We start from the raw sequence: 55685 nt of genomic DNA on the forward strand, positions 1-55685 counted from the left end.
CACGCGCGGGTGGAGTCACGAGCGCACTCACCGTCGATCCAGGACCAGGGCACGCCTGCGACTGGGACGACCTGATCCGCCTCTGGGAGGAGACGGACTGGCCCGAGGGCTGCAGGGTGGAGATCATCGATGGGGTCATCACCGTGTCACCACCGCCCGCCGGTAACCACGATGTCATCGCCGCCAGGCTGCAGCGGCTGCTGGACAGGGCGATTCCCGAGGACTGGTACGTCTACCGGACGCAAGGCGTCTCGATCCCCTTCCGCAGCGGTATCCACGTTCCCGACCTGCTGGTCATGCCGGAGGCTGTGGTCGAGGAGGCCGAGGGCAGCTCCGTCCCGGCGGGCGAGGCGGAACTCGTCGTGGAGATCACCTCGTCATCCAACGCCCGGCACGACCGGATCAGTAAGCCCGCCGGTTACGCCCAGACCGGGGTGCCGCTGTATCTGCTGGTCGACCGCTGGGCGTCCGGCGGCCCGACCGTGACGCTCTACGGGGAGCCGAAGGAGGACGTCTACCGGGTGCTGCACGCGGGGAAGTTCGGGGACAAGGTCTTCCTCCCCGATCCCTTCGGCCTCACCATCGACACGGGCGTCTTCCCCGCCGGCTGAGCCGGCCGGAAAGACGCCCGCGGGACGGTGGAGCTCAGCAGGTCCGCGCGACCGCCAGGCGGCGCTGGACCACCGCGCGGCGCGTGGCGTAGAGGGTGACGCCCGCGGCGAGGACCAGGGCGGTCAGGGAGAAGGCGACCGTCGCGCTCCAGCCCGCCGCGTGGTAGGCGATCGCGCCCAGCGTGCCGCCCAGGGAACTGCCGACGTAGTACGCCATCTGGTACAGCGCCGAGGCCTGGGCCCGGCCCGTCCTCGCCGTGCGGCCCACCGAGCCGGAGGCGACCGCGTGGCCCGCGAAGAAACCGGCCGTGACCAGGACCAGGCCCAGCAGTACGGCCGCGAGGCTGTCGCCGAGGGTCAGCAGCAGGCCGGTGGCGGTGGCGCCGATGGCCAGGTAGAGCGCGCCCCGGCGGCCGAGCCGTCCGGTCAGGCGCCCGGCCGCGGCCGAGGAGACGGTGCCGACGAGGTAGATCACGAAGACCGATCCGGCCAGGCCCTGGGAGAGGCCGAAGGGCTCGGAGACCAGCCGGTAGCCGACCACCGTGTAGACCGCGCCGAAGACGGTCATGAACAGCAGGCCGAGGGTGTACAGCCGGACCAGCAGCCCGTCGGACAGGTGGCCGCGCACGGTGTTCAGCACCTCGGCGGGGCGCAGCGAGGCCGGGGTGAAGTTGTGCGCCCGGGGGATCAGCAGCCGGTAGGCGAGAGCGCACAGCAGGGCGAGCGCGCCGACCGCCGCGAGCCCCGCGCGCCAGCCCCAGCCCTCGGCGACCCAGCCGGTGAGGACGCGGCCGGTCATTCCGCCGACGCTGTTGCCCGCCACGAACAGGCCGATCGCCCCGACCAGCGCGGCCGGCCGTACCTCCTCCGCCAGGTACGCCGTCGCCGAGGCCGGGATGCCCGCGATCGCCGCGCCCTGCAGGGCGCGCAGCGCGATCAGGACCTCCAGGCTGGGGGCGAAGGGCAGCACGAGCGCGACGGCGACCGCGACCGCCAGGGAGCCCGTCATCAGGGTGCGCCGTCCGAAGCGCTCGGAGAGGGCGGACAGCGGCAGCACGGCCACCGCCAGCGCGATGGTGGCGGCCGAGACGGTCCAGCTCGCCTGCCCCGGCGTCACACCGAAGTCGGCCGTGAGGGCGGGCAGCAGGGGCTGGGTGGAGAACAGCAGGGCGAAGGTCGCCAGGCCCATGGCGAAGAGGGCGAGGCTGATGCGCCGGGGGGAGGACGGGAAACGCTCGGGAGAGGCACCTGTGCGGGCAGGTGCCCCGGTATCGACGGAAGGCATGTCTCGAACGTACGATCAACGATCTGATGCGTCCAATGCACAAAGTGTCAGGTCTTCATGCGCAGGTGCATAAGTCGAGATGGGAGGGTGTCGTGTCACCGGTCGGCAACAGAAAAGACATCTCGGTTACATCCGACACATCCGGTGACGCCCCTCACATCGACCCCGGTTCCTGGGCCGCGGTGCTCACCCCGCGGCTGGCGCAGTTCGTCGCCGTGGCCCGGCACGAGCACGTCACGCGGGCGGCCGGCGAGCTGGGAGTGCCGCAGTCCACGCTCAGCCGGGCGATGGCCCGGCTGGAGGACGACCTGGGGGTCGCGCTGTTCGCGCGGCGGGGGCGGACGGTCGCGCTGACGCCGGCCGGACGTACGTTCCTGGGCTCGGTGGAGCGGGCGCTGGGCTCGGTGGAGCAGGCGGCGGAGGCGGTGCGGGCGGACGCCGACCCGGCGGCGGGCAAGGTGGCGTTCGGCTTCCTGCACACGCTGGGTTCGGAGACCGTGCCGGGGCTGATCCGCTCCTTCCGCGCCGACCACCCCCGGGTGCGCTTCTCGCTGGTGCAGACGTACGGCGAGGCGATGATCGAGCGGCTGCGCGCGGGGGATCTGGACCTGTGCCTGACCTCCCCGGTGCCGGACGCCCCGGATCTGGTCGCGCGGCGGCTGGACGAGCAGCGGCTGCGGCTGGTGGTGCCCGAGGAGCATCCGCTGGCGCGGCGCAGGCGGGTGCGGCTGGCGGAGGCGGCGCAGGAGCCGTTCATCACTCTGGAGCCGGGCTACGGGATGCGGCGGATCTTCGACGCGCTGTGCGCCGAGGCGGGCTTCAAGCCGAGGATCGCGTTCGAGGGGGAGGAGGCCGAGACGCTGCGCGGGCTGGTCGCCGCCGGGCTGGGAGTGGCTCTGCTGCCGCCTCCGGCCGTGCCCCGGCCGGGGGTGCGGGAGCTGGCGGTCACCCAGCCGCGGGCGGTGCGGGAGATCGGGGTGGCCTGGGTGGACGGGCGCCCGGAGACCCCGCCGGTGGCGGCGTTCCGGGCGTTCCTGCTGAGCCGCCGGGGGAGGTTGCTGGCGTGAGGGGCCGTGGGGCGGCCGTAAGCGCCCGGGCGCTCAGTGGCGCAGGGAGCGGCCGAAGCCGGCCGCCAGCGGCATCCGCAGGCCCAGCGGCGGCGGGGCCGCCAGTGCGTCGGCCACCGGGCGGGCGAAGTCCCGGTCGCACAGTGACCCCAGGGCGAAGTCCTCGGCCAGGGCGAGGACTTCCGAGCGGTGCTGGCGCAGCGCGTGGCCGTCGGTGTGGACCTCGAAGCGGCAGACGTCCGGGTTGATCTTCTTGGCCCGCGTCGCCAGCCGGTAGGAGCGGTCCGGGCCGGTGTGCTCGTCGTCCGTGCCGTGCACGATCAGCACCCGCCGGCCGGCGAGCTGCCGCACCGGTTCCTCCCCGCCGTCCTCGGACACCTCCGGCAGCCAGGGGGCCAGGGCCAGTACGGAGACCACCGCCGGATGGCCCGCGGCCCGCAGCGCCGCCCGGGCGCCGATGTCCCGGCCCAGCAGGCACACGGGGACGTCGCCGTAGCGGCGCAGGACCTCCTCCAGGGCCCACTCGGTGTCCCGGAGCGGGTGGGCGTCCGCTCCGTTCCATCCGCGGTAGCGGTAGTGGAGGACGTGCGCGGCCACCTCGTGTCCCGCCCCCGCCCGCACCAGCCGCCGCGCGAGCGGCAGCATCGCCGCCGCGGCCCGGCGGGAGCGGCCGCGCGTGCCCGCGGCCGTCCCTCCCGGGAGCAGCAGGACCACGCCCTGTACCGCGTGGTCGTCCCCGTACGCCCGCCCCAGCCGCGCATCCCGGCGCGGCAACGCCTGCTGAGTCACGGCGAAAACGATTGCAGAAGCGGGGGTGTACGGGCGGTGCCGGGCGGTCACCATTGGGTATCGAAAGCCGCGGGGCCGTGTCCGGGCGCGTACGGGCCGTGCGGGGGCGGGTGCGGGATCCGCCCAAGGGTGATATCTACGCGCGTAGGCGCTAGAGTGCGGCAATGACGAGCGAGACTGTCACCACCGTCCCCACCCCGGACCAGATCCGCCGCGCCCCCAAGGTGCTGCTCCACGACCACCTCGACGGCGGCCTCCGCCCGGCCACCGTCGCCGAACTCGCCCGCGAGTGCGGCTACGAGGGTCTGCCCGAGACCGACCCCGGGGCGCTGGGCACCTGGTTCCGCGAGGCGGCCGACTCCGGCTCCCTGGAGCGCTATCTGGAGACCTTCGCCCACACCTGCGCGGTGATGCAGACGCGCGAGGCGCTGGTGAGGGTCGCGGCCGAGTGCGCCGAGGACCTGGCCGCCGACGGCGTGGTCTACGCCGAGGTGCGCTACGCCCCCGAGCAGCACCTGGAGGCGGGGCTGACGCTGGAGGAGGTCGTCGAGGCCGTCAACGAGGGCTTCCGCGAGGGCGAGCGCCGGGCCCGCGAGGCCGGGCACCGCATCCGCGTCGGCGTCCTGCTCACCGCCATGCGGCACGCCGCCCGCTCGCTGGAGATCGCCGAACTGGCCAACCGGTACCGGGACGCCGGTGTCGTCGGCTTCGACATCGCGGGGGCCGAGGCGGGCCACCCGCCCACCCGCCACCTGGACGCCTTCGAGTACCTCAAGCGCGAGAACAACCACTTCACCATCCACGCCGGCGAGGCGTTCGGGCTGCCGTCCATCTGGCAGGCCCTCCAGTGGTGCGGCGCCGACCGGCTCGGCCACGGGGTGCGCATCATCGACGACATCCACGTGGCCGGCGACGGCACGGTGAAGCTGGGCCGGCTGGCGGCGTACGTGCGCGACAAGCGGATCCCGCTGGAGCTGTGCCCCACCTCCAACATCCAGACCGGAGCGGCCTCCTCGTACGCCGAGCACCCCATCGGGCTGCTGCGGCGGCTGCGCTTCCGGGCCACCGTCAACACCGACAACCGGCTGATGAGCGGCACCAGCATGAGCCGTGAGTTCGGGCACCTGGTGGAGACGTTCGGCTACACGCTGGACGACATGCAGTGGTTCACCGTCAATGCCATGAAGTCCGCGTTCATCCCTTTCGATGAACGTCTGGCCATGATCAACGACGTGATCAAGCCCGGATACGCCGAGCTGAAGGCCGAGTGGCTGTTCCGGGAGGCCGCCGCCAAGGGCCTGTGACCAGCGGTTCCTCCGGCCGGAGGCGACCGGGGGAGGAGATGGGAGGTGGCCGGGCGCGACGGCGGAGGCGGGCGCCCGGCCGTTTCGGGGTGTTTGCGGCGGGTGCGGCGCCCTGGCTACGTTCGCGAGGCCGCTCAAGCCATCCACACGAGGACGTACCAGCTGATGAAGCAGCGAACGATGAAGACGATCGGTGTCGCCGTGCTCGGCGCCGCCTTCGCCGCCACCGGCGCCGGGGCCGCCTCCGCGGCGGACACCCTGGGGCTCGGCAGGACCGCCGAAGGCGCGGTGAAGAGCCTGCCCGTGCAGGAGGTCGCCAGGACGCTGCCCGCACCCGACGCGCCCCAGCAGGCCAGGACGCTTCCCGCGCCCGCCGAGGGCAAGCAGGGGCAGCAGTCCGACGCCAGGCAGCCCGGAGCCAAGAAGCCCAACACCAAGCAGCACGACCCGGTGCGGGACCTGCTCGGCGGCCTGCCGCTGGGCAGCCCCGAGAAGCCGACGATGCTCAACCTGCCGACGGGCCAGCTCACCGGCGCCCTGCAGACGGGCAAACTGCTGGGCTGACGCGCCTCCCCCCTTCTCCCCTTCCAGCGCCTCCCCCTCCCTCCACCCCACCCACGGGAGGCGCCACGGGCCGCGCACCAGGCCGTCCCCGGTGCGCGGCCCGTTCCCCTGTGCGGGGGCGCCGGAGGACGCGTCACCAGCCGGTGCGCCGCACCTTGCGCTCGTCCGGCAGCAGGATCCACAGGGCGATGTAGAGCAGGAACTGCGGCCCCGGCAGCAGGCAGGAGACCAGGAAGATCGCGCGCATCGTGTTCGGGGTGGTACCGAACCGGCGGGCCAGCCCGGCGCACACACCACCGATCATCCGGTCGTCGCTGGGGCGGACGATTGCGGCCATGGCGGGACTCCTTCGCTCTGGCGGAACGCCGTCGTTCGGCGGGGACGGATCCACCGTAGGCGAGCGTTACGGGTGAAAGCGTCCCTCTAGGGTGCGATTCCGACCCTGGGAGTCCTCGGGGACGCCCCCTGATCCCGCTTCCCGGAGGATCCCGCACGCCGGGTGCCGGAGCCGTCCCGCCGCGCGGCCGCGCGCAGCCGGGTGCGCAGCGCCGGATAGCACAGCAGATGGACCAGGGCCACGCCCGTGGTGTTGAGCAGCAGCGCGTCCACGTCCGCCACCTGACCCGGCACCGTGGGCTGCACCAGCTCGATGCCGAGCGAGATCATCGCGGCCGCGAAGACCGTACGCGACCACGAGCCCAGCCGCGACGCCGCCCGGCCCGCCGCCATCGGCAGCAGCACTCCCAGCGGGGCCAGCAGCGCCAGCCCGCCGCCGATGCCCTCCAGAGCCGCTCGCGGGCCGTCCGCCAGATCGGCGTGGATGGAGGCGAAGGGCCGCAGGTTCGCGGGGGAGACCCAGGGGACGGACAGGGGCCGCAGCGTCAGCCAGCCGACGAACAGCAGGTGGCAGCCGAGGAGTACGAGCCCCGCTGCGCGGATGCGGTGGGCGGCGGAGCCGCCGGGGTGATGACGCTGCACGGCGACACAGACGCACACGGCGAGCGCCGCGGTTCCGCCCCCTCGGACACGTCGGTGCGCGGCGCGGACGCCGGGCACCGGCGCGGGTACGGCGGGCACGGGTGCGGCGGGCGCCCGGCGCCCTACGGGAGCGGGGTGCCCGCGCTCTTCGCCGCCTCGGGGCTGCCGCGCAGGGCGTCGGTGCAGGAGTAGCGCCGCGGAGGTTCCCCGCCGCCGTCCCGGGCCGGGCCGCCGAGCACCACCGAGCCGTCCCGGCCGACGGCGGCCGTGCCCGTGAACGTGCAGACGATCTGGGCCAGCGCGAAGGACGGCAGCCCGCCGGGGTCCCGGCTCAGCCGCAGCGTCTCCCCGGGATCGCCGTCCCCGGGCCCGTCGATCTCCAGATCCCCGGGGACGGAGCTGCCGAAGCCCGCCTCCCGCTCGGCCCGGGACGGATTCCTGCGCAACTCCCTCAGCAACTCGCGGGCCGTCGCAAGCCGGGCGTCCGTACCGGGCCCCGAACCCGGCTCCGGCTCCGAGCCGCCCGGCGTCACGGTGCGCTCCACCGCCGAGACGGTGCCGCCGCAGACCAGGAAGACGTCCGCCCGGACGCTCCCGTCGCCGGGATCGCGCTCGTCCTCGACGGCGGGAGCCGTGCACGAGGCCCTCGACGGCGCCGGGCCGGCGTCCACCGGCACCGGTGTGGAGCGTATGCCGCACCCGCCGAGCGCGAGCGCGGCCAGGGCGACGGCGCTCGCGCGGAGGCCGGGGGCCGTACGGCGTGTGGTGCTCATCGTCCGTCCTCCCGGTGTGTGCCGCCGCCGTCCGTGCCCGGGGTGGTGTCCGCGTCCCGGTCCGTGTCCCGGCCGGTGTCCGTGTCCGCGTCCGTGTCCGCGTCCCGGTCCTGCTCCGGCGCGAGGCGGCTGGCGTCGCGCGGCAGCCGCAGGGTGAAGACCGCGCCCCCCTCGGGCGCGTTCCCGGCGGTGATGGAACCGCCGTGGATGTGGGCGTTCTCCATGGCGATCGACAGCCCCAGCCCGCTGCCCTCGGAGCGGGGACGGGAGGCGCTGGCCTTGTAGAAGCGGTCGAAGACGTGCGGCAGCACCTCCTCGGGGATGCCGGGGCCGCGGTCGGCGACCCGGATGACCAGCTCGTCCTCGTCCGGACCCGCGCCCGGCCCGTCACCCGGCTCCGCGGCCTCGCGGGTGCGCACCGAAACCCGCACCGGGGAGCCGCCGTGCTTGAGGGCGTTGCCGATCAGGTTGGCCAGGATCACGTCCAGGCGGCGCGGGTCGAGCCGCGCGGTGATGCCGCGGTCGGCGTCCAGCTCGACCGCGTCCAGCCAGGCCCGGGCGTCGATGCAGGCGGTCACCTGATCCGCGACGTCGACGTCGTCGAGCACCAGGCGGGCCGTCCCCGCGTCGAAGCGGGTGACCTCCATCAGGTTCTCCACCAGGTCGTTCAGCCGCCGGGTCTCGCTGACGACCAGGGTGACCGCGGGCGCGATCATCGGGTCGAGCGAGTCGATCTCGTCCTCCAGGACCTCGGTGACGGCGGTGATCGCGGTCAGCGGCGTGCGCAGCTCGTGCGACATGTCCGCCACGAAGCGGCGGCTGGACTCCTCGCGGGCGCTCAGTTCGGCCACCCGGTGCTCCAGCGCCTCGGCGGTGCGGTTGAACGTCCTGGACAACTCGGCCAGTTCGTCCTTCCCCGACACCCTCAGCCGGGTGTCCAGCCGCCCCTCGCCCAGCCTCCGCGCCGCCTCGCCCAGCCGCTGCACGGGCCGCAGCACCGTGGTGGCGGCGGCCTGCGCCAGCAGGGCGGAGCCGACCAGGGCCAGCGCGGTGGCGATCCCCAGCGACCAGGCCAGGGAGTTGAGGTCGTCCCGTTCGGGGGCGAGCGACTTGAACATGTAGCCCGTCGGCCCGCCGCCGATCACGGTCGCGCCGCCCACCAGATACGGTTCGCCGTCCACCGTGATCCGCTGCCAGTACAGGTGGTAGGGGGCCTTGTTGACGGCGTCGATCGGACGCTTCTCGGCGACGGCCGAGCGCAGCGTCACGGGCACGTCGTCCAGGGTGAACCCCGGATCGGACACGGCCTCGCAGCGCGAGCCGCCGGCCTGCTCCCCGATCAGCACCACCTCGTACCGCTGGGTGCTGTTGGCCATGGAGCGGGCCGTCTCCCGCAGCGCGTCGCAGGCCGGCCGGCGGGGGAGGGATCCGGTGCTGTCGCCCAGCGATTCGCGGAAGTCGTTGAGGGCCGCGTTCTGCGCCCGGGTCAGGACGGCGTCGCGGTTGATCCAGTACGCGATGCCGGAGACGGCCACCGCGGCGGTCAGGGCGACCAGTGCGAAGACCACCACCAGCCGCAGCCGCAGACTCGTCAGCCGCAGCGACCCGGTGACCCTGCCCAGGGAGCCGTTCACGGGGCCTCCCGGCGGGGCCGGCCGCGCCGGGGCGCGAACGCGGGCGTGGGAACGGGTGTGGGCGTGGATATCGGCGCCGGGCCCCCGCCGGCCTCGCGGACCCCTGTCACGCCGGGGGGTCCAGCCGGTAGCCGACGCCGCGCACCGTGCGGATCAGCGTCGGCGAGGAGGGGACGTCCTCGACCTTGGCGCGCAGCCGCTGGACGCACGCGTCGACCAGCCGGGAGTCGCCGAGGTAGTCGTGCTCCCACACCAGCCGCAGCAGCTGCTGCCGCGACAGCGCCTGCCCGGGGCGGCGGCTCAGCTCCAGCAGCAGCCGCAGCTCGGTCGGGGTGAGCTGGAGGTCCCTGCCGTTCTTGGTCACCGTCATCGCCGAGCGGTCGATGACCAGCGCGCCGAAGACCGCCGAGTCGTTCGCCTCCCGCTCGCCGCGCCGCATCACCGCGCGGATGCGGGCGTCCAGCACCCGTCCCTGCACCGGCTTGACCACGTAGTCGTCCGCGCCCGACTCCAGGCCGACCACGACGTCGATGTCGTCGCTGCGCGCGGTCAGCAGGATGATCGGCAGCTGGTCGGTGCGCCGGATGCGGCGGCACACCTCGAAACCGTCGATGCCGGGCAGCATGACGTCCAGCACGATCAGGTCGGGCCGCTGTTCGCGCAGCAGCTTGAGGCCGTCCTCGCCCGAGGCAGCGGTCACCACGCGGTGGCCCTGCCGGGTCAGCCCCATCTCCAGGGCGGTGCGGACGGCCTCGTCGTCCTCGATCAGCAACAGGAAAGGCACGCGCGCCATTCTGGCCCATCCGGTGCCCGTACTTCGACCGGCCGGTGAACGGAGCGCGAACGCGGGCGGGTCACGGCCCGCCCCGCCTCTGTGACACCCCTGTGACAGACGGCGGACCCGGCGATGAAACTGCCCCGGCAGTGTATTGGGCGTACTCGGCGTACACGACACGGACCGAGGACCTGGGCCGGTTCCACAAAGGGGGGCGCGAGATGAGCACACTGCACCGCAACATCACCAGCGCGGTTATCCACACGCGTCTGCACACTCCCGTGGTTCCGGCGCAGGACGGGGGGAAGTCCGGCGCCGCGGGGGGCGTGGGGGCGGGGGCCTCCACGGCGAAGCCGGGGTGCGACCGGGGCGCCGGCCGCAGGCGGCCGGCGCACATCGCCGCCGCGCCCGAGCCGGTCCCGGGGGGGAACCGGGGGGAGGAAGCGCACGGGGAGGCACCGGGGGAGCGGCGCCGGAGGGGTGTGACGGAGGCGGAGTTCACCGCCTACGTCCGCGAGCGCCGCGCCTCCCTGTACGCCACCGCGTACCACCTCACGGGAGACCGCCACGAGGCCGAGGACCTGCTGCAGAGCGCGCTGTTCTCCACCTACCGGGCCTGGGACCGGATCACCGACAAGGCCGCGGTCGGCGGATACCTGCGCCGCACCATGACGAACCTGCACATCAGCGCATGGCGCCGCCGCAAGCTCAACGAGTACCCGACCGAGGAACTGCCCGAGTCGGCCGGCGAGAGCGACGCGATGCGCGGCACCGAACTGCGCGCGGTGCTGTGGCAGGCGCTGGCGCGGCTGCCCGAACTCCAGCGCACGATGCTGGTCCTGCGCTACTACGAGGGCCGCACCGACCCGGAGATCGCGGACATCCTCAACATCAGCGTCGGCACGGTCAAGAGCAGCATCTGGCGCTCCCTGCGCCGGCTGCGCGGCGACGAGGCGCTGAGCTTCGGGCGCGATCTGGAGGAGAGCTTCGGCGAGCTGGTCGCCTGACGCACAGGGACCGGGGGGAGCCGGGGAACGGGGGAGAAGCGGGGGGAACGGGGGAGCGCACGGGGGTGCTCCGGGAGCGGGCCGGGTCGGCCGGGGGTCCGGCCGGGCCCGCTCTCATGCGTGCACGGCCCCCGGGCGCTCGCTCCCTCGCGTGCGCCCCTGATGTGCGCCGAGCGCCTCGATCCGCGCCAGTGCCTCGTCCCGGCCGCAGGCGTGGGCGCCCAGGGCGACGTGGCGCGCGACGATCGAGCCCTCGGCGCGCATCAGCGTCCAGCCGCGGCGCACCAGGACGGGCAGCGACTTGCGGCCCTCGCGCACATCGCGCACCAGCCGCCGCCGGAAGGTGGTGGAGGGGCGCCCGCGCAGGCACAACGCGTCGGCCAGCAGGCCGAGTCCGAGGCAGCGCGCGGCGATCTCGGCGGCGAATATCCCCTCGGCGACGAACAGGCGCGCACCGCGCAGTTCGAGTGCGTCCTCGCCGGTCCGGGAGCTCGTGGAGATGTCGTACACCGGGACGGCGGCCCGGCCGCTCCCGCACAGGGCCGCGATCGCGGCCACCGCCGCGTCGGCGTCCCAGGATCCGGGGTGGTCCCAGTCCACCCGGTCGCCGCCGGCGAGCCGGGGGAGGGACGGGTCGCCGGCCTCCTTGTAGAAGTCGTCCAGGCGCAGTACGGGCAGCCCGGTGCGGGCGGCGAGCGAGGACTTGCCGGAGCCCGAGGGACCGGTCAGCAGGATCACGCGGGCGGTGTCGTGGGAGCTCACGGAAGACCATTGTCGGCCATCCACAGGGGCGCCGGTACGCGTGTGCGTGTGACGCCCGGCTCGTATACGCTGCGTCACCAGGCAGTCACAGTCTTCGAGTTCTCTTGGGTAGGTGTACCGATGACCGCTCAGCGCCGCCGTCACGCACGGGAGAGGCAAGCGGGGAGCAGCGGCCTCCAGCGAGCCCTGCTGCGCGCCGGGTTGACCGTCTCCGCGGTCGGGGCCGCGGTGGCTTCGGGCGCGGGAGCGGCGGCCGCGGCGCCGGGGCAGGGCGCCGGTGCGCCCGTGCAGCTGTCGGGCCTGACGTCCGCGCTCTCGCCGGACTCGCTCGGGTCCAGCGCGCACGGCCTGGCCGAGGGCGCGGGAGCCGCCGAGCACGCGGTGGCCGGTGCGGCGCGCCCGGTCAAGGACGCGCGGATCGATCCGCTGGCGGGCACGGGCGTCGACCCGCTGGACAACACGGTCGGCACCCAGATCGCCGACTTCAAGCCGGTGAGCACCGGGGCCGTCACGGGGCCGGTCAGTGAAGGGGGCACGATCCGCACCCTGCCGGTGACGGGCGCGGTGGCGGGTCTGCTGCCCGGCTGAGCGGGAGCCCGTCCGGGGCCGCCGCCTCCCTCGGAGGGCCTGGAAGGGGGCGGCCCCGGACGCACGGCCCGTCAGACGCCGACGGGGTGCCAGACGGTCTTGGTCTCGGTGAAGGCCAGCATCCGCTTCACACCCGGGTCGGCGGACCAGTCGGAGGTCGCGTCGGCCGGGCGCAGCACCCGCTTGAGGTTGTCCGCGGCGGCCGTCTCCAGCTCCTTCGCCAGATCCGCGTCCGCGCCCGCCAGATCGATCGCGTTGACGTCGCCGTGGGCGGCGAGCGGTGCGGCGATCTCGGCCGTCCGCCCGGACAGGACGTTGACCACCCCGCCGGGCAGGTCGGAGGTGGCCAGCACCTCGGCCAGCGACAGGGCCGGCAGCGGGGCGCGCTCGCTCGCCACGACGACGGACGTGTTGCCGCCGACGATCACCGGGGCCAGCACCGAGACCAGCCCGAGCAGGGAGGACTCCTGAGGGGCGAGCACGGCGACCACACCGGTCGGCTCCGGAGTGGAGAGGTTGAAGTACGGGCCCGCGACGGGGTTCGCCCCGCCCGCGACCTGGGCGATCTTGTCGGACCAGCCCGCGTACCACACCCAGCGGTCGATCGCCGCGTCCACCCGGGCCGCGGCCTTCGCCTTCGACAGCCCTTCGGCGGCGGCCACCTCCGCGGCGAACTGCTCGCGGCGGCCCTCCAGCATCTCGGCGATCCGGTAGAGGATCTGGCCCCGGTTGTATGCGGTCGCCCCCGACCAGGGGCCGAACGCCTTGCGGGCCGCGACCACCGCGTCCCTGGCGTCCTTGCGGGAGGCGAGCGGGGCGTTGGCCAGCCAGTTGCCGCGTGTGTCGGTCACCTCGTACACCCGTCCGCTCTCGGACCTGGGGAACTTCCCCCCGACGAACAGCTTGTAGGTCTTGAGAACGCCCAGGCGCGTGCGCGCGGCGCCCCCGGTGTTGCCGGACTGCTCAGACATCGAGGTACGCCTCCAGACCGTGACGGCCGCCCTCGCGGCCGAAGCCCGACTCCCTGTAGCCGCCGAACGGCGAGGTCGGGTCGAACTTGTTGAACGTGTTGGCCCACACCACGCCGGCCCGGAGCCTGTTCGCCATCGCCAGGATGCGAGAGCCCTTCTCCGTCCACACGCCCGCGGACAGGCCGTACTGCGAGTTGTTCGCCTTGGCCACCGCCTCGTCCGGGGTGCGGAAGGACAGCACCGACAGCACGGGGCCGAAGATCTCCTCGCGGGCGATCCGGTGGGCCTGGGTGACGTTCGTGAAGACCGTCGGCGCGAACCAGAAGCCCCGCTCGGGCAGTTCGCACGCCGGGGACCACCGCTCGGCGCCCTCGGCCTCGCCGCTGTCGGCGAGTTCGGTGATGCGGGCGAGCTGCTCGGCGGAGTTGATCGCGCCGACGTCGGTGTTCTTGTCCAGCGGGTCGCCCACCCGCAGGGTGGACAGCCTGCGCCGCAGCGCCTCCAGCAGCTCGTCCTGCACCGACTCCTGGACCAGCAGGCGAGAGCCCGCGCAGCACACCTGGCCCTGGTTGAAGTAGATGCCGTTCACGATGCCCTCGACGGCCTGGTCGACCGGCGCGTCGTCGAAGACGATGTTGGCGCCCTTGCCGCCCAGCTCCAGGGTGAGCTTCTTGGTGCTTCCGGCGACCGTGCGCGCGATCTGCTTGCCCACGGCCGTGGAGCCGGTGAAGGCGACCTTGTCGACGCCCTCGTGCGCCACCAGCGCCGCTCCCGTGGAGCCGTCGCCGGTGAGGATGTTGACGACCCCCCTCGGCAGTCCCGCCTGGCGGCAGACGTCCGCGAAGAACAGCGCCGACAGCGGGGTGGTCTCGGCGGGCTTGAGGACCACGGTGTTGCCGCAGGCCAGCGCCGGGGCGACCTTCCAGGCCAGCATCAGCAGCGGAAAGTTCCACGGGATGACCTGGGCGGCCACGCCCAGCGGCCTCGGGTCCGGCCCGTAGCCGGCGTGGGCCAGCTTGTCGGCCCAGCCCGCGTGGTAGAAGAAGTGCGCGGCGACCAGGGGCAGGTCGGCGTCGCGGGTCTCGCGGATCGGCTTGCCGTTGTCCAGGGTCTCCAGGACGGCCAGCTCGCGCGAGCGCTCCTGGATGATCCGGGCGATCCGGAACAGGTACTTGGCGCGCTCGGCGCCGGGCAGCGCCGACCAGGAGGCGAAGGCGCGGCGGGCGGCGGCCACGGCCGCGTCCACGTCCTCGGCGCCGGCGTGGGCGACCTCCGTCAGGACCTCCTCGGTGGACGGCGAGACGGTCTTGAAGGACTTGCCGCCCGCGGCCTCGCGGAACTCGCCGTCGACGAACAGCCCGTAGGAGGGGGCGATGTCCACCACGGCGCGGGACTCGGGCGCGGGTGCGTACTCGAACATGGGGCTCATCGTGATCAGTCCACCGTCACGTAGTCGGGGCCGGAGTAGCGCCCGGTGGTCAGCTTCTGGCGCTGCATCAGCAGGTCGTTCAGGAGACTGGAGGCGCCGAAGCGGAACCAGTCGGGGTGCAGCCAGTCGTCGCCGAGGACCTCGTTCACCATCACCAGGTACCGGACCGCGTCCTTGGTGGTGCGGATGCCGCCCGCGGGCTTGACCCCGATCCGCGTCCCCGTCGCGGCGCGGAAGTCGCGGACGGCCTCCAGCATCACCAGGGTGTTCGCCGGGGTGGCGTTGACCGCGACCTTGCCGGTGGAGGTCTTGATGACGTCGGCCCCGGCGAGCATCGCCAGCCAGGAGGCGCGGCGGATGTTGTCGTAGGTGGACAGCTCGCCGTTCTCGAAGATCACCTTCAGGTGCGCGTCCTCGCCGCCGGGGCGGGCGCAGGCCTGCTTCACGGCCCGGATCTCCTCGAAGACCTTCATGTAGCGGCCGGAGAGGAAGGCGCCCCGGTCGATCACCATGTCGATCTCGTCGGCGCCGGCCGCCACCGCGTCACGGGTGTCCGCCAGCTTCACGCCCAGCTCGGCGCGGCCGGAGGGGAAGGCGGTGGCCACGGAGGCGACCTTCACATCCTGCCCGCCGCAGGCGTCCAGGGCCTGCCGGGCGGTGGCCACCATGTCCGGGTAGACACAGATCGCGGCGACCTTCGGCACGGTGCGGTCGGTGGGATCGGGGTTGACGCCCTTGGCGCACAGCGCCCGGACCTTGCCCGGGGTGTCGGCGCCCTCCAGGGTCGTCAGGTCGATCATCGAGATGGCCAGGTCGATGGCGTACGCCTTCGCCGTGGTCTTGATCGAACGGGTGCCGAGCTGGGCCGCGCGGGCTTCGAGGCCGACCGCGTCGACCCCGGGCAGGCCGTGCAGGAAGCGGCGCAGCGCGGCGTCGGAGGCGGTCGCGTCCGCCAGTGCGGGGGGCGCGGCGGGAGGCGGTGCGGAGGGTGCGGTGGGAGACGAGGCAGGCATGGTCACCAGAGGAGCATATCTACGCGCGTAGCAAACTGTCATCCCCCTCCCCCCGTATCCCGGCCGGGCGCACGGCGGGCCTGCGACCGGGCCCATGAGCGGGCCTGTGACCGGCCGGTGAGCGCCCACCGGCCGGAGGTCCGTGCGGCGCGGTCGTGCAGAATCGGAGGCATGAGTGAGCAGACCGGATACGCGGACCACACCTACCGCTCGACCATGGGGATGGTGGGGGGCACGCTGCTGATGGCGCTCGTCGTGCTGCTTGCCGCCGACGGGATCGTCAGCGGCGAGGGCCGCACCCGGTGGCTCTCGCTGGCCGCGCTGGTGGCCCTCGTGCCGCTGATCTTCGCCTTCTCCCTGCGGCCCGCCGTGTACGCGGGGCGCGAGCGGCTGCGGGTGCGCAACCCCTTCCGCACGATCACGCTTCCGTGGGCGTCGGTCGAGGGCGTACGGGCCGCCTACTCCGCCGAGGTCTTCGCGGGCGACGGCAAGTACCAGATGTGGGCGATCCCGGTCTCGCTGCGCCAGCGCAAGAAGGCGCTGCGGCAGAGCCAGGGAGGCGGCGCCGCCTCGGCGAACCTGTCGGGCCCCGGGTCGGTGTTCGCTCCGGGGCTGACCGACGCCGGCGGCTACCGGCCCCAGGCGGACCAGGCGATCGACGAGATCCGCGCCCTGGCCGAGCGCCACTCCTCCGACGAGGGGGCGCAGGGCGCCCCGAGCGTCCGCTGGGCCTACGAGGTCATCGTCCCGGCGGTGGCCGGCGGGGCGGCCCTGCTGGCCCTGGTCTTCCTGGGCTGAGGCCCCGGTCCGCCCGCGTGGCGTCCCACAGGCTTTCCGCGTGCCTCCACGGACCCGTGGTGCCGTGCCGGGCGGTGCGGAACCTTCCGTCCGTACCGTCCGTACCGCCCGTACCGCCCGCGCCGCCGGACGCCCCGCCCGGCCCGGCGTACCTCAGATCCCCGCGGCGGCGGCGAGGTCCGTCCTGAGGGCGCCCAGCACCCCCCGCGCCGTGGCGCGGGCCGCGGCCAGCTCCGAGGCGTCCGCCACGGAGACGACCACCTCCAGGTAGCACTTCAGCTTCGGTTCCGTGCCGCTGGGGCGGACGACGATCCGGGCGCCGGCCACCCGCCGCCGGGGGTCGCCCGCCAGCCGGTAGCGCAGGCCGTCCGTCGGCGGCAGGGCCTCGCTCCCCAGGCTCAGGTCCTCGGCCGAGGTCACCGTCAGACCGGCCAGCACGGCCGGTGGCGCCTGGCGCAGCCGGCGCATCGCACCGGCGATCACGGACAGGTCCTCCACCCGCACCGAGAGCTGGTCGGTGGCGTGCAGCCCGTACTCCACCGCGATGTCGTCCAGCAGCTCCGCCAGGGAGCGGCCGCTCTCCTTCAGCTCGGCGGCCAGCTCCGCGACGAGCAGCGCCGCGGTGATGCCGTCCTTGTCGCGCACGCCCTCGGGGTCGACGCAGTAGCCCAGCGCCTCCTCGTAGGCGTAGCGCAGCCCGTCGGTGCGGGCCAGCCACTTGAAGCCGGTCAGCGTCTCGGCGTACGGCAGGCCCGCCGCCTGTGCGATGCGCGACAGCAGGGAGGAGGAGACGATCGTGGTGGCGAAGGCCCCCCGCGCCCGCTTGTGCACCAGATGGGTGGCCAGCAGCGCCCCCACCTCGTCGCCGCGCAGCATCCGCCAGCCCGCGTCCGCCTCCGGGTCGGGGACGGCCACCGCGCAGCGGTCGGCGTCGGGGTCGTTGGCGATCACCAGATCCGGCCGGTGCTCGCGGGCCGTGGCGAAGGCCAGGTCCATCGCCCCGGGCTCCTCCGGGTTGGGGAAGGCCACGGTCGGGAAGTCCGGGTCGGGTTCGGCCTGCTCGGCCACCGGCACCGGGACGGGGAAGCCCGCGCGCTCGAACGCGGCGGCGGCCGTGGCGCCGCCCACGCCGTGCAGCGAGGTGTGGACCACCTTCACGTCCCGGGGCCCGCCGGGGGTGAGGACACAGGCCGCGCGCTCCAGGTAGGCGTCCACGACCTCCTCGCCGAGCACCTCCCAGCCGGACCCGGCGCGCGGGACGTCCGCCAGGGAGCCGATGGAGGCGATCTCGTCGGCGATCTCCCCGTCGGCGGGCGGCACGATCTGGGAGCCCCCGCCGAGGTAGACCTTGTAGCCGTTGTCGCGCGGCGGGTTGTGGCTGGCGGTGACGGTGACGCCCGCGACGGCGCCCAGGTGCCGGACGGCGAAGGCCAGTACGGGTGTGGGCAGCGGGCGGGGCAGCAGGGCCGCCCGCAGGCCGGCACCGGTCATCACGGCGGCGGTGTCGCGGGCGAAGTCCTCGCTGCGGTGGCGGGCGTCGTAGCCGATGACGACCAGGCCGCCGCCGTGGCCGCGGCCGCGCAGATGGGCCGCGAGCCCGGCGGCCGCGCGGATGACGACCGCGCGGTTCATCCGCATCGGGCCGGCGCCCAGTTCCCCGCGCAGCCCGGCGGTGCCGAACCGGAGGGTGCCCGAGAAGCGGTCCTCCAGTTCCTCCAGGTCGCCGGCCTCGATGAGGGCGGCCAGTTCCGCACGGGTCTGCGGGTCGGGGTCCTCGGCCAGCCAGGACCGCGCCCGCGCGGTCAGGTCCTCGTGCACGGTTGCCACGGTCTCTTCCGCCTCTCGCGTGTCGCCTGTGGGGCGGCGCCGTACGCCGCTCCCGCTTCGCTCCGGCGCCGGTGGGCGCGCGGCTCCCGGTGTCCACCGGTACCCGCGACGCCCGCCCGGCCCGCCCCGGGATGGGCCGTCCGGGGGCGGGGACGGGAGCCCGGGGTCCGTACCACCCGCCCGGGGCGCCGGGTCAGATGCGCCGCAGGACGCTGTCCAGCAGCGAGCCCATCCGGGCGGCCGAGTCGCGGCCCGCCTGGAGGACCTCCTCGTGGTTGAGCGGTTCGCCGGTCATGCCCGCGGCGAGGTTGGTCACCAGGGAGACGCCCAGCACCTCGGCGCCCGCCTCGCGGGCGGCGATCGCCTCCAGGACGGTGGACATGCCCACCAGATCTCCGCCGATCGCCCGGACCATGCCGATCTCGGCGGGCGTCTCGTAGTGCGGGCCGGGGAACTGGACGTAGACGCCCTCCTCCAGGGTGGGGTCCACCTCCTGGCACAGCGCGCGCAGCCGCGGCGAGTACAGGTCGGTGAGGTCGACGAAGTTGGCGCCGACGATCGGCGAGACGCCGGTGAGGTTGATGTGGTCCCGGATGAGGACCGGCTGGCCGGGGCGCATCCCGGGGCGCAGCCCGCCGCAGCCGTTGGTCAGCACGACGGTCTTGCAGCCCGCGGCCACGGCCGAGCGGATCCCGTGGACGACGGACGCGACGCCACGGCCCTCGTAGTAATGGGTGCGGCCCAGGAAGACCAGCGCCCGCTTGTCGCCGAGGCGGTGCGAGCGGATCTTTCCGGCGTGGCCCTCGACCGCCGGCGGCGGGAAGCCGGGCAGGTCGGTGACCGGGAACTCGTGTTCCGGCTCTCCGAGCGCGTCGGCGGCCGGCACCCAGCCCGAGCCCATGACCAGGGCGACGTCGTGGGTCTCCGCGCCGGTCAGCTCGCGCAGGCGCGCCGCCGCGGTGCGGGCGGCGGCGTACGGGGCGCCGGAGTAGTCGGTGGTGGCAGAAGCGTTCACGCCGATGAGGGTAGCCGCTAATCGCCTACGCGCGTAGACGGGTGTCCGGGGAGTGGTCCCGGAAGCGGTCGAAAGCGGACTCGGGAGAGTCGGAATGTCTCGAAACAGGCAGAAGTGGCCGGAAATCGCCCCGTGGCGGCCCGTCCGGCGGGGCCCCGTCCGGCCCGGCCTCAGCAGGGACGCTTGCGCAGCTCCGTCACATAGTCGTGGGGCGCCCCGGCCGACTCCGCCGCGTCGGCGATCTCCCCCAGGTAGCGGGCCGAGGGCAGCCCGCCCTCGTAGCCGTTGAGGACGTAGCACCAGGCCGGCTCGTCCCCGTCCAGGGTGTGCACCCGCACCCGCATACGGCGGTAGACGTCCATGCCGACGCCCTCCCAGCGGTCCATGGAGTCCTCGTCCATGGGCGCGATGTCGTACAGCGCGACGAACACGGTCGCCTTGGGGGCCTCGACGATGGTCGCCAGCGAGCCCTCCCACCCCATGTGCTCGCCGCCGAAGGTCAGGCGCCAGCCGCTGAGCCACCCGGTGCCGCGCAGCGGCGAGTGCGGGGCGCGGCGGGACATCAGCCGGGCGTCGAGGTTTCCGGCGTATGCGGCGTAGAGCGACATGCGACGAGGGTATAGGCAGCGGCCCGGACCACCCGTGCGGACCGCCCCGTGCGCACCGCCGCGTCCCCGCCGCACCCCGCCGCCCGCCGCCGTGCCCGCGGCGGGTGGTGGCGGCCGCCGCGGGAGCGCGTGCGAGACTGGGGTACGTGACTCGGATCGTGATCATCGGTGGTGGACCCGGCGGCTACGAGGCGGCGCTGGTGGCCGCGCAGCTCGGGGCGGAAGTGACCGTCGTCGACCGCGACGGTCTGGGCGGCGCCTCGGTGCTGACCGACTGCGTCCCCTCCAAGACCCTCATCGCGACCGCCGAGGTGATGACGAGCTTCGGCTCCTCCTACGAGGAGCTCGGCATCATCGTCGAGGACGGCACCCCCGACCCCGACAACCCCGCCCGGGTCGTCGGCGTGGACCTGGGGAAGGTCAACCGGCGTGTGAAGCGTCTGGCGCTGGCCCAGTCGCACGACATCACCGCCGCCGTCACCCGCGCCGGAGCCCGCGTGCTGCGCGGCCGCGGCCGGCTGGAGCCGAAGCAGGCGCCCGACGGCACGCGGCAGGTCGTGGTGGAGACGGCCGGGGGCGAGGAGGAGCGGCTGACGGCCGACGCCGTGCTCATCGCCACCGGCGGCAAGCCGCGCGAGCTGCCCGACGCCCGCCCCGACGGCGAGCGCATCCTGAACTGGACGCAGGTCTACGACCTGGAGGAGCAGCCCGAGGAGCTGATCGTGGTCGGCTCCGGCGTCACCGGCGCCGAGTTCGCGGGCGCCTACCAGGCGCTCGGCTCCCGGGTGACGCTGGTCTCCTCGCGCGACCGCGTGCTGCCGGGCGAGGACCCGGACGCGGCGGTCGTGCTGGAGGAGGTCTTCCGCCGCCGCGGCATGAACGTGATGTCGCGCTCCCGGGCCGCCTCCGCCAAGCGCGTCGGGGACCGGGTGGAGGTCACCCTCTCCGACGGCCGGGTCATCACCGGCAGCCACTGCCTGATGGCCGTCGGCGCCGTCCCCAACACCTCGGGCATCGGCCTGGAGGAGGCCGGGGTGGTGCTGAAGGACTCCGGCCACATCCGCACCGACCGGGTCTCGCGCACCTCCGTGCCCGGCGTCTACGCGGCCGGCGACTGCACGGGCGTGTTCGCGCTCGCCTCGGTCGCGGCCATGCAGGGCCGGATCGCGATGTACCACTTCCTGGGCGAGACGGTGGCCCCGCTGGACCTGAAGACGGTCTCGGCGAACGTCTTCACCGACCCGGAGATCGCCACCGTCGGCTACACCCAGGCCGACGTGGACGCCGGCCGGATCGACGCCCGCGCCGTCAAGCTGCCGCTGCTGCGCAACGCGAGGGCGAAGATGCAGGGCGTGCGGGACGGTTTCGTGAAGCTGTTCTGCCGCCCGGGCACGGGCATCGTGGTCGGCGGCGTGGTGGTCGCGCCGCGCGCCAGCGAGCTGATCCACCCGATCGCGATCGCGGTCGACAACAACCTGACGGTCGAGCAGATCGCGAACACCTTCACGGTCTACCCCTCGCTGTCGGGTTCGATCGGCGAGGTGGCGAGGCAGCTCCAGACGCGGAAGGCGGCCGAGGGCGGCTGACCGGGGGCCCGGGTTCCGCCGGGCCGTCCGCGTATACCACGGCAGGGTTCTGCCTACGAACAATTTCCGTTATTCAGCGGAAACAGCTGAAAGCAGACGGTCGCACGGGTTACCGTCTGTTCTGTGTTCGCTGCAGAACGTCGTCAACTGATCCTCGAAATGGTGCGGGCCAACGGAGCCGTGTCGCTCCGCGAGCTCGCACGTGTCGTCCAGACCTCCGAAGTGACCGTGCGTCGTGATGTCCGGGCGCTGGAGGCGGAAGGGCTGCTGGACCGTCGGCACGGCGGCGCGGTGCTGCCCGGCGGCTTCTCACGGGAGTCCGGCTTCCCGCACAAGGCGCATCTGGCGACGGCCGAGAAGAGCGCCATCGCCGACGCCGCCGCGGGTCTCGTGGAGGAGGGCGAGGCCGTCGTCGTCGGCGCCGGGACGACCACGCAGGAACTGGCCCGCCGCCTGGCGCGCGTTCCCGGCCTGACCGTGGTCACCAACTCCCTGCTGGTGGCGCAGGCGCTGGCGCACGCCAACCGCGTCGAGGTCGTGATGACCGGCGGCACGCTCCGCGGCGCCGACTACGCGCTGGTCGGCAGCGGCGCCGAGCAGTCCCTGCAGGGGCTGCGGGTCTCGCGCGCCTTCCTGTCCGGCAGCGGGCTGACGGCCGAGCGAGGGCTGTCGACCTCCAACATGCTGTCGGCGAGCGTGGACCGGGCGCTGGTGCAGGCCGCCGCGGAGGTGGTCGTCCTGGCGGACCACACCAAGCTGGGCGTCGACACCATGTTCCAGACCGTCCCCCCGGAGGCCATCACCCGTCTGGTGACGGACGAGCCCCCGCCGCACGAGGACCGGGCGGCGGCCGAACTCCAGGCGCTGGCGGACCAGGGCGTCCAGATCACGGTGGCCGGCGCGGCCGGTACGCCGTCCGGAGCGGTGGGCGCGGCGCCCGTGGCCCACCCCGGCCAGGGCGGTCCGGCCGGGGCGGAGGGCGAGGGCCGGTCGTCCGGTGGTCCGGGCGGCCGGCCGCGGCGCGAGGTGCCGCTGCCGGGTCAGCGGGGCCGGCACCATCCGCCGGGCGGCGGGGGCGGCGCCCAGCTGCGGGCGGCCCCGTCGATCGCTCCGGGCGAGAGCCAGGCGATGGGCCGGGTCGCGGATCTGGCGCCGCGGCGCCACTGAGACCGGCCGTCCGCCGGCGCGCACGCGCATACGGCGAGTCCGGCGTGTACGGAGGAAGGGGGGTGGGACGGCCGGGGCCGTCCCACCCCCCTTCCGTGCGCCGGGGTGGTGCGGGTTCAGTCCTTGATCTCGCAGATGACGGCGCCGGCGCTGACACCGGCTCCGACGGTGGCGTTCAGGCCCTTGACGGTGCCGGCGCGGTGGGCGTTGATGGGCTGCTCCATCTTCATCGCCTCCAGCACCACGATCAGCTCGCCCTCGGCCACCGTCTGGCCCTCCTCGACGGCGACCTTGACGATGGTGCCCTGCATCGGGGAGGCCAGTGCGTCACCGGAGGCGGCCGGGCCGGACTTCTTGGCCGCGCGCCGCTTGGGGCGGGCGCCGCCGGCCGCGGCGGTGCGGGCCAGAGTCATGCCCAGCGAGGCGGGCAGGGAGACCTCCAGGCGCTTGCCGCCGACCTCGACGACCACCGTCTCGCGGCCGGGCTCGTCGTCCTCCTCGTCCGCGCCGGGCGCGGCGAAGGGCTTGATGTCGTTGACGAACTCGGTCTCGATCCACCGGGTGTGGACGGTGAACGGGTCGGCGGGGCGGCCGCTCACCTCCGGGGCGAAGGCCGGGTCGGCGACCACCGTGCGGTGGAAGGGGATGGCGGTGGCCATGCCCTCGACCTGGAACTCCGCCAGCGCCCGGGCGGCGCGCTGGAGGGCCTGCTGCCGGGTGGCGCCGGTGACGATCAGCTTGGCCAGCAGCGAGTCCCAGGCCGGGCCGATGACCGAGCCGGACTCCACACCGGCGTCCAGGCGCACGCCCGGGCCGGTGGGCGGGTCGAACTTCGTCACGGTGCCCGGGGCGGGCAGGAAGTTCCGGCCGGGGTCCTCGCCGTTGATGCGGAACTCGAAGGAGTGGCCGCGCACCGGCGGGTCGTCGTAGCCCAGTTCCTCGCCGTCGGCGATGCGGAACATCTCGCGCACCAGATCGATGCCGGTGACCTCCTCGGTGACCGGGTGCTCGACCTGCAGGCGGGTGTTGACCTCCAGGAAGGAGATCGTGCCGTCCTGGCCGACGAGGAACTCGCAGGTGCCGGCGCCGACGTAGCCGGCCTCCTTCAGGATGGCCTTGGAGGCGCGGTACAGCTCGGCGTTCTGCTCGGCCGTCAGGAACGGCGCGGGGGCCTCCTCGACCAGCTTCTGGTGGCGGCGCTGCAGCGAGCAGTCACGGGTGGAGACGACCACCACGTTGCCGTGCTTGTCGGCCAGGCACTGGGTCTCCACGTGCCGGGGCCGGTCCAGGTAGCGCTCCACGAAGCACTCGCCGCGGCCGAAGGCGGCCACCGCCTCGCGGACGGCCGAGTCGTACAGCTCGGGGACCTCCTCCAGGGTGCGGGCGACCTTCAGGCCGCGCCCGCCGCCGCCGAAGGCGGCCTTGATGGCGATCGGCAGGCCGTGCTCCTTGGCGAAGGCCACCACCTCGTCCGCGCCGGAGACCGGGTCGGGGGTGCCGGCCACCAGCGGGGCGCCGGCGCGCTGGGCGATGTGGCGGGCGGCGACCTTGTCGCCCAGGTCGCGGATGGCCTGCGGGGGCGGGCCGATCCAGTTCAGCCCGGCGTCGATGACGGCCTGGGCGAACTCGGCGTTCTCCGACAGGAAGCCGTAGCCGGGGTGGATCGCGTCGGCGCCGGAGTCGGCCGCGGCCTTGAGCACCTTGGAGATGTCCAGGTAGCTGGTGGCGGGGGTGTCGCCGCCGAGCGCGAAGGCCTCGTCCGCCACCCGCACGTGGAGTGCGTCCCGGTCCGGGTCGGCGTAGACGGCCACGCTCGCGATCCCGGCGTCCCGGCAGGCCCGGGCGACCCGGACAGCGATTTCACCGCGATTGGCGATGAGCACCTTGCGCACGATGGCTTCCTCCTTGGCGCTGGGCCGCAACATATGAGCGATGTGAGTTTAGGTATCGGCGACACCGCAGGCCGAGTCGCCCAGGGGGGTGAGCTTGCCCACACGGAATGTGATCCCCGGGAGCCCGGGGAGCCCAAATCCCTTGTGGGTACACGGTACGCCGCGATCTCGCGCCCGGCTGGAGATCTTCGGTGTGGTCAAGGTTACTGTCCAGCGGGGAAGCGAGCGTCCCGGACTCTTTGTGGGATTCCTACGAATGGAGAGGGGATTCTTTGCCGGGGCGCGAGGCCTTTCCCCGGCCGTTACCCGTTAGTAGCATGCGCGCTGTCGAAGGGGCCGCACACCGCGCGCCCATGGGACGACGGGTGGGGGACGGGATGGCGCACAGAAGGGCGGTGGCCCTGGCGACGGCCGCCGTGCTCGCGGCCGAAGCCGCCGGTGCCGGGTGGCTGCACTGGGTCCTGGGCCTCATGGCCGACCGTCAGGAGATGTCCCTGGCCGGGCTGGAGCCGCGTCTGATGGCCGTCTCGGCCTGGACCGGCGGCGTGCTCGTCGGCTCCTACCTGCTGCTGTGCGCCGCGCTGCTGCTGCGTACGGGGCTGGCCGACCGGCCGCCCGCCCGCATCGCCCGCGCCCTGCTGGTCGCCGCGGCCGTGGTGCACGGGGTGCTCGGCGCGCTCGGTGTCGGACTGGTGGGCTGGGCCGCGTTCGCGGCCATGATGCTCGTGCTCGGGCTGCTGGTGCTGACCCTGGTGGCGTACGGCCCCCGCGACCGTACCAAGGCGGCGCGGGGGCCGGGTGCGCCTGGGGGCCCGCAGGGATTCGGGGGAGCCCCGGCGGGACCGCCCGGGCCGCCCCTCACACCCACAGCTCCGTGACGGGTACGCCCAGCTCGGTCAGGAGGCGGCGCAGCAGCGGCAGCGACAGCCCGATGACGTTGCCGTGGTCGCCCTCGATGCCGTCGACGAAGGGGGCCGAGCGGCCGTCGAGGGTGAAGGCGCCCGCGACGTGCAGCGGTTCGCCGCTGGCGACGTAGGCGGCGATCTCCTCGTCGCTCGGCTCGCCGAAGCGGACGGTGGTGGAGGCGGTCGCCGAGGCCCGGCGGCCGGTGGCCGTGTCCACCACGCAGTGCCCGGTCACCAGGACGCCCGCCCGCCCGCGCATGTCCTTCCAGCGGGCCGTGGCCTCCTCGGCGTCCGCCGGCTTGCCCAGCGGCCGCCCGTCCAGCTCCAGCACCGAGTCGCAGCCCACGACGAGAGCGCCGGCGGCCTCCGGCCGCCCGGCCACGGCGTCGGCCTTCGCCTCGGCCAGCAGCAGGGCCAGCTCGGCCGGGGTGGGGGCGTCCAGGGCGTCCTCGTCCACACCGCTGACGATCACCTCGGGCGCCATCCCCGCCTGCCGGAGCAGCCCGAGCCGGGCGGGGGACTGGGAGGCGAGGACGAGACGGCGGCGGGGCGTGGTGTCGTGAGGCATGCGGCCCATCCTAGGAAGCCTCCCGGCAACCGCGGGCCGGGCCCGCCCCGCGGCGGGGCCGCCCGCTCACAGCAGCAGGAAGACCGCCACCATGGCGACGGCGAGCAGCCAGCCGGTACGGCGGAGCATCGCCTGGGTGGTGCGCAGCTCCTCGGGGGGTTCGTCGGCCGGGTCGGACCAGAGCATGCCCCCGATCCTGCGCCACGGCCGTGTGTGGTTTCCCCCCGGCCGACGGGCGGGTCAGGCGGGCCAGTACGCCGTCCGCCAGGCCCGCGGGCCCGGGTGCGGCAGGCGGTGGCCGGGGACGGTGCGGGCCGGGTCCGACCACTCCGAGCCGCGCTCGGCGGGCCCGTCGGCCCCGCCCGCGGCCGCGAGGGCCGCGGCCCGGGTGCGCACCACCGCCAGGGCGGCGGCCAGTTCCTCGGGGGTCGGATTACCGCGTACGACCTTGATCACGTCACGGTCTCCTCGCTGTCGCGGGCGGTCAGAGCGGGATGTTGCCGTGCTTCTTCGGCGGCAGCGACTCGCGCTTGTTGCGCAGCGAGCGCAGCCCCCGCACGATGTGGCGGCGCGTCTCGGAGGGCACCACCACCGCGTCCACGTACCCGCGCTCGGCGGCCACGTACGGGTTGAGCAGGGTGTCCTCGTACTCGGCGGTCAGCCTGGCCCGCAGCTCCTCGCGCTCCTCGTCCGTCTCCGCCGCCGCCAGCGTCCTGCGGTGCAGGATGTTGACCGCGCCCTGCGCGCCCATCACCGCGATCTGGGCGGTGGGCCAGGCGAAGTTGAGGTCGGCGCCCAGGTGCTTGGAACCCATCACGTCGTACGCGCCGCCGAACGCCTTGCGGGTGATGACGGTGATCAGCGGCACCGTCGCCTCGGCGTAGGCGTAGATCAGCTTGGCGCCGCGCCGGATGATGCCGCCGTACTCCTGGTCGGTGCCGGGCAGGAAGCCCGGCACGTCCACGAAGGTCAGCACGGGGACGTTGAAGGCGTCGCAGGTGCGCACGAAGCGCGCGGCCTTCTCGGAGGCGTCGATGTCCAGGCAGCCGGCGAACTGCATCGGCTGGTTGGCGACGATCCCGACCGGGTGGCCCTCCACCCGGCCGAAGCCGGTGAGGATGTTCGGCGCGAACAGCGGCTGGGTCTCCAGGAACTCGCCGTCGTCCAACACGTGCTCGATCACGCCGTGCATGTCGTACGGCTGGTTGGCCGAGTCCGGGATCAGCGTGTCCAGCTCGAGGTCGGTCCCGGAGGTCTCCAGGTCCGCCTCCTCGGGGAAGGCGGGCGGCTCGGAGAGGTTGTTGGACGGCAGGTACGACAGCAGGGCCTTGACGTACTCGACCGCGTCCTCCTCGCCGGAGGCCATGTAGTGCGCCACGCCGGAGGTGGAGTTGTGGGTGCGGGCGCCGCCCAGCTCCTCGAAGCCGACGTCCTCGCCGGTGACGGTCTTGATGACGTCGGGGCCGGTGATGAACATGTGCGAGGTCTGGTCGACCATCACCGTGAAGTCGGTGATCGCCGGGGAGTAGACCGCGCCGCCCGCGCACGGGCCCACCACCAGCGAGATCTGCGGGATCACACCGGAGGCGTGGGTGTTGCGGCGGAAGATCTCGCCGTAGGCGCCGAGTGAGGCCACGCCCTCCTGGATGCGGGCGCCGCCGGAGTCGTTGATGCCGATGACCGGGCAGCCGGTCTTCAGCGCGAAGTCCATCACCTTGACGATCTTCTGGCCGAAGACCTCGCCCAGCGCGCCGCCGAAGACGGTGAAATCCTGGGAGAAGACGGCCACCGGGCGGCCGTCGACCGTGCCGTAGCCGGTGACGACGCCGTCGCCGTAGGGGCGGTTGGCGTCCAGACCGAAGTTGGTCGAGCGGTGGCGGGCGAACTCGTCCAGCTCCGTGAACGACCCCTCGTCCAGCAGCAGTTCGATCCGCTCGCGGGCGGTCAGCTTGCCCTTGGCGTGCTGCTTCTCCACCGCGCGCGCCGAACCCGCGTGCGTGGCCTCCTCGATACGCCGCCGCAGATCCGCGATCCTGCCCGCGGTCGTGTGACGATCCTGGTCCTCGGGGGCTGGGCTCTGCTGCTCGGACACGGGCTGCGGCTCCTCGTCGTGGCGTCTGGTCGTCGTGCGTCGTGCGTCGTGGCGTCTGGCTACCGACTCGTAGCGTATCGGCGCGGGAGTGATCCGGCGGTGCGGCGTTTGCCACACCTAATCTGTCTTGCATGACACCGAACGACCCGTCGGACAGTCCCTGGTCGGACCTGGAACGCCCCCCGCTGAACGCCGCCTCGCTGCGCCGTGCGCTGGTGCGGCCCGAATCGCTGTGGACCTCGCTGGAGGTGGTGGAATCCACCGGCTCCACCAACACCGACCTCGCCGCGCGGGCCGCCCGCGGCGAGACGCGGGAGGGAGAGGTGCTCGTCGCCGAGCGGCAGACCGCGGGGCGCGGTCGGCTGGAGCGCACCTGGACGGCGCCCGCCCGCTCGGGGCTGTTCCTCTCCGTACTGCTGACCCCCGGGGCGCCCGCCGAGCGGTGGAGCTGGCTGCCGCTGCTGGCCGGAGTCGCCACCGCCTCCGCCCTGTCCCGCACCGCCGGGGCGGACGTGGTGCTGAAGTGGCCCAACGACGTCCTGGTGCGCTCCGGGGACGAGGAGCGCAAGATCGGCGGCATCCTCTCCGAGCGCGTCGAGCGGCCCGGCGGCCGGGCCGCCGTGGTGCTGGGCATCGGCCTCAACGTCACACTGCGCCAGGAGGAACTGCCGGTGCCCGGGGCCGGCTCCCTGGCCCTGGCGGGCGCGCGCGTCACCGACCGCGACATCCTGCTGCGCGCGGTGCTGCGCTCCGTGGAGGAGTGGTACGTCCGCTGGCGGGAGGCCGACGGCGACCCGGAGGCGAGCGGAGCGCGCGAGGCCTACACCGCCGGCTGCGCCACGCTGGGCCGGCGGGTGCGCGCGGTGCTGCCCGGGGAGCGCGAGCTGCTGGGCGAGGCGGTCGCGGTGGACGGAGCCGGGCGGCTGGTCCTGGCCGGCGCCGAGGGCGTGCAGCAGCCGGTGGGCGCGGGCGACATCGTGCACCTCAGGCCCGGTTCGCCGGGGGCGTAGGGCGCCCGCCGGGGCGGCCGCGGGAGTGTCGTCGGGAGCGGTCGCCGGGAGAGTGAGCCAGGGCACACCTGCCGTATCGTTGAGGCGACCCAGCGCGGCGGGCGCGGCGGCAGTGAGTGGATCGGAAGGGCAGTGGACGACTCGGGCACCCCAGCCGAAGAGCCGGCGACGGACGGCGAAGCGGCCGGCGAGGCGGCCCATGACCAGGCCGGGCCGGAGGAGGACCCCCTCGCGCTCCGTCTGGAGCAGCTGATCCTCGGCGCCGGCCGGCAGTACACGCCCTTCCAGGCGGCCCGCGCCGCCGACGTCTCCATGGAGCTGGCCGCCCGCTTCTGGCGCGCGATGGGGTTCGCCGACATCGGCCAGGCCAAGGCGCTGACCGAGACGGACGTGATCGCGCTGCGGCGGCTGGCCGGCCTGGTGGAGGCGGGGCTGCTGAGCGAGGCGATGGCGGTGCAGGTGGCGCGGTCCACCGGGCAGACCACCGCGCGGCTGGCCGAGTGGCAGATCGACTCCTTCCTGGAGGGCCTGACCGAGCCGCCCGAGCCGGGCATGACCCGCACCGAGGTGGCCTACCCGCTGGTCGAGCTGCTGCTGCCGGAGCTCCAGGAGTTCCTGGTGTACGTCTGGCGGCGGCAGCTGGCCGCCGCCACCGGCCGGGTGGTGCAGGCGGCCGACGACGAGGAGATGGTCGACCGGCGCCTGGCGGTCGCCTTCGCCGATCTGGTCGGCTTCACCCGGCTGACGCGCCGGCTGGAGGAGGAGGAGCTGGGCGAGCTGGTCGAGGCGTTCGAGACCACCGCCGCCGACCTGGTCGCCGCGCACGGCGGCCGGCTGATCAAGACGCTCGGCGACGAGGTGCTCTACGTCGCCGACGACGCGGGCACCGCGGCCGAGATCGGGCTGCGGCTGATCGAGACCCTGGCCAACGACGCGACGATGCCGGAGCTGCGGGTGGGCATGGCCCTGGGCACGGTCACCACCCGGATGGGCGATGTCTTCGGCAACACGGTCAACCTGGCCAGCCGGCTGACCTCGATAGCGCCCAAGGACACGGTGCTGGTGGACGGCGCGCTGCGCGCCGAACTGGTGGCCGCGGGGGAGGCGCCGGAGTCGGAGAAGGAGACGGACGCCGGCGCTTCGTACCGCTTCGCGCTCCGCCCCCTCTACCGGCGCCCGGTACGCGGCCTCGGCGTCATCGAGCCCTGGCTGCTGACCCGCCGCACTCCCGGTTCCTGACCGCCTCACCCCGGTTTCCGGCCGCCTCCCTGCCGCTCGCCCCTGACCCGCCGGGCGGGGCGGATGGCATGATGCGCCCGTACACCAGTGAGCGATCGTTAACCGGAAGGGCTGCGTGGACGACGTGAGCGAGGGCGTGAGCATGGGCGAGGAGCGGTTCGGCGAGTGGGTGGCGGTGCGGCGGGAGCCGGACGGGCACGTCGCCGAGCTGGTGCTGGACCGGCCGAAGGCGATGAACGCCGTCTCCACCGAGATGGCCCGGAACATCGGCGACGCCTGCGCCGCGCTCGCCGCGGACCGGCGGGTGCGCGCCGTGGTGCTCTCCTCCACCCACGAGCGGGCGTTCTGCGTGGGCGCCGACCTGAAGGAGCGCAACTCCTTCAGCGACGCCGACCTGTCCCGGCAGCGGCCGTACGCCCGCGCCGCCTACACCGGGGTGCTGGAGCTGCCGGTGCCGACGATCGCGGCCGTGCACGGGTTCGCGCTCGGCGGCGGCTTCGAGCTGGCCCTGTCCTGCGACCTGATCGTCGCCGACCCCACCGCGGTGGTCGGCCTGCCGGAAGTGTCGGTCGGGGTGATCCCCGGGGGCGGCGGCACCCAGCTCCTGCCGCGCCGGGTGGGCGCGGCCCGCGCCGCCGAGCTGATCTTCACCGCGCGCAGGGTGGAGGCAGGGGAGGCCCGTGAGCTGGGCCTGGTCGACCTCCTCGCGGCCCGCGGCGAGGACCGCGCCGAGGCGCTGGAGCTGGCCCGGCGCATCGCCGCCAACTCCCCGGTGGGCCTGCGGGCGGCCAAGCGAGCGCTGCGCACCGGATGGGGGATGGACCTGCGCGCCGGTCTGGAGGTCGAGGACGCGGCCTGGCGGTCGGTGGCGTTCTCCGGCGACCGGGCCGAGGGCGTGGCCGCCTTCAACGAGAAGCGGGCCCCGCGCTGGCCGGGGGAGTGACCCGGGGCTGAGCGGGCACGAGCCCGGTGAGCCGGAGCGGGCCGGTGCGAGCCGGTCGGCGACCCGGAGTGAAGGCCCATAACCTGGGTCGTGTGGATCGGGTACGGCATGGGTGACGACGCGCGGCTGAGGACCGTGGTGGGGCTGGCGCAGGAGATGGCCGCCGCCCACACCCTGCGCGACGTCGCCCGCACCGCCGCCGAGGGCGCGCGGGCCGCGCTGGGCGGCTCCTTCGCGGCCCTGTCCGTCTGGGAGCGCGAGCGCGGCCTGCTGCGGGTGCTGGTCAACACCGGCGAGCGGCGCGGGGACGAGGAGGAGTTCCCCGAGGACGAGACGTACCCGGTCCACGACTTCCCCGAGATCACCGGTCTGCGCCGGGGCGGCGGCCCGGGGGCCGGGACGCGCGCCTGGGTGGAGACGGCCGACGGAGGGGAGCGGGTGTCCCGGTACGGCCCCGGGGCGCCCCAGGAGGGCCGGTCCCCGGCGCTGCGCCGGCGGGGGCGCGGCTGCTGCGTGGTTGCCCCGGTCGTGGTGGACGGGCGGGCGTGGGGCGAGCTGTACGTGGCGCGCGAGCCCGGCCGGCCGGTCTTCGACCGGGCCGACGCGGACTTCGCCGAGGCGCTGGCGTCGGTGATCGCGGCCGGGATCGCCCAGACCGAGCGGCTGGAGGAGGTGCGCCGGCTGGCCTTCACCGACCCCCTCACCGGTCTGGCGAACCGCCGGGCGGTGGATGTGCGGTTGGAGGAGGCTCTGGAGCGGCACCGAGCGGACGGGACGGTGGTCAGCCTGCTGGTCTGCGACGTCAACGGGCTCAAGGGGGTCAACGACGTGCTGGGCCACGAGGCGGGCGACCGGCTGCTGGAACGTTTCGCCTCGGTGCTGTCCCTGTGCGGCGCGATGCTCCCGGACACGCTGGCCGCCCGGCTGGGCGGGGACGAGTTCTGCCTGCTGGCGGTGGGGCCGCCGGCCGACGAGGTGGTCCGGGTGGCGGACGAGGTGTGCCGCCGGGCGGCGGAGCTGGAGACGGGGCAGGGGGTGGCCTGCGGGGTCGCCTCGACGGGCGATCCGATAGGCCCGGTCCGCTCGGCCCGCCGGCTGTTCCGCCTCGCCGACGCCGCCCAGTACCGGGCCAAGGCCGCCCGTACCGACAAGCCGGTGGTGGCCGGGCGCGAGGGCGGCGGGGAGACCGGTGCGGCCGGACGGGCGGAGGGCCCCGAGTACACCGGGGACGCCGTGGTCCGCCTGGCCGACCAGGCCGAGCAGGGGCGGATCGGGGCCCGGGGCGACCGCCGACGGCTGCGCGGCCTGGACGTGTGAGGGCTCGGGGCGCGGGCCCGGGGGCGTACGCGGGCCCGGCGCGGAACCCGCGCGGGCCGGGCACGGCCCCGGCAGGGTCGTGACAGAACTCGATTCACTCTTTAGTGTTCCTGAATATGGATATGCAGAACCGTGTGGTGATCGGCTCCTCCGGCACCACCGCCGAGGACGTCGTAGCCGTCGCCCGCGGCCTGGCCCGCGTCGAACTGTCCGACGAGGCGCTGGCCGCCCTCGCCGCCGCCCGCCGGGTCGTCGACGACCTGGCCGCGTCCCCCGACCCCGTCTACGGCGTCTCCACCGGCTTCGGCGCCCTGGCCGTCCGCCACATCCCCGCCGAACTGCGCGTACGGCTCCAGCGCAACATCGTCCGCTCGCACGCCGCCGGCATGGGACCGCGCGTGGAGCGCGAGGTGGTGCGGGCGCTGATGTTCCTGCGGCTGAAGACCCTGGCCTCGGGCCGCACCGGGGTGCGGCCCGAGGTGGCCCGCGCCATGGCGGACCTGCTCAACGCGCGCATCACCCCCGTCGTCCACGAGTACGGCTCGCTCGGCTGCTCCGGCGACCTGGCGCCCCTGTCGCACTGTGCGCTGGCCCTGATGGGCGAGGGGGACGCCGAGGGCCCCGACGGGCGGGTGCGGCCGGTGGCCGAGCTGCTGGCCGAGCACGGACTGGCCCCCGTCGAGCTGCGGGAGAAGGAGGGGCTGGCCCTCCTCAACGGCACCGACGGCATGCTCGGCATGCTGGTGATGGCCTGCGACGACCTCGCCCGGCTGCTGACCTGCGCCGACATCACCGCCGCCCTCACCCTGGAGGCGCTGCTGGGCACCGAGCGGGTGCTCGCGCCCGAGCTGCACGCCGTCCGCCCGCACCCCGGCCAGGCCGCCTCCGCCGCCAACATGCTCAAGGTCCTGGCCGGCTCGGAGCTCACCGGCCACCACCAGGACGACGCCCCGCGCGTCCAGGACGCCTACTCGGTGCGCTGCGCCCCCCAGGTCGCGGGCGCCGGGCGCGACACCCTGGCGCACGCCCGCACCGTCGCCGAGCGGGAGCTGGCCGCGGCCGTGGACAACCCGGTGGTGCTCCCCGAGGCGGGCCGGGTGGAGTCCAACGGCAACTTCCACGGCGCACCGGTCGCCTACGTACTGGACTTCCTCGCCATCGCCGCGGCCGATCTGGCCTCCATCGCCGAGCGCCGTACCGACCGGCTGCTGGACCGCAACCGCAGCCACGGGCTGCCGCCCTTCCTGGCGGGTGACGCGGGCGTGGACTCGGGGCTGATGATCGCCCAGTACACCCAGGCCGCCCTGGTGAGCGAGATGAAGCGGCTGGCGGTCCCGGCCTCGGTGGACTCGATCCCGTCCTCGGCGATGCAGGAGGACCACGTGTCGATGGGCTGGTCGGCCGCCCGCAAGCTGCGCACCGCCGTCGACGGGCTGACCAGGGTGGTGGCCGTGGAGCTGTGCGCGGCCGCCCGCGCGGTCGAGCTGCGCGCGGCGGACGGGCTGACCCCCTCACCCGCCGCCTCGGCGGTGGTGGCCGCGGCGCGCGAGGCCGGGGTGCGGGGCCCGGGGGAAGATCGTTATCTGGCGCCGGAGTTGGCGGCGGCGGAGGCGTTCGTCCGCACGGGAGGGCTGGTGGCGGCGGCCGAGACCGTCACCGGGCCGCTGGCGTGAGACCCTCGCGGCCGGCCCGGACGCGGGCGTTGACCAGCAGGGCGGCGCCCGCGCCGAGGAAGCCGAGGCCGCCGACGAGGTAGGGCGTGCTGTCGAAGGTGCCGGTGTCGGCCAGCACCACCTCGCCCCCGGAACCGGTCAGGGTCTGAGTCCGGGGCTGGGTCTGGACCTGTGTCCGCGGGGCGGTGGTCCCGGCCGGCTCGCCGTCGCCGGTGGCGTTCGCGGACGGTACGAACCACAGACCGCACAGGAGGCCGCCCGCGACGGCGGCGGTCACCAGCGGTCGACGGTGTGCTCGCACGGAAGAGCCCCCTCGGTGCAGCGGATCGGCGGTGCTGGGACCGATGCTAACGACGACAGGGGTGCGGCGTGAAGGGCGGCCGGCACCCGCGTTCTCCACGCCCCGGCCGCCTTGTGCGAAATCGGTCACATTGCCACATAAGCGCCGTGACAGGAGGAATGCGCTGTGATGTGATCGGGTGTCACGGGCGGACGGATCTGCCGGTAACGATCCGGAACCGCGGGGGAATTCCCGCCCGCCGGTGCAACCCCTGGTGACCGGAGGGTGTCTTACCCCACAGTCTTACCCTGGGTGGAACGAGTCACAGTTCCCTCGCGTTCTCGTATGTGCGGCCGTGGGGTGGACGTCCCGCTTCGCCCGTACCGGACGGCGTGGGACGCGGAACGGGGAGCCAGAGGTTCGTAAGCGGATGGAGAAGCGTGTGATGAGGGACGGCAAGCGCCGCAGGAGCGTCGTGGCGGCGGCCGCGCTGCTCAGTGGAGTGCTCACACTGTCGGCGTGCGGGGGTGAGAGCGGCAGCACCGGCGGGTCCGAGGCCGACTCCGCGAAGAAGCCGGAGAAGGAGCAGGCCCAGGTGGACAAGGCGGCGGCGGAGAAGGCCTCCGACGCCCGAATAGTCATCACACCCAAGGACGGCGCGGACAACGCCAGCATCCACGCGGCCAAGGTGGGGGTGAAGGGCGGCAAGCTCACCTCGGTGACCATGAAGGCCGTCGCGACGGGCCAGGAGGTCGAGGGCACCCTCGCGGCCGACGGCAGCGGCTGGAAGCCCAATGGTCAGCTGGAGCGCGCCACCCGGTACACGATCTCCGCCGAGGCCGAGGACTCCGAGGGCCGCAAGGCGCTGGAGAACGCCACCTTCACCACGGTCTCGCCCGACAACAGCTTCATCGGCTACTTCACGCCCGAGGACGGCTCGACCGTCGGCGTCGGCATGCCCGTCTCCCTCAACTTCGACAAGGGCATCACCAACAAGAAGGAAGTCCAGGCCGCGATCGAGGTCAACACCACCGGCGGCCAGGAGGTCGTGGGCCACTGGTTCAGCGACACCCGCCTGGACTTCCGCCCCAAGGACTACTGGAAGTCCGGCTCCAAGGTCACCGTCGACCTCAACCTCGACGGCGTCGAGGGCGCCGACGGCGTCACCGGCGTCCAGGACAAGAGCTTCAGCTTCACCGTCGGCCGCTCCCAGGTCAGCACGGTCGACGTGAAGACCAAGACCATGGAGGTCGTCCGGGACGGCAAGACCGTCAAGACCTTCAAGATCTCCGCGGGCGCGCCCGAGACCCCGACCTACAACGGTCAGATGGTGATCTCCGAGAAGTACAAGGAGACCCGGATGAACGGCGCGACCGTCGGCTTCACCGACGACGACGGCAAGGGCGAGTACGACATCCCCGACGTGCCGCACGCCATGCGCCTGTCGACCTCCGGCACCTTCATCCACGGCAACTACTGGGGCGCCGACTCGGTCTTCGGCAACGTCAACACCAGCCACGGCTGCGTCGGGCTGAACGACGTCCAGGGCGCGAACGACCCCGGTCAGGACGGCGCCTGGTTCTTCGACAACTCGCTCCTGGGCGACGTGGTCATAGTCAAGAACTCGCCCGACAAGCAGATCACCCCGGACAACGGCCTCAACGGCTGGAACATGTCCTGGGAGGACTGGAAGGCCGGATCCGCCCTCTGATCCCCCGGCCTCCGGCAAGGGCCACTGACGGCCCGCCGACCGCGCCCGCCGCACCTTCGGCACACCTCCCGGAAGGCGGCGGGGAACGGCGAACCACGCCGCTCCCCGCCGCCTTCCGCCGTTCTTCCGTGGAACCGGGGAAACACGGACGGGCCGGAGATGAACCGGACCGGCCCCGGAAGCGTCCTCATCATCGCGAGAGCCGGAAGCGACCCGCTTCTGCCCCGGACCGAGGGGAACCGATGCGGCGTCACACCCAGAACACCTGTCCCATACGAGGCCGTATGGTGCGGGCGTCACGGCCTCCCGCAGACTGATCGCGCAGGGGGGCCGCAGGGGTCCCCCGCGCACGGTGATGACCTCACCAGGGGGAGAATTGACACAACGGAAGAGAGCGGGCGCCGCCGCGATAGCCACCGCCGTGGCCGTCGCACTGACGATGGGGCTGACCACCGCATCGTCCGCCGCCCCGAGGACCGGCCCGGACGCCGCGCCGGAGACCGCACCGAGGACCGGGCCCGGAACGGGGGCGTTCCAGGCGGGCCCGCCACAGGAAACCGACCGGACCGAGCGCGGCCGGCGCTCCGTCACCCTCGTCACCGGCGACCGGGTCGTGCTGGACCGGCACGGCAGGGTCACCTCGGTGATCCGCGCCGAAGGACGCGAGGACGTACCCGTCCGGATCGTCCGCACCGGGGACCACACCTATGTGATCCCGCAGGACGTCACCCGGCTCATCGCCGAACGCAGGCTCGACCGGCGGCTGTTCGACGTCACCGAACTCAGCCGCGAGCAGTACCGCGACAGGACCGGCACCGACGTACCGGTCATCGTCACCTACCGCGGCGCGAAGCCCGCGGCCAGGGCCGAACTCCACGCCGAGGCCGAACCGACCGTGCGCGCCGCCTTCCGGTCGGTCAACGGCGAGGCACTGGCCGTCGCCGGGGACCGCGCCGCGGACGCCTGGAAGGCCCTGACCCGCCCGGCCGGGGCGGGGCAGCTCGCGGCGGCGCCCGGAGTCGCCACCGTCTCCCTCGACGGCGTCCGCAAGGCGGCGCTCGACAAGAGCACCGCGCAGATCGGCGCCCCGGCGGCATGGAAGGCCGGCTACGACGGCAAGGGCGTCACCATCGCCGTCCTCGACACCGGCATCGACGCCGCCCACCCCGACTTCGCCGGGCGGATAGCCGCGGAGAAGAACTTCACCGACTCGAAGGACACCAAGGACCGCTACGGGCACGGCACCCACGTCGCGTCCATCGCGGCCGGATCCGGCGCGAAGTCCAAGGGCCGGTACAAGGGAGTGGCCCCCGGCGCGAAACTGCTCAACGCCAAGGTCCTCGACGACGACGGCTACGGCAGCGACTCCGAGATCATCGCCGGGATGGAGTGGGCCGTCGCACAGGGCGCCGGGGTGATCAACCTCAGCCTCGGCGGCGGCGACACCCCCGAGATCGACCCGATGGAGGACGCCGTCAACCGGCTGTCGCGGGACAGCGGCGCACTCTTCGTCATCGCGGCCGGCAACGAGGGCCCCTACGCCTCCAGCATCGCCAGCCCCGGCAGCGCGGAAGCCGCGCTGACCGTCGGCGCCGTGGACAAGCAGGACGCCCTCGCCGAGTTCTCCTCCATCGGCCCGCGCATCGGGGACGGCGCGGTCAAGCCCGACCTGACCGCCCCCGGCGTGGACATCGGCGCCGCGGCCGCCAAGGGCAGCATCATCGAGCGGGAGGGCGACCCGGTCGCCGACGGCTACGTCTCCATCTCCGGCACCTCCATGGCCACCCCGCACGTCGCCGGCGCGGCCGCGCTGCTGGCCCAGCGGCACCCCGACTGGACCGGCGAGCGGATCAAGGGCGCGCTGACGGCCTCCACCAAGCCCGGCAAGGGCTACACCGCCTTCCAGCAGGGTTCCGGCCGGGCGGATGTGAACAAGGCGCTCAAGCAGACGATCGTCGCCGAGCCGGTGTCGATCGGCTTCGGCACCGCCCAGTGGCCGCACGGCGACGACGAGCCGGTCACCAAGGACATCACCTACCGCAACCTGGGCACCGAGGACGTCACCCTCTCGCTGACCGCCACCGGCACCGACCCCCGGGGCAAGCCGGCGCCCAAGGGCATGTTCACCCTGGCCGCCGACGAGGTCACCGTCCCCGCGGGCGGCACGGCGTCCGTCGGCATCACCGCCGACACCCGGCTCGGCGGCAACGTGAACGGCGGCTACAGCGTGACGGTCACCGCGACCGGCGGCGGCCAGAGCGTCCGTACCGCGGGCGCCGTCGACCGCGAGGTGGAGTCCTACGACCTGACCGTGCGCACCCTCGGCCGCGACGGCAGGACGGCTCCCCTGTGGAGCAGCATGCTCGTCGGCTACCGGGTCGACGTCTTCAGGGGCCTGACGGGCGAGGACGGCACCACCACCGTCCGCGTCCCCAAGGGCACCTACGCCCTGTCCACCGACATCGCCCTGCCCGGCAGCACCGAGGAGGACTACCGGGGCAGCGACTGGCTCGTGGCCCCGGCGGTCCGGCTCACCAAGGACACCACCGTCACCTTCGACGCCCGCAAGGCCAAGGAGGTGAGGATGACGGTGCACGACCGCAAGGCGAAGCAGACCGGCCAGTCCGTCGAGTACACCGGCATCCTCGGCGACGAAGGCTACGTCGGCCTCTACGGCGGCATGGTGGGCGACGGGCAGAGCATGCGCACCGCGCAGGTCGGCGGCACGGGGGACGTCGAGGTCACCTCGGCCGCCACCGCCGTGTGGACCCGCGGGAACACCGAGTACAACACCTTCCACGTCCGCAAGGACGGCTTCTACACCGGCCTGAGGACACACACCGAGAAGTCCCAGATGGCCAGGCTGAAGGTCCGGCAGGGCGCCTCGGCCCCCGGCCGCACCGGCATGCTGTCCACCGTGCCCTCCGCCGTGGGCTCCTTCTTCGGAACCGAGCGCGGACTCCCGCGCACCACCACGGTCTACGTCAAGGCCAAGGGCACCCGGTGGTCGCAGTACTTCACACAGCTCGGCCCCGAGGGCGACTTCGAGGCCGACTACTACGCCGACGAACGGAAGTTCACCGCCGGCAAGACCTACCACCGCACCTTCAACAACGCCGTCTTCGGCCCCCACCTGGGCGAGTACGGCGGCATCTTCCGTGACGGCGACGACCTCTACGGCATGCTGAACCCGCTCACGGACGGCGCCGGCCACCACGGCGACGTCGCCTACGACTCGGCGCGGACGACCCTGTACCGCAACGGCAAGAAGTACGCCGAGGAGAAGGAGATCTTCGACTACACCGGCTTCACCCTCCCGAAGGGCAAGGCGGAGTACAAGCTGGTCACCACCCTCAGTCGGGCCAAGACCTCCCGGCTGAGCACCAGGGTGAGCGCCACCCACACCTTCACCTCGGCCCGCACCTCCCAGGAGACCCGCCTGGCGGCGACGACCGTGCGCTTCACGCCGAAGCTGGCCCTGGACGGCACGGCCAAGGCGATGACCACCATGCCGGTACCGGTCACCGTCCAGGGGGCGGCCGCCGGAAGGAACCTGAAGTCGCTGACCGTCCACGTCTCCTTCGACGGCGGCAAGAGCTGGAAGAAGACCACCGTCAAGAAGGGGAAGATCACCTTCAAAAACCCCGGCAGGAAGGGCACTGTCTCCTTCAGGGCGAAGGTGAAGGACGTCAAGGGCAACACCCTGTCCCAGACGATCGTCAACGCCTACCGCACCAGGTGACACCCGCGGTCACACGGGCGACACCGGGTCCGTGAGCCACCGAAGGCACCGGGGCCGTCGGCGCCCCACCAGTGACGGCACGGCCCGCCGGAGCGACCGCTCCGGCGGGCCGTGCCGCGTCACAGGGGAGGCGGGCGGGGCGGACGGGACGGGAGATGCGGGCGGTGCCGCGACACGCGACCGTTCCGCCCGGAAAGACACGTAAAGCGGCATAGGACCGCTCCTGGTGGAAACCCGTATCCGAGTACGGGGGAGTACGCAGCATGTACCGAGGACCCGAGCTGCCGAAAGGACGTGGCAGAAGTGAAGGTCGCCTTTCTCGTCGCCCCCGAGGGCGTGGAGCAGGTAGAGCTGACCGAACCGTGGCAGGCCGTGATCGACGCCGGGGGCACCCCGAGCCTGCTGTCCACCACCGGCGGGCGGATCCAGGCGTTCAACCACCTCGACAAGGCCGACACCTTCGAGGTGGACGAGCAGGTCGGCCGGGCCGCGGTCGAGGACTACGACGGGCTGGTGCTGCCCGGCGGTGTCGCCAACCCCGACTTCCTGCGGATGGACGAGGGCGCCGTCTCCTTCGTCCGGGAGTTCTTCCAGACCGGCAAGCCGGTGGCGGTCATCTGCCACGGCCCGTGGACGCTGATCGAGGCGGACGTGGTGCGCGGCAGGAAGATCACCTCCTGGCCGAGCCTGGAGACGGACCTGCGCAACGCCGGCGCCAACTGGGTCGACGAGCAGGTCTCCGTCTGCACCGACGGACCGAACACCCTGGTCAGCAGCCGCAAGCCGGACGACCTCAAGGCGTTCAACCAGGCGTTCGTGCGCGAGTTCCAGACCGTCTCGGCCTGACCCCGCCACGCCGCTTTCCGGCCCCACCCGACCCGCTGTGGGCCGCCCGCCACGCGCGGGCGGCCCACACGCGCGTCCCGGCCCCGGACGCCCGGCGGTCAGGCGCCGGTGGTGTACGCGTCCCTGGCCAGCTCACCCAGGTACTCGCCCAGCGGCTGGTGGGTCGGGGGGAAGTGCGGCCCGCTGCCGTCCTTGGGCACGACCACCACGCGGACGAAGGGCGCCAGCGCCATGTTCCCGGTGTCGATGTGCTCCTGCGAGTCGAACCGCACCGCCCACGCCACCGGATGCTCCTGCGTCAGCCCGTCCTGCACGACGATCGTGAACTCCCCTTCGGGGAAAGCCTCGTCGAGGAACCGGCGGGCGGAGTCGATGGCCTCATCCCGTGAGAGCACTGGAAGTCTCCTTGGTATCGCTCAGAACCTTCGGGGAACCGGCGGACCCCGGCGCTCGGACGGCGTGAACCCGCTTCCGGACGACCGCACCGCCATGACTGGGCGCAGCATAGGACGATACGACCGGTCCGCGCCCCCCGCCCGGTCCGTAGCACGTCGGGCACTTCCCGCAGGGCGCGGGCGAAGACCGTTCGCGGGCGGGGCTGCGGCAGGCTGCGATCCCTTCTTAGACTCCAAGTAGTGCGACAGGAACGGCAACTTGGGGGATCCGTATGGCGATTGAAAGGGTGTCGATCATCGGCGCGGCACAACCCGCCAAAGCGGAGGAGGCCCGGCTGGCCGACCTGGGACTGAGGGAACGGGCCGACCTGCAGAAGTGGATCATCGCCGACCCCTCCCTCGTCGAGCCGGGCCTGCTCATCCTGACCGAGGAGTACGACAAGTGGGCCACACAGGGCGGGGACAGGGTCCGCGATCGGCTGGACCTGCTGGCCCTCGACTCCGAGGGGCACCTCGTCGTCATCGAGCTCAAACGTGACGACGCCCCGGACGACGTACACCTGCAGGCCATCACCTACGCGGCCATGGTGTCCCGCTTCACCGAGGAGGACCTCGCCCGCATCCACGCGGACTTCCTGCGGCGCTCCGGCGAGGAGCACGACATCCCGAAAGCCCTGCAGGCCATCCGGGCGCACTGCGGCGACGAACTGGACGCCGCACTGCTCAAGCAGCCCCGGATCGTGCTGGTCGCCCGCTCCTTCCCGAAGCAGGTGACCTCGTCGGCCGTGTGGCTGAACGAGATGGGGATCGACGTCAAGCTGGTCCAGTTCCGGCTCTGGGCGAACGAGGGGACACACGTGATGACGACCTCGGTGCTCTACCCGGTGCCGGGGCTGGAGGAGTTCACCGTGGTCCCCGCCCGCGCCGAGAAGGCCGAGACGGCCCAGCGCGCCGCGAACAGCACCCGCAACCGCAAGGCGGTGCTGCGCATCATCGACAACGGCTCGGTCCAGCCCGGCCAGACGCTCCGTTTCCGCGCCTTTCCGGAGTCCATGGCCTGGGACAACAACGAGATCGAGAGGTGGGTCGCCGAGGACCCCAGGCGCGGCCGCGCCACCTGGACCGGCGACCGCGGCCGCCCCCTGCGGTGGGAGTACGACGGGCAGTGCTACGCACCGACGTCGCTTGTGAAGGAGATGGTCGAGCAGCTGACAGGGAACCGGCCCGGCTACGCCTCCGGACCCAGGTACTGGCTGGACTCCGAGGGGCGGGACCTGGCCGAACTGGCCGACCTCCCCGGCGACACCGCCCCCGACGCTCCATGAGCGCCGACACTCCCGAGCACCAGAACGCCACGCCCGTGGAAACGGACTACACGGCCGCGTCAAGGTGCCCACCTCCGGTCTGCCCGGAGTGCGGCCGGCCCATGAGGTCCGGCGGCTCCGTGCTCTCCGGGCGGCAGGACGACGGCTGGCGAGCCTGCCGGTCGCTGTGGAGCTGTGCCGGCCGGCACCTGTGGTGGAAATGGGCCGACCGGCCGGACGAGCCGCTGGAAGCGTGCCCGTTGCCGGAACTGTTCCGCTGACACCAGCGGACGCCGACAACCGGGAAGAGTTCCAGGGCAAGGCCCTTCCACCGGACCAAGCCCCCCTTTCACCTTCCACCGGTGGTGCTCGCGGCGGTACTCAAACCGCCAGGCCGGGCCGTGCCTACCATCCGGATATGGAGAACAAGGGGCTGGGTTTTCTGGTGGGGCTGGTCGTCGTGGGAACGCTCGGCTGGGCGCTCGCGGGCTCGGTGTACCTCGGCTGTGGGGAATCGGTCCGAGGGTGCTCCGTCCCCGACGGCGGCAGCTGGTACTTCGCAGCGATGATGACGATGCCGTAGCTCCTGACGTTCTTCGGTAACGCAGTCATCCGTGACGACGACTGGCGTCCGTCACTTGGCATAACAGCCGGGGCCGCCGCGGGCATCGCCTTCGCCCTGTCCAAGGACTCATGGTCATCGCGCATGTGGATCCTGGCCGCAGCACTCATGGTCATCGCGATCGGTACACCTCTGACGCTGTGGTACCGGGGGCGCAGCCGGCAGCCCTCGTGAACGAGGAGAGCCGGACCGGGGCGCGCTCGTCGCCATGGGACCGCCCGACACGTCCCCCGCGCGAGACGGAGGATGTATGACCGGATCCTGCGTCCACCGTCCGTTGCCGGCAGTCGCCCGAACGAGTGGCGGAGGACCCGGACGGGGCCGTCAGCCCTCGGCCTTGGCCACGCCGACCGGGCAGGCGACGCCCGTGCCGCCGATGCCGCAGTAGCCGCCGGGGTTCTTGTCCAGGTACTGCTGGTGGTAGGCCTCGGCAGGGTAGAAGGGGCCGGCGGGGAGGATCTCCGTGGTGATCTCGCCGTAGCCCGAGGAGGCCAGGACGGTCTGGTAGGAGTCGCGGGAGGCCTTCGCCGCGGCCTCCTGCTCGGCGGAGTGGGTGTAGATCGCCGAGCGGTACTGGGTGCCCACGTCGTTGCCCTGGCGGAAGCCCTGGGTGGGGTCGTGGGACTCCCAGAAGACCCGCAGCAGCTCCTCGTAGGTGACCTTGGACGGGTCGAAGACGACGCGGACGGCCTCGGTGTGCCCGGTCAGGCCCGAGCAGACCTCCTCGTACGTCGGGTTCTCGGTGTGGCCGCCCTGGTAGCCCGCCAGGGTGGTCCACACCCCTTCGGTCTGCCAGAACTTCCGCTCCGCGCCCCAGAAGCAGCCCAGGCCGAAGTCGGCGGTCTCCAGCCCCTCCGGGTAGGGGCCCAGCAGCGGGTTGCCCAGGACGGTGTGGGTTCCGGGGACGGTGTAGGGACGCTCCGGGCGGCCCTTGAGGGCCTCCTCCGCCGTGGGGAGGGACTTCTTGAAGTGGCCGAACAGCATGCTCAACTCTCCTCGTGGCCTCGGTGGGCCCGATGGGGCCCGGTGCCGCCTGGGGCGGGCGTACGCCGTGTGCCGTACGCCGCCCCCACGTCTCAGTGCGCCGGCGGGGTGTGCGCCGCGTCGCCGCCCAGGCTCTCGTAGCCGGCGACCGCCAGGGCGCGGTACGCCGAGTACTCCGCCACCGGGTCGCCGCCGTCGACCCAGGGCAGCGCACCGACATAACCATCCACGGCCCGCACCTGTTCCAGGGCCTGCGCGTACCGCTCGGCGCGCACCAGGAAGCACAGCAGCAGATGGCGCACGTGCGGGGCGACGGGGTGGCCGGCGGGCGCGTGGTGCAGGGCGTAGCGCGCGCCCTCGATGGCCTGTTCCACCACCGCGCTGCGGTAGAGGCCGCTGACCATGTTGGCCTCCGGCAGGTGGTCGTAGACCGCGAAGAGCGGCAGGGCCGGCAGCAGGCTGCCCTCGGGTGCCTCGCCCGCGGCGCGCTGCGCGAAGGCGTAGGCGTCCTCCTTGGAACCGTGGCCCTTGGCGGACCAGTACGGCAGCGCCACCAGGTGCGCGCCCATGTGGTGCGGTGCGCGCCTGCGCACCTCCTCCCAGCACTCCTCGAACTCGGGGCGGCGCACGCCCAGGGCGCGGGCGGCGAACAGGTCGGTGATGTACGCGGTGGGGTCGGCCGGGGCGAGCCGGATCGCCTCGCGGGCGATCTCGCGGGCCTCCTCCAGGATGATCCGCCGGTCGGCCGAGCCGGTGTCGCCCAGCGCCTGCCAGACCAGGAACTGCGCGTACACCTGCGCGCAGGCCGCGTCGCGCGGGGAGGCGGTGCGCCAGTTCCGCAGCCAGCGCGCGTCCGCGACGGGCGCGGGGGCCGGCTGCTCCTTGGTGAGGGAGGGGGGCTGGTCCGCCGGGGGAGTCTGCTCCGCGGGGGGCGCGGAGGTGGTGCGCGAGCGCGCCAGCTCCACGGCCGCGGCGCCCGCCAGGGACTGCACGCGCTGCCAGCGCAGCTCCCAGTCGTCGCCGGTCAGCGCGAGCAGCCGGGCGACGGGCTGCCAGTCCTGGGTCCGCTGGGTCTCCTCCAGCGCCTCGATCAGCTCCGGGTCGGGGCCGGGCAGCCGTACGTCGAGCCGCTCGGGCGGTACGAGGCCGTAGCGGTCCGGATCGCCGGCGGCCCGGACGCCGGGGGATCCCCCGGAACCGGTCAGCTCCCGGCGGCGGCGGATCGCGGGCACGATCAGCAGGCCGACGACGGCGGCGGTGGCGATGAGGAACAGCAGGGCTTCCATGCCTCCACCGTACGGCCCGCGGGGCTAGGCTCGTGGCCATGAGTGACCAGCACGCAGCACGGGACGAGGCGCGGGACGCGGAGCAGAACGCGGCGCGTACCCCGGCGCAGCACTTCGAGACCCTCGCCATCCACGCCGGGCAGGAGCCCGACGCCGCCACCGGGGCGGTGGTGCCGCCGATCCACCAGGTCTCCACGTTCAAACAGGACGGGGTGGGGGGCCTGCGCGGCGGTTACGAGTACAGCCGCAGCGCCAACCCGACCCGCACCGCGCTGGAGGAGAACCTCGCGGCGCTGGAGGGCGGGCGGCGCGGGCTGGCCTTCGCCTCCGGGCTGGCCGCCGAGGACTGCCTGCTGAGGACCCTGCTCACCCCCGGCGATCACGTCGTCATCCCCAACGACGCCTACGGCGGCACCTTCCGGCTGTTCGCGAAGGTCGCCGAGCGGTGGGGCGTGGAGTGGGACGTGGCGGACTCCTCCGACCCGGCGGCCGTGCGCGCCGCGCTGCGCCCGCGCACGAAGGCGGTGTGGGTGGAGACCCCGTCCAACCCGCTGCTGGGCATCGCCGACATCGCGGCGCTGGCCGACGTGGCCCGTACGGCGGGCGCCCGTCTGGTGGTGGACAACACCTTCGCCAGCCCCTATCTGCAGCAGCCGCTGGCACTCGGCGCGGACGTGGTGGTGCACTCCACGACCAAGTACATGGGCGGCCACTCCGACGTGGTCGGCGGCGCGCTGATCACCGCCGACACCGCGCTGGGCGAGGAGCTGGCCTTCCACCAGAACGCGATGGGCGCCATCGCCGGGCCGTTCGACTCCTGGCTGGTGATGCGCGGCGTCAAGACGCTGGCGGTGCGCATGGACCGGCACTGCGCCAACGCCGCGCGGGTCGTCGAACTGCTCGTCTCCCACCCGAAGGTCGTCCAGGTGTACTACCCGGGGCTGGAGACGCACCCCGGGCACGAGGTGGCGGCCAAGCAGATGCGCGACTTCGGCGGCATGGTCTCCTTCCGGGTCGCCGGGGGCGAGGAGGCGGCGGTCGAGGTGTGCGACCGGGCGGAGCTGTTCACGCTCGGGGAGTCGCTGGGCGGGGTGGAGTCCCTGATCGAGCACCCGGGCCGGATGACACACGCCTCGGCGGCGGGCTCGGCGCTGGAGGTGCCCTCGGACCTGGTGCGGCTGTCGGTGGGCATCGAGGCGGCCGACGATCTGGTGGCGGACCTGGCGCGGGCGCTGGGCTGAGCCCGGGCGGGCCCGGGCCAGCCCGGGCCGTACGGAACATCGGCGGGGATCGCGGCGGGGGCCGCGGTCCCCGCCGCCTTGCGCGGGGCGGCGTGGGGCAGGCACCCCGGTGTCACCGCCGCGTCTCCCCGGTGCGCCGGCAGTGAGCGCAGTAGCGGGCCTGCGGGACGATCTCCAGCACGCGCGGGGGGATGGGGCGGGAGCACAGCAGGCAGTGGCCGTAGCCGCCCCGGTCCATCCGCTCCAGAGCGGCCTCCACGTCGGCCAGGACCATCCGGGCGGACTCCGCGAGCCGGGCGTCGATCTCGGCGAGTTCGGCGGTCGTGGCGGTGGTGGTGTTCGCGGTGGTCCCGGCCCGCGCCGCCTCGGCCCGCGCCGTCCCGGGACGGGGTAGGCCGAACCCCCTCAGCTGGTCGAGGCGGAAGCGGCGCTGCTCCTCCAGGTCCTCGCGCAGCGCGGCCAGTTCCCGGTGGGTGAGGGTGGCGTCGTGGACGCCGGTGGCCTGGTCGTTCATGGGTCACGTCCTCGTGCGGGCGCGGGTGGTGCGTGAGTGGTACGCGGGGCGGGCGTCGCGGCGGGGGCGCGGGTGTGCGGTGTACGCGCCCCGCCCCCGTTCCGTCAGCCGGACACGCCGTCAGGCGGAGCGCTGCTGGCAGCCGACGCAGCGGCTCGCGTACGGCAGGATCTCCAGCCGCTCGGCCGGGATGGCGCTGCCGCAGCCCTCGCAGACCCCGTAGGTGCCGTTCTCCAGCCGGGCCAGCGCCAGGTCGATCTCCGCCAGCACCCGGCGGACGGAGTCCGTCTGGACGGCCAGCAGGTCCGCGGACGCCTGGTCCGCGGCCTCCTCGACGGCGTCGAGCTGGGAGAGGCGGGAGTCGCGTTCGTGCTCCAGGCGCAGACGCACTTCGTGCGCCGGGAGGCGTTCGGGAGGGTCCGCGGAGCGGGCCGCGTCGATCGTCATCGCGGTCGTGTTCCTTCCGGGCCGAGGGAGACCGATGGCATACGGGAGGGCGCGCGGCCCGTCCCGGGGGGGGAGGGTCCACGCGCCCCTGCGCTTCCACCATGGACGGCGCGGTGCCCGCGGTCCATCGGTGGCGTCACCCATTCGGGGGTGGGGGCGGGGTGTATGCGCCGGGTGGGGGAGGGGGCCCGGCCCCGGACGGGATGGCCCGCGCCACCGATCGACCGCGGCGGCCCCGCCGGGGCAGGCTGGCGGGGAAAGGGCCGGGTGATACCGGCCGGACCGCGCCGGTGGCGGATAGTGGTGGGGACGCAGGTGATCGAGGAGGACGTGCACGCCGTGTCCCTGTTCTGGCGAATCTTCGCCCTCAACGCCCTGGTGCTCGGCGCGGCCACGGCGCTGCTGCTGTGGGCGCCGGTGACCGTCTCGGTGCCGGTGCTGCTCACCGAGGCCGTCGTACTGGTCACCGGCCTGGCCGTGATGCTGGTGGCCAACGCCGCCCTGTTGCGCGTCGGCCTGGCGCCGCTGGAGCGGCTGACCCGGCTGATGACCCGGGTCGACCTGCTCAGGCCGGGGCACCGGCTGCCGGTGTCCGGGCACGGCGGGGTGGCCGATCTGATCCGCACCTTCAACGACATGCTCGACCGGCTGGAGGCCGAGCGGGCCGCCAGCAGCGCCCGGGTGCTGTCCGCGCAGGAGGCCGAGCGCCGCCGTATCGCCCAGGAGCTCCACGACGAGGTCGGCCAGAGCATGACGGCCGTGCTGCTGGAGCTGAAGCGGGCGGCCGACCGCACCCCGGACGAGGAGCTGCGCGCCGAGCTCCGGCACGCCCAGGAGACCACCCGCGGCAGCCTGGACGAGGTGCGGCGGCTGGCGCGCAGGCTGCGCCCGGGCGTACTGGAGGACCTCGGCCTGGTCAGCGCCCTCACCGCGCTGGCCGCCGACTACTCCACCCACACCGGGCTGACGGTGCGCCGCCGCTTCGACGGCGGGCTGCCGCCGCTGGACGGCGAGCGGGAGCTGGTCCTGTACCGCGTCGCCCAGGAGAGCCTGACCAACGTCGCCCGCCACGCCGAGGCCGGCAGCGTCGAGCTGCGGCTGCGCCGCACCGCCGGCGGCGTGGTGCTGAGCGTGTGCGACGACGGCCGGGGCATCGGCTCCGCCCGGGAGGGCGCCGGCATCCGCGGCATGCGGGAGCGCGCGCTGCTCGTCGGCGCCGACCTGGACATCGGCCCGGCGCCGGAGGGCGGCACCCGGGTCCGCCTGGCGGTGCCCCTGGACGGCGGGCCCGTACACGGGGCGCCGCAGGCCGGCACGACCACCACCGCACAGGAGGCGGCCGCGTGAACGCGCCCGAGCCCGGCGTCACCCGCATCCTGCTCGCCGACGACCACGCGCTGGTGCGCCGGGGGGTGCGGCTCATCCTCGACGGCGAACCGGACCTGAGCGTCGTCGCCGAGGCCGGGGACGGGGCCGAGGCCGTCGCCGCGGCCCGCGAGCACCCCGTCGACCTGGCCGTCCTCGACGTCGCCATGCCCCGGATGACCGGACTGCAGGCGGCCCGGGAGCTGTCCGCCCGCCATCCCGGCCTGCGCATCCTGATCCTGTCGATGTACGACAACGAGCAGTACCTCTTCGAGGCGCTCAAGGCCGGGGCCTCGGGATACGTGCTGAAGTCGGTGGCCGACCGGGATCTGGTGGAGGCGTGCCGGGCGGCGATGCGCGGCGAGCCGTTCCTCTACCCGGGCGCGGTCACCGCGCTGATCCGCAGCTACCTCGACCGTGTCCGGCAGGGTGAGGACATCCCCGAACGGGTGCTCACCGCACGGGAGGAGGAGGTGCTCAAGCTGGTCGCCGAGGGCCACTCCTCGAAGGAGATCGCCGAGACACTGGTCATCAGCGTCAAGACGGTGGAGAGGCACCGTGCGAACATGCTGCACAAGCTCGGGCTGCGCGACCGCCTGGAACTGACCCGCTACGCGATCCGCGCGGGGCTGATCGAGCCCTGAGCCCGGTTCCGCGCCGGCCGCCGGATACGGAAGGATGCGGGCTGGCACCGGTGGCGCCCCGCCGGCGCCGGCTCCGGGTGCCGGAGGCGGACATCTGAGGAGGAGGCGGCATGGCCCAGCGGACCGCCGTGCTCCGCTCCGCGCCGGCCCAGGTCCTGGCCCTGCTGGCGGCCCTGTCCCTCCTGCTGGGCGCCCCGGCGTCCGCCGTCCCCGTACCGGTCTCGGCGTTCGGCTCCTCGGCGCCCGGCTCCTCCGCGCCAGACTTCTCCGCCCCGGCCGTACCCACCTCCGCCGTGCCCGCCCCGGCCGCACCGCGCACCGCGGGCGCGCACACGGCCGGCGGGCCCTGCGCGGCCGAATGCGACAGCACCCCCATGCTGCACCGGGGCGCCGCGGCCGAACGGCACGCCCCGCACCCCGCGGAAGCGGCCCTGCCGGGGCGGGCCCGCCCCGCCGGGCCCGCCCCGGGCATACGCCCGCCCGCACCCCTGCCGCGCTCCGCCGACCGTCCCCCGTACACCGCACGCCATCCGGGCCGGGCCCCACCACCTCCGCCGGGCAGTTGACGTCATCCGTCGTCCCACCGCCGCGGCCGGCACCCGGCCGCGGCGCCATGCTGGAGGCATACCTTGAAACGCGCCACCGTGGTGCGGGCACTCCTCGCCCTCGCCGTGCTCGCCCTGTCCGTCTACGCCGTGGTCACCTCCTCCCCGCGGCTCGGCCTCGATCTGCGCGGCGGCACCCAGATCGTGCTGGAGACCCGTGACTCGCCCACCACCGAGGCCGACCGCGAGGCCACCGACCGCACCCTGGAGGTGCTGCGCCGCCGCGTCGACGCGCTCGGCGTCGCCGAGCCCGGCATCGCCCGCTCCGGGGACAACCGGATCATCGTCGAGCTGCCCGGTCTGCAGGACCCGCGCGAGGCCGCCGACGTCCTCGGCCGCACCGCACAGCTCACCTTCCACCCCGTACTCGGCGCCGCGGCCGAGGGGGAGGAGGCCGAGGAGGGCGAGCGCGTCCTGCCCGACGCCTCGGGCCAGCGGCTGCGCCTGGGGCCGGCCGAGCTGACCGGCGAGGGGGTGGAGGACGCCGAGGCGGCCATCGACCAGCAGACCGGCGGCGGCTGGTACGTCACCGTCGATCTGCGCGGCGAGGGCGAGGACGCCTGGGCCGAGCTGACCGGACAGGCCGCCTGCTCACCGCCCGGCGACCCCAGGCGGCGCGTGGCGATCGTGCTGGACGAGGAGATCATCTCCGCGCCGCAGGTCGATCCCTCGGTCGCCTGCGAGCGGGGCATCACCGGCGGCTCCACCCAGATCACCGGCGGCTTCTCCCAGGAGGAGGCCAAGGAGCTGGCCCTGCTCATCGACGGCGGCGCCCTGCCGGTGCCGGTGGAGATCATCGAGCAGCGCACCGTCGGCCCCACCCTGGGCGAGGAGGCCATCGAGGCCAGCGCCCGGGCCGCGGTCATCGGCACCGCGCTGACCGCGCTGTTCATCATCGCCGTCTACCGCCTGCTGGGCGCGCTCGCCGCCGTGGCGCTGGCCTGCTACGGGCTCATCTCCTACGCCGCGCTGACCGCGCTCGGAGCCACCCTCACCCTGCCGGGCCTGGCCGGCTTCGTGCTGGCGATCGGCATGGCCGTGGACGCCAACGTGCTGGTCTTCGAACGAGCACGTGAGGAGTACGCCGCCCGCGGCGGCAAGAACCTGTTCAGAGCACTGACGGAGGGCTTCCGCAACGCCTTCAGCGCCATCGCGGACTCCAACGTCACCACGCTGCTGGCCGCCGGGCTGCTGTTCTTCTTCGCCTCCGGACCGGTGCGCGGCTTCGGCGTGACCCTGTCCATCGGTGTGCTCGCCTCCATGGTCAGCGCCCTGCTGATCACCCGGGTGTTCACCGAGTTCGCCGTCTCCCGCGACGCGGTGCGCAGGCGTCCGGGCCTGACCGGCATCGCGGGCGTGGGCCGGGTGCGGGAGTGGATCAACCGCCGCGAGCCGGACCTGATGCGCCGCCGGCGGCGCTGGCTGGCGATCTCGCTGGCCGCCGTCGTCCTGGCCGGCTCGGGCATCGTGGCGCGCGGGCTGGACTTCGGGGTGGAGTTCACCGGCGGGCGGCTGATCGAGTACTCCACCGCCACCCCCGTCGACCCGGAGCGGGCGCGCTCGGCGCTGGCGGAGGCGGGCTTCCCCCGCGCCGTCGTCCAGACCTCGGGGGAGGGCGACCTCTCGGTGCGCACCGAGGAGCTGTCCAACGACGAGGCGGCCGAGGTGGCCGCGACGATCGAGGAGCTGGGCGGGGAGACGGAGAAGGTCCGCGACGAGCTGATCGGACCCAGCCTCGGGGACGAGCTGCGCAGGGGCGCCCTGATCGCCCTCGGAGTCGCACTGGCCGCCCAGATGCTCTACCTGGCGGTCCGCTTCCGCTGGACCTTCTCGGTGGGCGCGGTGCTGGCGATGGTCCACGACGTGCTCATCCTCGTCGGGATCTTCGCCTGGCTCGGCAAGCCGATCGACGGGGTCTTCCTGGCCGCGCTGCTCACCGTGATCGGCTACTCGGTCAACGACTCGGTGGTGGTCTTCGACCGGGTCCGCGAGCTGTGGGCCGCCCGGCGCAGGGAGCCCTTCGCCAGGATCGCGAACTCCGCGATCCTGCAGACGGTGCCCCGCACCGTGAACACCGGCATGGGCGCGCTGTTCATCCTGGCCGCGCTCGCCCTGCTCGGCGGCGACACCCTGACCGACTTCGCCCTCGCGCTGCTGATCGGCATCGTCGTGGGCACCTGGTCCTCGATGTTCACCGCGACGCCCCTGGCCATCGAGCTGGAGGCGCACAGCAGCGCGCCGCCGCCCAGGCCCGCGCGCTCCAGGTCCGCGGCGGCCGCGGGCCGCTTCGGGACGGGGGACGGCCGCAGGCCGGGCGACAGCGGCGCACAGGTCTGACCGGCCGGGCGCCGGCCCCGGTCCCCCCGGGGCCGGCGTGCGGCGTGTGGTGCGGGCCCGGGTGTCCGGCCGTGCGGCCGGTCCGGCGCCGACGGCACGGGACGGGGTCAGGACCGCCCGGTGTCCGAAGCGGGCGACTCCTCGAAGTCGACCCTCCCTATGTGGCGGTTCAGCGACTTCATCAGCATCCAGACGGCCAGCCCCAGCACCGCGAAGACGAGGAAGCCGAGAACGCCGGGCGTCACCTTGTTCTCGTCGAACTCCTTGGCGAGGTCGACGAGGCCGGGGGCCTGGGTGAGGGCGAGATTGGTCGGGCTCATGGCATCAATTGTCGCGGATGCCCGCGAAGAGGTCGTCCTCGGGGAGGGACGTGTCCACCAGGGACTTGGCCAGCTCGTACTCCTCCGTCGGCCAGACCTCCTTCTGGAGCTCCATCGGGACCTTGAACCAGCCGCCGTCGGGGTCGATCTGGGTGGCGTGGGCGATCAGCGCCTTGTCCCGGACCTCGAAGAAGTCCGCGCAGGGCACATAGGTGGTCAGCGTGCGCTCGGGCCGCTGGAACTCCTCCCACCGCTTGAGCCACTCGCCGTAGGGGGACTCCAGGCCGCGCTCCAGCATCGCCTCGTGCAGGGCGAGGGTGCGGGGGCGGTTGAAGCCCTGGTTGTAGTAGAGCTTCAGGGGCTGCCAGGGCTCGCCCGCGTCCGGGTAGCGGTCGGCGTCGCCCGCGGCGTCGAAGGCCGCCATCGTGATCCGGTGGGTCATGATGTGGTCCGGATGCGGATAGCCGCCGTTCTCGTCGTAGGTGGTGACCACGTGCGGCCGGAAGGCGCGGATGCTGCGCACCAGCCGCTCGGCGGCCTCGTCCACGTCCTGGAGCGCGAAGCAGCCCTCCGGCAGCGGCGGCAGCGGGTCGCCCTCGGGAAGACCGGAGTCGACGAAGCCCAGCCACTCCTGCTTCACGCCCAGGATCTCGCGGGCCTCGGCCATCTCCCTGGCCCGCACCTCGTGGATGTGCTCCTCGATGTAGGCGTCGCCCTGGAGCTTCGGATTGAGGATGGAGCCGCGCTCCCCGCCCGTGCAGGTCACGACCAGCACGTCCACCCCCTCGGACACGTACTTCGCCATGGTCGCCGCGCCCTTGCTCGACTCGTCGTCGGGGTGCGCGTGCACGGCCATCAGTCTGAGCTGTTCAGTCAAGGCTCGATCCTCGTTACCTGGTCATGGGAGACGGCTTCTATAGTGACCGAAGCGGCATCCCCTTGTATTCCCGATAGGACCGACAGGACGTGGCGATGAGTTCGGCCGACCCCGTGCGTGCGCAGCTGCCCCAGGGGCGGTACGGGCGCTCGGCGGACGAGCGCTCGGACCGCCGGCTGAAGGCGGCCGGTGCGGTGCTGGGCGCGGCGTTCCTGGCGCTGATCGCCTGGTTCGGGGTGTCCTACGTCACCGGGACGAAGGTCAGCGGCGAGCTGATCAAGTTCGAGATCGTCTCGGACCGCGAGGTGGCCGTCCATCTGGAGGTCCGCAAGGACGAGGGCGTCACCGGCGTGTGCACGGTCAACACCCTCGCGGAGGACGGCGGGGACGTGGGCCGCGCGGACTTCACCTTCGACGGGCCGCACGGCCGCGTCGACGAGGTCGTCACCGTACGCACCACGAAGCGGGCCACCAGCGCCCAGCTGGTCGGCTGTACGACGGCCGGCGGAAACTGACGGTTCCCCCGAGCCCCGAAGGTCCGACCTTCTTCCCTTTTCCGGCGGAATTGTTAGGCTCGTGGTTTCGCCCACCCATGAAGGCGCACCCTTCGGGTAGGGCGTTGCTTTATATCCCGAGAGTACCTACGAGGAGCACCTGTGACCCAGACCAGCGACAACGTCACCTGGCTCACCCAGGAGGCGTACGACCAGCTCAAGGCCGAGCTGGAGTACCTGTCGGGTCCTGCCCGCATCGAGATCGCCAAGAAGATCGAGGCGGCCCGCGAGGAAGGCGACCTCCGCGAGAACGGCGGCTACCACGCGGCCAAGGAGGAGCAGGGCAAGCAGGAGCTGCGGGTACGCCAGCTCACCCAGCTGCTGGAGAACGCCAAGGTCGGCGAGGCTCCGGCGGACGACGGCGTGGTCGAGCCCGGCATGGTGGTCACCGTCGCCTTCGACGGTGACGAGGACGACACGATCACCTTCCTCCTCGCCTCCCGTGAGTACGCCAGCTCGGACATCGAGACCTACTCCCCGCAGTCCCCGCTGGGCCGGGGCGTGAACGGCAAGAAGATCGGCGACGACGCCGAGTACGAGCTGCCCAACGGCAAGATGGCCTCGGTGCGGGTCCTGAACGCCAAGCCGTACCAGGGCTGAGCCCCGAGGGGCGGACGACGCGGCCCCCGGCCGCCACGGAGGGATCCGTGGCGGCCGGGGGCCGTTTCGCGGTCCTCACAGCCATGCTTCGCGTCCGTGCTCGGGCCGCGCTCGCGGGCCGCGAGCACGGCGCGCGGTCAGGCCGCCGAGCGGTACTTGCGCACCGCCAGGGTGCGGAAGACCACGATGATCAGCACCGACCACAGCAGCGAGGCCAGTACCGGGTTCTGCATGGGCCAGGCGTCGGGCGCCTGGTAGCCGGGCGGGAGGTTGCCGAACAGCTCGCGGGCCGCCAGCACGGTCGCGCTGAACGGGTTCCACTCGGCCACGTGCTGCAGGAGCGACGGCATGTTCTCCGAGGGCACGAAAGCGATCGAGATGAAGGTCAGCGGGAACAGCCAGATCAGCCCGCCGGAGGTCGCCGCCTCAGGGGTGCGCACCGACAGACCGATCAGCGCGCCGATCCAGGTGAAGGCGTAGCCCAGCAGGAGCAGCAGGCAGAAGCCCGCCAGCGCCTCGAGGACGCCCTCGTGGGCCCGCCACCCGACGATCGTCGCCACGACGGCCAGCACCACCAGGGTCAGCGCGGTCTGGACGAGGTCGGCCAGGGTGCGGCCGGTCAGGACCGCGCCGCGTGCCATCGGCAGGGAGCGGAAGCGGTCGACGAGGCCCTTGTGCATGTCCTCGGCGATGCCCGCGCCCGCGCCGGCCGTGGCGAAGGTGACGGTCTGGGCGAAGATGCCCGCCATGAGGAACTCGCGGTAGGCGCCGGCGTCCACGCCGGCGCCGGGGATGCTGATCGAGCCGCCGAAGACGTAGCT

Annotated in this window: 55 protein-coding genes (1 of these 55 running past the window's edge); 27 read left to right on the forward strand and 28 right to left on the reverse strand. The window is 73.5% G+C overall.

From position 1 onward, the window contains the following. On the forward strand, positions 1 to 611 hold a 611-nt coding region (locus ACW69E_RS14450; RefSeq protein ID WP_457498636.1), incomplete at its 5' end, for a Uma2 family endonuclease. A 34-nt stretch (positions 612 to 645) separates the two neighbouring features. Here the strand turns inward: ACW69E_RS14450 and ACW69E_RS14455 are convergent. After that, positions 646 to 1896: an MFS transporter gene (locus ACW69E_RS14455; RefSeq protein WP_457498637.1), complete on the reverse strand. Its 1251-nt coding sequence runs from the start codon at positions 1894 to 1896 to the stop codon at positions 646 to 648. A gap of 92 nt (positions 1897 to 1988) precedes the next feature. Between ACW69E_RS14455 and ACW69E_RS14460 the strand changes: the two genes are divergently transcribed. Then, positions 1989 to 2963, forward strand: a complete 975-nt coding sequence (locus ACW69E_RS14460) for a LysR family transcriptional regulator (RefSeq protein ID WP_457498638.1) — start codon at positions 1989 to 1991, stop codon at positions 2961 to 2963. Between the two features lie 33 nt (positions 2964 to 2996). On the opposite strand, the gene ACW69E_RS14465 is transcribed toward ACW69E_RS14460, so the two are convergent. Beyond that, entirely contained in the window at positions 2997 to 3752 is a 756-nt protein-coding gene (locus ACW69E_RS14465) for an alpha/beta hydrolase (protein ID WP_457498639.1), read from the reverse strand. 164 nt (positions 3753 to 3916) lie between these two features. Here ACW69E_RS14465 and ACW69E_RS14470 point away from each other — a divergent pair, with 164 nt between their 5' ends. Both ACW69E_RS14470 and ACW69E_RS14475 read left to right on the forward strand, forming a co-directional pair. Further along, positions 3917 to 5056: an adenosine deaminase gene (locus ACW69E_RS14470; protein ID WP_457498640.1), complete on the forward strand. Its 1140-nt coding sequence runs from the start codon at positions 3917 to 3919 to the stop codon at positions 5054 to 5056. A gap of 165 nt (positions 5057 to 5221) precedes the next feature. Further along, complete coding sequence (locus ACW69E_RS14475) at positions 5222 to 5620, forward strand: ATP-binding protein (RefSeq protein ID WP_457498641.1); 399 nt, start codon at positions 5222 to 5224, stop codon at positions 5618 to 5620. A gap of 133 nt (positions 5621 to 5753) precedes the next feature. On the opposite strand, the gene ACW69E_RS14480 is transcribed toward ACW69E_RS14475, so the two are convergent. From ACW69E_RS14480 to afsQ1, 5 genes are all read right to left on the reverse strand, one after another. Then, positions 5754 to 5957, reverse strand: a complete 204-nt coding sequence (locus ACW69E_RS14480) for a PspC domain-containing protein (protein ID WP_457498642.1) — start codon at positions 5955 to 5957, stop codon at positions 5754 to 5756. 86 nt (positions 5958 to 6043) lie between these two features. Next, on the reverse strand, positions 6044 to 6598 hold the full coding sequence (locus ACW69E_RS14485) for a VanZ family protein (protein WP_457498643.1): 555 nt from the start codon (positions 6596 to 6598) through the stop codon (positions 6044 to 6046). A gap of 122 nt (positions 6599 to 6720) precedes the next feature. Then, complete coding sequence (locus ACW69E_RS14490) at positions 6721 to 7371, reverse strand: hypothetical protein (protein WP_457498644.1); 651 nt, start codon at positions 7369 to 7371, stop codon at positions 6721 to 6723. Beyond that, on the reverse strand, positions 7368 to 9005 hold the full coding sequence (locus tag ACW69E_RS14495) for an ATP-binding protein (protein WP_457498645.1): 1638 nt from the start codon (positions 9003 to 9005) through the stop codon (positions 7368 to 7370). The genes ACW69E_RS14490 and ACW69E_RS14495 overlap by 4 nt, the downstream gene beginning before the upstream one ends. 106 nt (positions 9006 to 9111) lie before the next feature. Next, positions 9112 to 9789, reverse strand: coding sequence for a two-component system response regulator AfsQ1 (afsQ1, locus tag ACW69E_RS14500; RefSeq protein ID WP_206349150.1), 678 nt, complete (start codon positions 9787 to 9789; stop codon positions 9112 to 9114). A 212-nt stretch (positions 9790 to 10001) separates the two neighbouring features. Here afsQ1 and ACW69E_RS14505 point away from each other — a divergent pair, with 212 nt between their 5' ends. After that, positions 10002 to 10787 (forward strand): SigE family RNA polymerase sigma factor, encoded by a 786-nt coding sequence (locus ACW69E_RS14505; protein WP_457498646.1) that lies wholly within the window; start codon positions 10002 to 10004, stop codon positions 10785 to 10787. Positions 10788 to 10901: 114 nt separating this feature from the next. Here ACW69E_RS14505 and ACW69E_RS14510 read toward each other — a convergent pair whose 3' ends face one another. Next, a complete protein-coding gene (locus tag ACW69E_RS14510) occupies positions 10902 to 11549 on the reverse strand; it encodes an ATP-binding protein (RefSeq protein ID WP_457498647.1) in 648 nt (215 codons plus the stop codon). Between the two features lie 120 nt (positions 11550 to 11669). Between ACW69E_RS14510 and ACW69E_RS14515 the strand changes: the two genes are divergently transcribed. Further along, positions 11670 to 12137 carry a hypothetical protein gene (locus ACW69E_RS14515; protein WP_457498648.1) on the forward strand — a complete coding sequence of 156 codons (468 nt, stop codon included), beginning with the start codon at positions 11670 to 11672 and terminating at the stop codon, positions 12135 to 12137. 71 nt (positions 12138 to 12208) lie between these two features. Here ACW69E_RS14515 and ACW69E_RS14520 read toward each other — a convergent pair whose 3' ends face one another. The 3 genes from ACW69E_RS14520 to deoC are packed head-to-tail and all read right to left on the reverse strand — an operon-like array spanning position 12209 to position 15550. Next, positions 12209 to 13108, reverse strand: coding sequence for an aldehyde dehydrogenase family protein (locus ACW69E_RS14520; RefSeq protein WP_457498649.1), 900 nt, complete (start codon positions 13106 to 13108; stop codon positions 12209 to 12211). Then, on the reverse strand, positions 13101 to 14537 hold the full coding sequence (locus ACW69E_RS14525; protein WP_457498650.1) for an aldehyde dehydrogenase family protein: 1437 nt from the start codon (positions 14535 to 14537) through the stop codon (positions 13101 to 13103). The genes ACW69E_RS14520 and ACW69E_RS14525 overlap by 8 nt, the downstream gene beginning before the upstream one ends. A gap of 5 nt (positions 14538 to 14542) precedes the next feature. After that, a complete protein-coding gene (gene deoC, locus ACW69E_RS14530; protein ID WP_457498760.1) occupies positions 14543 to 15550 on the reverse strand; it encodes a deoxyribose-phosphate aldolase in 1008 nt (335 codons plus the stop codon). 171 nt (positions 15551 to 15721) lie between these two features. On the opposite strand from deoC, the gene ACW69E_RS14535 reads away from it, so the two are divergent. Continuing rightward, complete coding sequence (locus ACW69E_RS14535) at positions 15722 to 16348, forward strand: PH domain-containing protein (RefSeq protein WP_457498651.1); 627 nt, start codon at positions 15722 to 15724, stop codon at positions 16346 to 16348. Positions 16349 to 16501: 153 nt separating this feature from the next. On the opposite strand, the gene ACW69E_RS14540 is transcribed toward ACW69E_RS14535, so the two are convergent. From ACW69E_RS14540 to ACW69E_RS14550, 3 genes are all read right to left on the reverse strand, one after another. Continuing rightward, positions 16502 to 18175 (reverse strand): phospho-sugar mutase, encoded by a 1674-nt coding sequence (locus tag ACW69E_RS14540; protein WP_457498652.1) that lies wholly within the window; start codon positions 18173 to 18175, stop codon positions 16502 to 16504. A gap of 193 nt (positions 18176 to 18368) precedes the next feature. Beyond that, positions 18369 to 19190 (reverse strand): purine-nucleoside phosphorylase, encoded by an 822-nt coding sequence (locus tag ACW69E_RS14545; RefSeq protein WP_457498653.1) that lies wholly within the window; start codon positions 19188 to 19190, stop codon positions 18369 to 18371. A 170-nt stretch (positions 19191 to 19360) separates the two neighbouring features. Further along, positions 19361 to 19798 carry a gamma-glutamylcyclotransferase gene (locus ACW69E_RS14550; RefSeq protein ID WP_101256430.1) on the reverse strand — a complete coding sequence of 146 codons (438 nt, stop codon included), beginning with the start codon at positions 19796 to 19798 and terminating at the stop codon, positions 19361 to 19363. A 137-nt stretch (positions 19799 to 19935) separates the two neighbouring features. Here ACW69E_RS14550 and ACW69E_RS14555 point away from each other — a divergent pair, with 137 nt between their 5' ends. After that, complete coding sequence (locus tag ACW69E_RS14555; protein ID WP_457498761.1) at positions 19936 to 21384, forward strand: NAD(P)H-quinone dehydrogenase; 1449 nt, start codon at positions 19936 to 19938, stop codon at positions 21382 to 21384. A 159-nt stretch (positions 21385 to 21543) separates the two neighbouring features. Continuing rightward, positions 21544 to 22551: a DeoR/GlpR family DNA-binding transcription regulator gene (locus ACW69E_RS14560; RefSeq protein ID WP_457498762.1), complete on the forward strand. Its 1008-nt coding sequence runs from the start codon at positions 21544 to 21546 to the stop codon at positions 22549 to 22551. A 116-nt stretch (positions 22552 to 22667) separates the two neighbouring features. Here ACW69E_RS14560 and ACW69E_RS14565 read toward each other — a convergent pair whose 3' ends face one another. After that, positions 22668 to 24443: an acetyl/propionyl/methylcrotonyl-CoA carboxylase subunit alpha gene (locus ACW69E_RS14565; RefSeq protein ID WP_457498763.1), complete on the reverse strand. Its 1776-nt coding sequence runs from the start codon at positions 24441 to 24443 to the stop codon at positions 22668 to 22670. A gap of 377 nt (positions 24444 to 24820) precedes the next feature. Here ACW69E_RS14565 and ACW69E_RS14570 point away from each other — a divergent pair, with 377 nt between their 5' ends. Beyond that, complete coding sequence (locus ACW69E_RS14570; protein WP_457498654.1) at positions 24821 to 25321, forward strand: hypothetical protein; 501 nt, start codon at positions 24821 to 24823, stop codon at positions 25319 to 25321. On the opposite strand, the gene ACW69E_RS14575 is transcribed toward ACW69E_RS14570, so the two are convergent. The 4 genes from ACW69E_RS14575 to ACW69E_RS14590 form a co-directional block, all read right to left on the reverse strand. After that, complete coding sequence (locus ACW69E_RS14575; protein ID WP_457498655.1) at positions 25302 to 25916, reverse strand: nucleoside triphosphate pyrophosphatase; 615 nt, start codon at positions 25914 to 25916, stop codon at positions 25302 to 25304. The two genes, ACW69E_RS14570 and ACW69E_RS14575, sit on opposite strands and share 20 nt — an antisense overlap. A gap of 66 nt (positions 25917 to 25982) precedes the next feature. Further along, positions 25983 to 26102: a morphogenic membrane protein MmpB gene (gene mmpB / locus ACW69E_RS14580; RefSeq protein ID WP_369126572.1), complete on the reverse strand. Its 120-nt coding sequence runs from the start codon at positions 26100 to 26102 to the stop codon at positions 25983 to 25985. Positions 26103 to 26156: 54 nt separating this feature from the next. Beyond that, positions 26157 to 26372: an acyl-CoA carboxylase subunit epsilon gene (locus tag ACW69E_RS14585; RefSeq protein WP_237880496.1), complete on the reverse strand. Its 216-nt coding sequence runs from the start codon at positions 26370 to 26372 to the stop codon at positions 26157 to 26159. Positions 26373 to 26400: 28 nt separating this feature from the next. Then, on the reverse strand, positions 26401 to 28008 hold the full coding sequence (locus tag ACW69E_RS14590; RefSeq protein WP_457498656.1) for an acyl-CoA carboxylase subunit beta: 1608 nt from the start codon (positions 28006 to 28008) through the stop codon (positions 26401 to 26403). Between the two features lie 131 nt (positions 28009 to 28139). On the opposite strand from ACW69E_RS14590, the gene ACW69E_RS14595 reads away from it, so the two are divergent. The 5 genes from ACW69E_RS14595 to hutH all read left to right on the forward strand — a co-directional run bounded on the left by ACW69E_RS14595 (position 28140) and on the right by hutH (position 34190). Further along, the gene (locus tag ACW69E_RS14595; RefSeq protein ID WP_457498657.1) at positions 28140 to 29018 is read left to right on the forward strand and encodes a biotin--[acetyl-CoA-carboxylase] ligase; all 879 of its coding nucleotides are present in this window, start codon (positions 28140 to 28142) and stop codon (positions 29016 to 29018) included. Between the two features lie 132 nt (positions 29019 to 29150). Then, positions 29151 to 30257 (forward strand): adenylate/guanylate cyclase domain-containing protein, encoded by a 1107-nt coding sequence (locus ACW69E_RS14600; RefSeq protein ID WP_457498658.1) that lies wholly within the window; start codon positions 29151 to 29153, stop codon positions 30255 to 30257. A gap of 142 nt (positions 30258 to 30399) precedes the next feature. Then, a complete protein-coding gene (locus ACW69E_RS14605; protein WP_457498764.1) occupies positions 30400 to 31200 on the forward strand; it encodes an enoyl-CoA hydratase/isomerase family protein in 801 nt (266 codons plus the stop codon). A 108-nt stretch (positions 31201 to 31308) separates the two neighbouring features. Further along, entirely contained in the window at positions 31309 to 32517 is a 1209-nt protein-coding gene (locus tag ACW69E_RS14610; protein ID WP_457498659.1) for a diguanylate cyclase domain-containing protein, read from the forward strand. A gap of 116 nt (positions 32518 to 32633) precedes the next feature. Next, positions 32634 to 34190 carry a histidine ammonia-lyase gene (gene hutH, locus ACW69E_RS14615; RefSeq protein ID WP_457498660.1) on the forward strand — a complete coding sequence of 519 codons (1557 nt, stop codon included), beginning with the start codon at positions 32634 to 32636 and terminating at the stop codon, positions 34188 to 34190. Here the strand turns inward: hutH and ACW69E_RS14620 are convergent. Beyond that, the gene (locus ACW69E_RS14620) at positions 34171 to 34491 is read right to left on the reverse strand and encodes a hypothetical protein (protein ID WP_457498661.1); all 321 of its coding nucleotides are present in this window, start codon (positions 34489 to 34491) and stop codon (positions 34171 to 34173) included. The genes hutH and ACW69E_RS14620 overlap by 20 nt on opposite strands. Positions 34492 to 34900: 409 nt before the next feature. On the opposite strand from ACW69E_RS14620, the gene ACW69E_RS14625 reads away from it, so the two are divergent. The 3 genes from ACW69E_RS14625 to ACW69E_RS14635 all read left to right on the forward strand — a co-directional run bounded on the left by ACW69E_RS14625 (position 34901) and on the right by ACW69E_RS14635 (position 40769). After that, a complete protein-coding gene (locus tag ACW69E_RS14625) occupies positions 34901 to 36181 on the forward strand; it encodes a L,D-transpeptidase (protein ID WP_457498662.1) in 1281 nt (426 codons plus the stop codon). 376 nt (positions 36182 to 36557) lie between these two features. Beyond that, positions 36558 to 39923, forward strand: coding sequence for a S8 family peptidase (locus ACW69E_RS14630; RefSeq protein ID WP_457498663.1), 3366 nt, complete (start codon positions 36558 to 36560; stop codon positions 39921 to 39923). 303 nt (positions 39924 to 40226) lie between these two features. Then, positions 40227 to 40769, forward strand: coding sequence for a type 1 glutamine amidotransferase domain-containing protein (locus ACW69E_RS14635; RefSeq protein WP_457498765.1), 543 nt, complete (start codon positions 40227 to 40229; stop codon positions 40767 to 40769). A 98-nt stretch (positions 40770 to 40867) separates the two neighbouring features. Here ACW69E_RS14635 and ACW69E_RS14640 read toward each other — a convergent pair whose 3' ends face one another. Further along, positions 40868 to 41164, reverse strand: coding sequence for a YrhB domain-containing protein (locus ACW69E_RS14640; protein WP_093852339.1), 297 nt, complete (start codon positions 41162 to 41164; stop codon positions 40868 to 40870). A 272-nt stretch (positions 41165 to 41436) separates the two neighbouring features. Here ACW69E_RS14640 and ACW69E_RS14645 point away from each other — a divergent pair, with 272 nt between their 5' ends. Together ACW69E_RS14645 and ACW69E_RS14650 are read left to right on the forward strand one after the other, a co-directional pair. Continuing rightward, positions 41437 to 42489, forward strand: coding sequence for a hypothetical protein (locus tag ACW69E_RS14645; protein ID WP_457498664.1), 1053 nt, complete (start codon positions 41437 to 41439; stop codon positions 42487 to 42489). Between the two features lie 397 nt (positions 42490 to 42886). Further along, entirely contained in the window at positions 42887 to 43051 is a 165-nt protein-coding gene (locus tag ACW69E_RS14650; protein ID WP_457498665.1) for a hypothetical protein, read from the forward strand. A 363-nt stretch (positions 43052 to 43414) separates the two neighbouring features. On the opposite strand, the gene msrA is transcribed toward ACW69E_RS14650, so the two are convergent. Together msrA and ACW69E_RS14660 are read right to left on the reverse strand one after the other, a co-directional pair. Next, the gene (msrA, locus tag ACW69E_RS14655) at positions 43415 to 44074 is read right to left on the reverse strand and encodes a peptide-methionine (S)-S-oxide reductase MsrA (RefSeq protein WP_457498666.1); all 660 of its coding nucleotides are present in this window, start codon (positions 44072 to 44074) and stop codon (positions 43415 to 43417) included. A gap of 92 nt (positions 44075 to 44166) precedes the next feature. Beyond that, on the reverse strand, positions 44167 to 45360 hold the full coding sequence (locus ACW69E_RS14660) for a hypothetical protein (RefSeq protein WP_457498667.1): 1194 nt from the start codon (positions 45358 to 45360) through the stop codon (positions 44167 to 44169). A gap of 38 nt (positions 45361 to 45398) precedes the next feature. Here ACW69E_RS14660 and ACW69E_RS14665 point away from each other — a divergent pair, with 38 nt between their 5' ends. Then, on the forward strand, positions 45399 to 46601 hold the full coding sequence (locus tag ACW69E_RS14665; RefSeq protein WP_457498668.1) for a cystathionine gamma-synthase: 1203 nt from the start codon (positions 45399 to 45401) through the stop codon (positions 46599 to 46601). A 112-nt stretch (positions 46602 to 46713) separates the two neighbouring features. Here ACW69E_RS14665 and ACW69E_RS14670 read toward each other — a convergent pair whose 3' ends face one another. After that, the gene (locus ACW69E_RS14670) at positions 46714 to 47115 is read right to left on the reverse strand and encodes a TraR/DksA family transcriptional regulator (RefSeq protein WP_457498669.1); all 402 of its coding nucleotides are present in this window, start codon (positions 47113 to 47115) and stop codon (positions 46714 to 46716) included. Between the two features lie 120 nt (positions 47116 to 47235). Beyond that, the gene (locus tag ACW69E_RS14675; RefSeq protein ID WP_457498670.1) at positions 47236 to 47562 is read right to left on the reverse strand and encodes a TraR/DksA C4-type zinc finger protein; all 327 of its coding nucleotides are present in this window, start codon (positions 47560 to 47562) and stop codon (positions 47236 to 47238) included. A 339-nt stretch (positions 47563 to 47901) separates the two neighbouring features. Between ACW69E_RS14675 and ACW69E_RS14680 the strand changes: the two genes are divergently transcribed. The 4 genes from ACW69E_RS14680 to secD all read left to right on the forward strand — a co-directional run bounded on the left by ACW69E_RS14680 (position 47902) and on the right by secD (position 52513). Then, entirely contained in the window at positions 47902 to 48909 is a 1008-nt protein-coding gene (locus ACW69E_RS14680; RefSeq protein ID WP_457498766.1) for a HAMP domain-containing sensor histidine kinase, read from the forward strand. Beyond that, complete coding sequence (locus tag ACW69E_RS14685) at positions 48906 to 49571, forward strand: response regulator (RefSeq protein ID WP_457498671.1); 666 nt, start codon at positions 48906 to 48908, stop codon at positions 49569 to 49571. Before ACW69E_RS14680 ends, ACW69E_RS14685 begins: the two co-directional genes overlap by 4 nt. 110 nt (positions 49572 to 49681) lie before the next feature. Continuing rightward, on the forward strand, positions 49682 to 50137 hold the full coding sequence (locus ACW69E_RS14690) for a hypothetical protein (RefSeq protein ID WP_457498672.1): 456 nt from the start codon (positions 49682 to 49684) through the stop codon (positions 50135 to 50137). Between the two features lie 63 nt (positions 50138 to 50200). Next, a complete protein-coding gene (gene secD, locus ACW69E_RS14695; protein ID WP_457498673.1) occupies positions 50201 to 52513 on the forward strand; it encodes a protein translocase subunit SecD in 2313 nt (770 codons plus the stop codon). Positions 52514 to 52620: 107 nt separating this feature from the next. Here secD and ACW69E_RS14700 read toward each other — a convergent pair whose 3' ends face one another. Continuing rightward, positions 52621 to 52833: a hypothetical protein gene (locus ACW69E_RS14700; RefSeq protein ID WP_457498674.1), complete on the reverse strand. Its 213-nt coding sequence runs from the start codon at positions 52831 to 52833 to the stop codon at positions 52621 to 52623. 4 nt (positions 52834 to 52837) lie between these two features. After that, positions 52838 to 53710 (reverse strand): mycothiol conjugate amidase Mca, encoded by an 873-nt coding sequence (gene mca, locus ACW69E_RS14705; RefSeq protein ID WP_457498675.1) that lies wholly within the window; start codon positions 53708 to 53710, stop codon positions 52838 to 52840. A gap of 95 nt (positions 53711 to 53805) precedes the next feature. Between mca and ACW69E_RS14710 the strand changes: the two genes are divergently transcribed. After that, the gene (locus ACW69E_RS14710; protein ID WP_457498676.1) at positions 53806 to 54225 is read left to right on the forward strand and encodes a DUF4307 domain-containing protein; all 420 of its coding nucleotides are present in this window, start codon (positions 53806 to 53808) and stop codon (positions 54223 to 54225) included. Positions 54226 to 54366: 141 nt separating this feature from the next. Next, positions 54367 to 54864, forward strand: a complete 498-nt coding sequence (gene greA / locus ACW69E_RS14715) for a transcription elongation factor GreA (RefSeq protein WP_457498677.1) — start codon at positions 54367 to 54369, stop codon at positions 54862 to 54864. A gap of 137 nt (positions 54865 to 55001) precedes the next feature. Here greA and ACW69E_RS14720 read toward each other — a convergent pair whose 3' ends face one another. Next, a protein-coding gene (locus ACW69E_RS14720) for an ABC transporter permease (RefSeq protein ID WP_457498678.1) crosses the window boundary here: on the reverse strand, positions 55002 to 55685 show its 3' portion. The gene runs 177 nt beyond the window's last position; only the last 684 of its 861 coding nucleotides appear in the window; the start codon falls outside the window, past its right edge — the gene reads right to left on this strand; its stop codon occupies positions 55002 to 55004.

This window comes from Streptomyces sp. SS8 (assembly GCF_054072955.1).

Coding starts and splice junctions, on each gene's coding strand:
- ACW69E_RS14595 (WP_457498657.1), top strand. CDS start 28,140: ATGACACCGAACGACCCGTCGGACAGTCCCTGGTCGGACCTGGAACGC.
- ACW69E_RS14505 (WP_457498646.1), top strand. CDS start 10,002: ATGAGCACACTGCACCGCAACATCACCAGCGCGGTTATCCACACGCGT.
- ACW69E_RS14535 (WP_457498651.1), top strand. CDS start 15,722: ATGAGTGAGCAGACCGGATACGCGGACCACACCTACCGCTCGACCATG.
- ACW69E_RS14660 (WP_457498667.1), bottom strand. CDS start 45,360: ATGGAAGCCCTGCTGTTCCTCATCGCCACCGCCGCCGTCGTCGGCCTG.
- deoC (WP_457498760.1), bottom strand. CDS start 15,550: ATGCCTGCCTCGTCTCCCACCGCACCCTCCGCACCGCCTCCCGCCGCG.
- ACW69E_RS14515 (WP_457498648.1), top strand. CDS start 11,670: ATGACCGCTCAGCGCCGCCGTCACGCACGGGAGAGGCAAGCGGGGAGC.
- hutH (WP_457498660.1), top strand. CDS start 32,634: ATGGATATGCAGAACCGTGTGGTGATCGGCTCCTCCGGCACCACCGCC.
- ACW69E_RS14625 (WP_457498662.1), top strand. CDS start 34,901: ATGGAGAAGCGTGTGATGAGGGACGGCAAGCGCCGCAGGAGCGTCGTG.
- ACW69E_RS14670 (WP_457498669.1), bottom strand. CDS start 47,115: ATGAACGACCAGGCCACCGGCGTCCACGACGCCACCCTCACCCACCGG.
- ACW69E_RS14455 (WP_457498637.1), bottom strand. CDS start 1,896: ATGCCTTCCGTCGATACCGGGGCACCTGCCCGCACAGGTGCCTCTCCC.
- ACW69E_RS14710 (WP_457498676.1), top strand. CDS start 53,806: ATGAGTTCGGCCGACCCCGTGCGTGCGCAGCTGCCCCAGGGGCGGTAC.
- ACW69E_RS14550 (WP_101256430.1), bottom strand. CDS start 19,798: ATGTCGCTCTACGCCGCATACGCCGGAAACCTCGACGCCCGGCTGATG.
- ACW69E_RS14690 (WP_457498672.1), top strand. CDS start 49,682: ATGGCCCAGCGGACCGCCGTGCTCCGCTCCGCGCCGGCCCAGGTCCTG.
- msrA (WP_457498666.1), bottom strand. CDS start 44,074: ATGCTGTTCGGCCACTTCAAGAAGTCCCTCCCCACGGCGGAGGAGGCC.
- ACW69E_RS14475 (WP_457498641.1), top strand. CDS start 5,222: ATGAAGCAGCGAACGATGAAGACGATCGGTGTCGCCGTGCTCGGCGCC.
- ACW69E_RS14520 (WP_457498649.1), bottom strand. CDS start 13,108: ATGTCTGAGCAGTCCGGCAACACCGGGGGCGCCGCGCGCACGCGCCTG.
- ACW69E_RS14675 (WP_457498670.1), bottom strand. CDS start 47,562: ATGACGATCGACGCGGCCCGCTCCGCGGACCCTCCCGAACGCCTCCCG.
- ACW69E_RS14560 (WP_457498762.1), top strand. CDS start 21,544: ATGGTGCGGGCCAACGGAGCCGTGTCGCTCCGCGAGCTCGCACGTGTC.
- ACW69E_RS14490 (WP_457498644.1), bottom strand. CDS start 7,371: ATGAGCACCACACGCCGTACGGCCCCCGGCCTCCGCGCGAGCGCCGTC.
- ACW69E_RS14665 (WP_457498668.1), top strand. CDS start 45,399: ATGAGTGACCAGCACGCAGCACGGGACGAGGCGCGGGACGCGGAGCAG.
- ACW69E_RS14480 (WP_457498642.1), bottom strand. CDS start 5,957: ATGGCCGCAATCGTCCGCCCCAGCGACGACCGGATGATCGGTGGTGTG.
- ACW69E_RS14700 (WP_457498674.1), bottom strand. CDS start 52,833: ATGAGCCCGACCAATCTCGCCCTCACCCAGGCCCCCGGCCTCGTCGAC.
- ACW69E_RS14645 (WP_457498664.1), top strand. CDS start 41,437: ATGGCGATTGAAAGGGTGTCGATCATCGGCGCGGCACAACCCGCCAAA.
- mmpB (WP_369126572.1), bottom strand. CDS start 26,102: ATGCTCTGGTCCGACCCGGCCGACGAACCCCCCGAGGAGCTGCGCACC.
- ACW69E_RS14575 (WP_457498655.1), bottom strand. CDS start 25,916: ATGCCTCACGACACCACGCCCCGCCGCCGTCTCGTCCTCGCCTCCCAG.
- ACW69E_RS14650 (WP_457498665.1), top strand. CDS start 42,887: ATGGAGAACAAGGGGCTGGGTTTTCTGGTGGGGCTGGTCGTCGTGGGA.
- ACW69E_RS14470 (WP_457498640.1), top strand. CDS start 3,917: ATGACGAGCGAGACTGTCACCACCGTCCCCACCCCGGACCAGATCCGC.
- ACW69E_RS14525 (WP_457498650.1), bottom strand. CDS start 14,537: ATGAGCCCCATGTTCGAGTACGCACCCGCGCCCGAGTCCCGCGCCGTG.
- ACW69E_RS14605 (WP_457498764.1), top strand. CDS start 30,400: ATGGGCGAGGAGCGGTTCGGCGAGTGGGTGGCGGTGCGGCGGGAGCCG.
- ACW69E_RS14570 (WP_457498654.1), top strand. CDS start 24,821: ATGGCGCACAGAAGGGCGGTGGCCCTGGCGACGGCCGCCGTGCTCGCG.
- ACW69E_RS14610 (WP_457498659.1), top strand. CDS start 31,309: ATGGGTGACGACGCGCGGCTGAGGACCGTGGTGGGGCTGGCGCAGGAG.